The organism is Salinivibrio proteolyticus (genome assembly GCF_001996165.1).
GTDB lineage: Bacteria > Pseudomonadota > Gammaproteobacteria > Enterobacterales > Vibrionaceae > Salinivibrio > Salinivibrio proteolyticus.
Map to the genome: position 1 here is coordinate 1 of NZ_MUFP01000016.1, position 57,671 is coordinate 57,671.

The following is a 57,671-nucleotide window of genomic DNA, read 5'->3' on the forward strand; positions in this document are numbered from 1 at the left end:
ATGACTTCACATACCTAAAATTTGGTTGCGGGAGCCGGATTTTATCGCGCAATGCAATTGCGACGACCGCAGGTCTTATTGATAACCTTGCCTACGTTAATGACTTCACATACCTAAAATTTGGTTGCGGGAGCCGGATTTGAACCGACGACCTTCGGGTTATGAGCCCGACGAGCTACCAGACTGCTCCATCCCGCGTCCGTAACATCAATCATTGCTTGATGTGGGCAAAACTTGGAGCGACATACGAGGTTCGAACTCGTGACCTCAACCTTGGCAAGGTTGCGCTCTACCAGCTGAGCTAATGTCGCTTTGTAAAATTGGTTGCGGGAGCTGGATTTGAACCAACGACCTTCGGGTTATGAGCCCGACGAGCTACCAAACTGCTCCATCCCGCGTCCGATTTTTACTCCGCCTAGTGGAAACATGGAGGCGCGTCCCGGAGTCGAACCGAGGTCCACGGATTTGCAATCCGCTGCATAGCCACTCTGCCAACGCGCCTTTCTTTTTGTTTCCGCCGCTGCGGTACGGGGAGGCATTCTACGGATTAACGTGATCGAGTCAACACTTATTATTTAATAAAAGTTTCAACTGCCTGCTTTGTAAACGAAAAAGCCAAACTTCGCGCGATTTGATGTGATTTTCAGCATTTTATCTCTATTGTTATCAACTCAGTCCGCGTTTTCCTTGGTGCAACACTAAGGATGATTACGTCTACGCGCATAAAGTTATCCTCCTACCTCCTCCTACGTTAAAAACAAAATCATCACTATTAACAATTTTGTGACAACTAATCTATCCACTAATGGTTTTATCAATTTATCAACAAGTTGTGTTTTTCCTCTACAGTAAGAAGGTCGCATGGAGTTTAGCGACCCTATTCACTCAAGGAGGAACTATGCATTATAAACGCACGGCTCTGGCCGTTGTCCTTGCAACAAGCTGCACCCTCGCGCAGGCTGAAGATAAGAAAGTCTGGATCTCGATCGGCGCAGATGCACAACAAACCGCTTTGGCTTCTGGTGCACAGCCTTTATTAGCACAGTCAGTCGCACACAATGGGCAAGCATGGATTGGTGAAGTCAGTGAATCTGAGTTAGCCGCCCTCTCCCACGAGATGCACGAAAACCATCACCGCTGCGGTGGTTATATCGTGCACTCATCCGCCCAAAGTGCCATGGCTGCGAGTAACATGCCTCTTTCGCGCGCTAGCTTTGTCGCGCCTGCAATCAGTCAGCAAGCGTTAGTGACACCTTGGATTAGCCAAATTGATAGTGCACTCATCGTTAATACCATTGATCGTCTCACCGATTTTCCCAACCGTTTCTACACCACTACATCAGGGGCGCAGGCTTCCGATTGGATAAAGCAACGTTGGCAATCGCTCAGTGCAGGGTTAGCCGGTGCGTCCGTCACTCAGATTTCACACAATGGGTATAATCAAGAATCGGTGATGTTAACCATCGAGGGCTCAGAATCGCCCGACGAATGGGTCGTCGTCGGTGGCCACCTAGACTCGACGATTGGCTCGCGCACCAATGAGCAAAGTATTGCGCCTGGCGCCGATGATGATGCCTCAGGGATTGCTGCTGTCACAGAAGTGATCCGCGTCTTGGCGCAAAACAACTTCCAGCCTAAGCGGAGTATCGCATTTGTTGCCTACGCAGCAGAAGAAGTTGGATTGCGTGGTTCGCAAGACGTTGCCAACCAATTTAAGCAAGCGGGCAAAGAGGTTCGTGGGGTCTTACAACTGGACATGACAAACTATCAAGGATCTGCTGAAGACATTGTCTTTATCACCGACTATACCGACAGTCAGCTCACTCAGTATCTCACGCAGTTGCTTGACGAATACTTGCCTACCTTAAATTACGGCTTCGATACTTGTGGCTATGCCTGTTCCGATCACGCCTCGTGGCACCAAGTCGGCTATCCAGCCGCCATGCCGTTTGAAGCCAAATTTAATGATTACAACCCTAACATCCATACGCCGCAAGACACCTTGGCAAACAGCGATAGCGAAGGGGCTCACGCCGCGAAGTTCACGAAACTCGGTTTGGCCTATACGGTGGAGCTCGCGAACGCCGACAGCTCGCCCAATCCGGGTAACGAGCTGAAACTCGGAGAGCCCATCAATGGACTCTCTGGCGCTCGCGGGAATGAAAAGTACTTCAACTACCAGTTAGAACAATCCGGTGCGCTAGTGATCCGAACCTATGGCGGTTTTGGTGATGTAGACTTGTACGTCAAAGCCAACGGCGATGTCAGTAAGGAGAACTGGGATTGTCGCCCTTATCGCAGCGGCAATGATGAGGTTTGCCGGTTCGACAATGCAACGTCCGGCGACTATGCGGTCATGCTGCGAGGGTATAGTGCTTATGACAACGTTAGCCTGATTGTCGAGTAACGCCAGAACCACTGCCGATGAGCGGCAGTGGTTCTATTCTTTTCCTGACGACGACGTTATCCAGCGGAAAGTTAAATTAATGCGTGCGCCCACTGGTTTTTGTGTTTTGGGTAACGCATGTTGCCAATACGCTTGTGTCTGTCCTGCCATGACTAGTAACGCACCATGACTCAACAAAAACTCGCGTTTGTCTTTACTTTTGGTATGACGGAATAAAAACCGTCGACTCGCGCCCAGACTCACCGATGCAATCGTCGGCTGCTCTCCTAATTCGGCTTCATCATCTTTGTGCCATCCCATGTAATCGCTGCCATCCCGGTAGAGATTGAGTAACACAGTATTGAAACGGGCATGCGCGGCAGCCTCAACACGCGCTTTCAAATCCAATAGTTCAGGTGTCCAAGGGCGGGGAGATAATGTGAGTCCACTGTAGGTGTAAGCATGATCACCGTACCAAGCTAATAAACGCGGCTGCATCACGGTACGACCAAACATCGAAATGGGTAATTGTTGCCAAGGTGTGTGCTGATACAACGCTGCCATTAGGTTATCGGCATCGGCCATTGCCAACCAATCGGGCTGCCAATGCACAGTCGCTTGTGGCATAGCAACGGCTTGCTGAGCGTCGAACTCGGCATGGTTAAAAAAGCTTTGCTGTTGCGGAGAACCCGTCATACTGACCGCTTGCTGGTTATCACTCGTAGCTGTCAGTATGCGGTTTGTTAGCGAATTGGATCAACCCGATGACCACTCATGCCGTTAATGCGGTACCAACCCGCAATGCTAAACCGTTGTCGTTTCGCGGGTAGTACCTCGTGGGGAAACTCTTCCGATAAGAAGGTCACAAGGCGACCGGCTTGGGGCCATAATGTTTTCAGATGGCTCCCATCGGCATGGTAAATAACGATTTCGCCCCCGTCCTCTTCACACCAGTCATGGTTCAAATAGAGCACTGTAGTGACTTTTCGGTTAGAGCGGCCTTTAAAGGCATCCACATGTTTGGCATAAAAATCACCGGGGTTATACTTGGCGAAATGCGCTTCATATTCAAMAAGACCAAGAAAGAGATGACGATTAAACGCAAGTTGCAATTCAAACATCTTATCGAGTAACGCATCAATGGCTGGGGCATGGCCGCGCTCTAACCAATGGATCTTGTCGGTGCGGATTTGGGTATTGGTATGTTGCTTCTGCTCGCGCCCAATACTGGCTTGCGTCCACTGCTCAGGCAAACATGCGTGTAAATCAGCCACTTCTTGTGCTGTTAAAAATTGATCGCACACGCTTAGTCCGTGTGTCGCTAAATCATCAATGATGCTCAGTGTGTTCAAGCACTTACTCCCCGCTATTTGAAGGGCTACCTTACTGTCTTCTTGGCGGGGAGCAACACGAGATCTTTATCGTGACGACAAGTGTTTTTAATCGTTAACGGTTTGTACGTCGTGGTTACCCACCGAGCATATCGGCAAGCTTCGCTTTCCAAATCGCGAGAGCCAATGCAGGACTACGCAGCATTTTCGGGGTCGGGATCCAACCATGCTTTAAACGTGCAAACACATCAAAGCGACTGGCTTGTCCGTCCATCGCTTCGGCAATCACGCGTCCTGCTATATTCGTCAGCCCAACTCCATGACCTGTGTATCCATGCGCGGTATAAATATCTTGGCCGAGGTGATCAATGTGTGGCATGTAACTGCGCGTCACGGCAAACAACCCGCCCCAGTGGTAGTCCATCTTCACATCGCCTAACTGAGGAAAAACCCTTGTCATTCGTTGGTGTAGACGTTGAGCGGAGTCTTTATACTCACGATTAAACGGGTGGTTCACGCCACCAAATAAGAGGCGTCCGTCTGCGGTGGGACGGTAGTAATCAAGACAGTTGTTGAGATCAGACATGGCCATGCGATTAGTAACGGGCATGCGATCGCCTAGTGGCTCGGTCACCGCAATAAAGGAGGCAACTGGGAGGACTTTCGCTTGCGCCTTGCGGTCTAAGCCATCGAGATAAGCATTGCATGCCAGCAATATGCGGGAAGCATTCACGTCACCTTGAGGCGTACGAACGCAGTGAGTCGGCCCCTTCTTTATCGACTGCGCCGGGCTATGCTCAAAGATTTTCACGCCTAAATCCTGCGCAGCTTTCGCCAACCCGAGTGTGTAATTGAGGGTGTGAATATGCGCACTATTCGGGTCGTATAATCCCCCTAAATAGCGCTCCGTATTCGCCACTTCTGCCACCTTAGCCTGATCCCACCATTGCGCCATCGGATACTGATAGTCACCTTGCTTTAAGGCATGCCAGCTTTGTAACTCGGATTGTTGTGCCTTGTTTAACGCCAGTTCAATGTATCCCGGTTGGAAGTCACAGGCTATCTGATGGCTATGAATCCTTTCACGCACAATATCAACCGCTTCAACGGAAAGGTCCCAAAGTTGCTTACCCCATTGCGCGCCATAGGTTTCATGCACCTCTCTAAGTCCGAGGCAATATCCCACTAAACATTGGCCGCCGTTACGTCCAGAGCCCCCCCACGCAATCGTCTTGGCATCCAATACAATCACTTGATAGCCGCGTTGACGTAATTCAATCGCGGCGTTTAATCCCGTTAATCCTGCGCCAATGATACAAACATCGGCGTGGTGACTACCGGTTAAAAGCGGAAAAGATAAGGATTGATTTTGCGTAGCAGCATAGTAATTCGTGTCGGGGCGGTACGTTTTGACCATGTTCTCAATGGTTACTCATTTAGGTGATTCAATAAATAAGGCACAAGCTCAGGATACGAGTGTGAGGCTTGTACACAAAGCGCGCAGATAGTCGCATTGTCGTGCGCGACTCGCAAGCCAAAAATGACAGGATAATGCCCAATAATTTGGGGGCGCACGCAAGGGTTATGCTACCGTTAGCGGAACGTTTCACGAAACGCGATTTTGGTKAAAAAAAAGTCATTGACACAAAGGCTGGGTGCAATATGATGCGCCCCGACGTGTACTCGGCCAGCAAGCCATTGAAGGACCATGATAATGAACAAAATCAATCACGGAATTACCGCGACCGCATTCGCACTTTCAACTGCATTTGCAAGTGGGGTCAGCGCAGACGATAAAATATTGAATCTCTACAACTGGGCGGAATATATGCCCATGGAAGTGATCAATGCGTTTGAAGAAGAATACAAGGTGACGGTCAATTACTCGACCTTTGAGAGTAATGAAGCCATGTATGCCAAGTTGAAGCTACTTAATGGAAAAGGCTATGACCTAGCTTTCGCTTCAACCTATTTCATCGACCGCATGATCAAAGAAGACATGCTGGCCAAAATTGATAAATCAAAGATCAGCCACTTCGATGAGTTACGTCCCGGCCTACTGGGTCAACCGTTCGATAAAGCGAATGACTACTCCCTGCCCTATGTATTCGGCGTGACGGGTATCAGTTACAACAACCAATATGTCGACGGGGACAAAGTCACTAAGTGGGCCGACCTATGGCGTGATGACTTCAACGCACAAGTGATGCTTCTCAACGATGTGCGTGATGTCTTTGGCATGGCGTTAAAAGCGCAAGGACACAGTATTAACAGCAAAGACGAAGGCGAGATCAAGCAAGCGTACGAGTACCTTCGTCAATTGCGTGACAACGTTGTGGTCTATAACTCAGATGCGCCTCACGTTCCTTTTGTGACCGGTGAAGTGACTATTGGTCAGCAATGGAACGGCAACGCTTACATGGCGCAGCAAGAAATTGATGGCATCGAGTTTGTTTATCCGCAAGAAGGCGCGATTCTCTGGATGGATAACTACATTATCCCCAAAAATGCGGAGAACAAGACGCTGGCTCATCAATTCATCGATTTTATGTATCGTCCTGAGAACCAAGCCAAACTGGTCGAGGAATTTGGCTATCCGGCGCCCAATACACGTGCGGCGGAGTACCTGGATGACGAGCTGAAAGAAAACACGACCATTTTCCCTACTGACGAAGCCGTCAACAGTGGCGAATTTACTGATGATGTGGGTGAAGCGGTGAAAATCTACCAAAAATACTGGCAGATGCTGAAAAGCTAATCATCGACAGAGGGTCTCATCTGTTTGGTATTCTCACCAAATGTCTAGGGAGTCCCTTCCAGTAATTAATCAGGCCATGCCCACGGGTATGGCCTTTTTCGTGCGCGTATATTTGTCTATTCTTTGTGGTTAGGTCCTAAAGATAATCGCCGATCTCGACTGCCAACTAACGAGCATTGTGTGTATTATTAGGCAACACGCTCGACGACCCTCACTCAGCAAGGATGTAATACATGATTGATTTTCGCTCCGATACCGTCACCAAACCCGACCAAGCCATGCGAGATGCGATGGCTAACGCTTCCGTCGGCGATGATGTTTACGGTGATGACCCGAGTGTCAATGCATTAGAACGCTGGGCCGCAGAGCGCCATGGCTTTGATGCCGCCCTATTCACCACATCAGGTACACAAGCGAACCTATTAGCGCTGATGTCGCACTGTGAGCGCGGTGACGAATACCTGTGTGGTCAGCAAGCGCACAACTACAAATATGAAGCCGGTGGTGCAGCGGTATTAGGCTCCATTCAGCCCCAGCCTATTGAAAATGCTCCAGACGGCACGCTACCATTTGAGAAGCTGGCTGCGGCCATTAAACCTAATGACTTTCATTTTGCACGCACCAAATTGCTCAGCTTAGAAAACACCATCGGCGGCCGTGTTCTACCCCTTTCCTACCTAGCCGAAGCTCGCACGTTTTGCGACAAACACCAGCTGAACCTTCACCTCGATGGCGCGCGTGTTTATAACGCTGCCGTCGCATTGGATGTCGATATTGGCGCGATAAGCTGCCATTTCGACTCAATGACTATCTGTTTGTCGAAAGGATTAGGGGCACCGATCGGCTCCTTACTGTTGGGTTCGAAAGCCTTCATTGAAAAGGCAAGACGGCTACGCAAAATGCTGGGCGGTGGTATGCGTCAAGCCGGTATTCTCGCCGTTGCCGGACAAAAAGCGCTCGAAGAAAATGTCGAACGTCTCGCTGAAGATCATGCTAACGCTCATTATTTAGCCAATAAAATCAATGAGATTGAAGGCTTTTCTACCCACAATTATGACGTTCAGACCAATATTGTGTATGTCGATATTGCCGACAACATCGACCGAGTTCGTCTCAATATGCGCCTGATGGATAACGGCTTTCGAGTGAGTTTAAATGGCACGCCGGCCCGATTTGTCACCCATAAAGACGTAAATCGTCAAGATATCGACGCATTGATAAACGCGATTAAAAAATCGCTCTAATCAGCCCTGCTTTTATGACGCATTCAAAAGGGCCTTTAACGGCCCTTTTTTGCTCATTTATTCGCCACCCAGTGCTAAACTGTGACTCTGTCGCAACTTTCTCCACCAGCATCACTAAAACAGTCACTTACACTCGCTACACTGAAAGCATCAATCGATAAAAGACCAAATAGGATCGATTATGGCGACTACCGTGGTGAACAGCGAACGTTTGTATCGCGAATCTAGCTTTAAACACAGTGACATCACCTCAACCAAGCACCTTGCGCCGTTGGATGAAATTGTTGGCCAAGACCGAGCACGACATGCCGTTGAGTTTGCCATGTCGATCAAGGAAAAAGGCTATAACATTTACGCCATCGGTCAGAACGGATTAGGCAAGCGCACCATGGTGATGCGCTATTTAAACCACCATTGGAAAAATGATACGTCTATCCATGATTGGTGCTACGTCGCTAATTTCCAAGAAGCCCGCGCGCCTGAATTCCTAAAGCTTCCCGCAGGGCGAGGAAGTGAACTCAAAAAGCACGTTGAGCAGCTAATGGGAAAACTTGCCAATGCGCTGCCGCTCGCGTTCGACAACGAGATGTATTATCAGCGTGCTGAAACACTCAAAAATCAGCTCACCGAGCGCCAACAAACCGTGTTAAAAGCACTCAGCGATAGTGCAGAACAAAACAATGTTAGTTTGACGATCACCCCGCAAGGCGATTACCAGTTTGTTGCCCTTAACGGCGAAGAGCCTCACACTGAGGACACCTTCGATGCGCTCTCTCAAGATGAGCAAATGGCATTCGGCAAGGTGATTGATAAACTCGAAACCGAACTGCGCAGCATTGTGCGTCAACTCGGCGAATGGGAAGAAGACTACGCGGAAAAGCAACAAGCGCTGGATGAAGAAGTAGCGCGCGATGTGATTGCCGCCCAAATGAAGTCCGTCACCAAAGCGTTTGCAGATCTCCCTGAAGTGCTGGCATTTCTAGAGGCGATGCAAGCGGATATGCTAGAGCATTTGGACATCTTTCTCGAAGACAGCGAGGATCAAGCGGCGCTCGCTTATGCCGCACTCGATAAAAAACTACCGCGCCGCTACCAAGTTAATGTCTTGGTGAGCCAAGACGACAACCAAGCACCTGTCGTGGTGGAAGACAGCCCCAGTTATCACAACCTCTTTGGTTATGTTGAAAATGCTACTTTTAAAGGCACAGTGTTCACCGACTTCTCGCTGATCCGTGCGGGCAGTTTTCACCGCGCTAATGGCGGCGTGCTGCTGATGGATGCCATCAAGGTACTCGAGAAACCCTACGTCTGGGACGGCATCAAGCGCGCCCTAAGCACAAGACAGCTCAGCGTGAGCGCCCTTGAACGCGAAGTCACCCTTAGTGGCACTGTATCGCTCGATCCCGCCCCCATTCCGCTTGATGTAAAGATCATCTTATTTGGTGATTACCAAACTTATCAATTGCTGCAACGCTATGATGCCGAGTTTAGCGAGCTATTTCGGGTAACCGCCGACTTCGAAGACGATATGCCACGCAACGATAGCACAGAGCAGCAGTACGCGAAGTTTATCTCCAGCATTATCCACGACGGCGGTTTACTGCACTGTAGTCGCGGTGCGATTGCGCGCATCATTGAGCACAGTGCCCGTCAAGCCGAAGATCAAAATCGCTTGTCGCTACACTCCGCTGACATTGCTAATCTTTTGCGCGAGTCCAACTACTGGGCGACGCAGGCCAACGCCAATAGCATTCGTGCTTTACATGTCGAGAAAGCCCTAGCAAGCCGCAATATGCGGGTGAGCCGCGTGCGCGATAGCATGATGCAGAACTTTGAAAACGGCGTCACCTTGATCAATACCACCGGCTCTGCACTAGGCCAAATCAACGGCTTATCGGTATTGAGTACGTCAGATTTTAGCTTCGGACTCCCCAACCGGATTACTGCCACTACCGCTTATGGTGAAGGCGAAGTGCTCGATATTGAGCGCAGCGTTAAACTCGGTGGACGAATTCACTCTAAAGGGGTGATGATCTTGTCCGCGTACCTCGCCACCCTACTCGGCAAAACAGAACAAATCCCGCTCAAAACGCATATCACTTTTGAGCAATCTTACGGAGGCGTCGATGGAGACAGTGCGTCAATGGCAGAGTTTTGTGCGATTCTCTCGGCGATTACGGGCGTGCCCTTGCGTCAAGATCTGGCGATTACAGGCTCCATGAACCAATTTGGCGAGGCGCAGCCGATTGGCGGCGTGAACGAAAAAATCGAGGGCTTCTTTGATGTATGCACCATTAAAGGTCCCACCGAGCAGCAAGGGGTGATCATTCCCGCCGCCAATATCCAAAACCTGATGCTGCGCAAGGATGTGGTCCATGCGGTAGAGAAAGGCGAGTTTCACATCTATGCGGTCTCCCATGTGGCCGAAGCGCTTTCGCTGCTTACCGGACAAAACGCAGGGTTTGGCCCRGATGCAATCACCACAGACAACCTGCTTGCAACCGCCAAAGCCAACTTAAATGATCAGCGGCGTAAAGCACAAAAAGAGTCATCATCACATCACGCACGCTAACCTATCACTCGCTGGCAGTGGTTTAATTGCCAGCGAGTGAAATATTTTATTACACAGTTAGCGGCTAATTTTTGATTTTTCCCTTCATATATCTACCTCTTTGCCACCATTTCTTTCATCGTCTTACTTTCAAGACAAGATGCTCACTAAAAATTGCTTGATCCTAAGCAAAAAACCACGTGAAATTTAAGCGTAATATCCAATGCAAACCATTCTTATTTGGATCTCGCACTATGAAACTGTCGACTCTCGGTCGCGGCCAGGCCGCACGCATTACCAGTGTCCATCATGTGCCAGCTGTTATCCGCCATCGCCTTGCCGTTATGGGATTAATCCCGGGCACCGCCGTTGAGCTGGTTCGGCGTGCACCCCTGGGCGACCCATTGCAAATACGCCTCGACAACGAACAACTCATCGTCCGTCGTGAAATCGCTAAGCTGATCGATGTGGAGGCCATGTAATGAGTAAAACACGCATTCTTCTCGCCGGTAATCCCAACTGCGGTAAAACCACCTTGTTTAACGCATTAACCGGTTCTCGCCAAAAGGTTGGTAACTGGGCGGGCGTCACGGTAGATAAAAAAGTCGGCCAGCTTTCACTCGATAATGCTGAGGCCGAGATCACCGACTTGCCCGGCTTATACGCGCTAAACGCTGGCTTTGACGCGAGTTTAGATGAGCAAATCGCGACCTTTTCGATTGATAGCCGTGACAGTGACGTCATCATTAACGTACTGGATGCAAACAGCCTAGAGCGTGGACTGTACTTGACACTGCAGCTCCGTGAGCGTGGTGTGCCTATGGTGGTGCTGATCAACAAAATGGATCTGCTCGATAGGAACGGACAACAGCTTGATATTGCTAAACTGCAAGCGTGGTTAGGCTGTCCTGTCCTCACCGTCACCGCCTGCCAAGCAGACAGCGTCGCGACATTTCGCCACCAACTGTCCCATATTGTGAGCGACATCCCTCAGTGCGACGCCATGCAACTGAACTACGGTGAGCACATCGAAGCTTGGATACAAGCCCACCTTGGCGCCAGCTTTATTCGTACCGCGACCGGACAAGTGAACCAACGCGCGCACCTGTTAGAATGTCTCGAACGTGGTCGCCTGCCTGATGGCAGTGACGAGGCGCAACAACATATCTTTGCGCAAGCCTGCCAATCGCTCGCCGAGCATGATACTGATATTCTGATTGCCGATGCACGCTACAGCTATATCCGCGATTTGGTGCATGACACCCGTCGTGAGCATCGCCACTTAAGTCGCAATAATACTGAAAAGCTTGATAAGGTTATTCTTAACCCCTTCTTATCGCTGCCTATTTTGCTCGCCGTGCTATACGCCATGTTTGTGTTTGCGATTAATATCGGCGGCGCATTTATCGACTTTTTTGATATTGCCGCTGGCGCGATTCTTGTCGATGGCACCCACCAGCTACTGGATGGGGTGCTTCCGACCGCCATCGTCACCGTTATCGCAGATGGTCTCGGCGGCGGGATCCAAACTGTCGCGACCTTTATTCCCGTCATTGCGGGCTTATACCTGTTCCTCACTGTTCTCGAAAGCACAGGATATATGGCACGCGCCGCATTCTTACTCGATGGTTTAATGCAAAAGATCGGCTTGCCGGGCAAGGCCTTCGTCCCTTTAATTTTGGGCTTTGGCTGCACGGTGCCGGCAGTGATGGCAACCCGTACCCTAGAACAAATCAACGAGCGCAAAACCGCGGCTACCATGGCTACCTTTATGTCCTGTGGTGCACGACTACCGGTGTACGCCTTATTTGCTGCCGCTTTCTTCCCACAACAAGGGCAAAACCTCGTTTTTGGCCTTTATTTACTGGGCATTGTGGTGGCGATCATCACCGGTCTGATTTTGCGTCACACGCTTTACCCCGGGCACAGTGAAAGCCTGCTCATGACGCTGCCAGACTATGAATTGCCACGATTACGCCATGTAATGAGCAATACTTGGCAGAAGCTACGCCGTTTTGTTTTGGGTGCCGGTAAAACCATTGTACTGGTGGTAACCATTTTAACCTTCTTCAACTCGCTCGGCACAGATGRTACATTCGGACACGAAGACAGCGACACGTCCGTGCTATCTAAAGCCGCTCAAGTTGTGACGCCTGCCCTCGCCCCGATTGGTATCGAAGAAGATAACTGGCCGGCCACCGTAGGCCTTGTCACCGGTTTGTTTGCCAAAGAAGCCGTCGTTGGGACGCTTAATAACCTCTATGCATCCTCAGATGTTGAGGAAGCCTCCACCACGATTGGTGATGCCTTGCTAGAGGCAGTACAAAGCATTCCAGCCAACTTGTTTGATATTGATTTCAGTGATCCACTGGCGGTGAGCGTGGGTGATATCGATGATCCCGAATTGGCGGCAGAAGAGCAAGAAGTCAGTCTCGCCACATTCGACAACCTGCATCACCACTTTAGCTCCACCGCTAGCGTGTTGGCCTACTTGATGTTTATTTTGCTCTATACCCCCTGTGTAGCAGCGATGGGCGCTTATACTCGCGAGTTCGGTCGCCGTTTCGCTATGTTTATTGCCAGTTGGTCAATGTTACTGGCCGTCAGCGGTGCGACACTGTGTTTCCAAATCACTCAGATCAGTGTTTCACCGGTTTCTGCTTCACTCTACATTGGCGGTATTTCGGCGCTACTCATCGCGGTAGTTGCCGCAATGCGCTACATCGGTAAGCATCCTCATTGGTTTAAGGAGACCTATTATGATCCTGCAAAAGCTCAAAGCCAGTGTCACTCAGGCGGGTGTCATTAGTGCTGAGGCGCTTGCCAAAGAGTATGGCCTAACCCCAGACGGCGTGGACGCCATGATGGAAATGTGGATAAAACGGGGGGCCATCGTTCGTCAGTGCCCCTGTCAGGATCCTGCCGATATTCATTATCGCTTGGCACATCACAATGAGATCCATTGCCTCAGCATGGTCTAACCCCTTCCCTTTTCAAGCAGCGTTTCGACGCTGCTTTTTTTACTTCTGCATCCAGCGTAACACCCATTATCTATCCACTATACTCAAAGCCTATGGCATAACAGCCAGCGCCATCGCAACAGGCAACATAACTGATCATGGCGAATGTCGTATCCTTAAGACCATGGTGACAGACAAGCAAGGAAGACAGGTATGACACGTTATGAGACGCAAGCCTCAGAGGCGCAATATCAACCTGGCTCGAATGAGCAAGTCTTGCGTAACTTACTCGGTATCACGCAATTGCACGACATAGAAGATATTGAGGCAGTGCTTTTGTCTAAACTCTACGAAAGGATTTTTACCGGTGGACACTTTCCTCGCGCACTGCGCTTTAACACTATGGCCAGTTGGCACCGCCAGTGGCTCGGGAATGTCTATTTGTGGGCTGGGCAGGTGCGAAATGTCGAACTGAGCAAGGCGGGATTTCGCTTCACCTCACCGAAACAAATTGGTCCTTGTCTCACTCAGTTTGAACGAGATTACTTAACGGATTATCCCAATTTACCAACGATGACACGCACAGAGCTCATTCACTTTTTAGCGCAAAGCCATGTTGAATTCATTCTTATCCATCCATTCCGAGAGGGAAATGGACGCATTTCTCGCTTATTGATTGATGTGATGTGTCAAAAGGCAGGGATAGGGTTGCTAGATTATCGGCTATGGGAGGAAAACAAAGATTTTTATATTGCCGCTATTCAGGCGGGCGTCGGCCATGATTATCAGCATATGGAACGCTTAGTAAAAGATGTATTGCCACCCAGTTCCCCACAGGGTTAACAAGGTCTTCGTCTATTGCCGATAATCATTGGCTTCTCGCCGTCCTTACTGCAGTGACTTACTGCAGTGAATGGCTAATCGGCCAATGCGAGCGCTTGGTACTTTTGTCGGTTTTCTTTTAATTTAGCTTCTACTTCTTCCGTGGTTGCTTGCGTTTCGATTGCCGTCGAGCTTGCCACCGCGCGATCAATCATTTTTTGTGTGACTTGTTTTGCTTTTTTTTGCATCTCTGGCCTGTGCATACTGCCCTCTTTCATTATGGTTAAATTTTAGGCAAAAAAGCATCTAAATTCAATGGTGATATGATTATCACTTAGACAATATTGTGACTGGGATAAGGCTTTTAACACAGCGTGCAAACTCGCCGGCCGTAAAACGCAAAAACGGCGACCAATCTGGTCGCCGTCTTCTTTTTTAATGGTGCCCCGGGCCGGACTTGAACCGGCACAGCGCGAACGCCGAGGGATTTTAAATCCCTTGTGTCTACCAATTCCACCACCGGGGCACACAATTCTTTCAGCCGCTTACGCCACTGTTGTGATTTGGAGCGACATACGAGGTTCGAACTCGTGACCTCAACCTTGGCAAGGTTGCGCTCTACCAGCTGAGCTAATGTCGCTTTTTAACAAGCGTTTTATAACGCTTTAGAAAACTGGTTGCTGTATCCGGATTTATCGCACAATGCAATTGCGACGACCGTAGGTCGTGTTGAATGAGCTTCAACCAAATAAACTTTTTCTGCAACATAAAGTTGGTTGCGGGAGCCGGATTTGAACCGACGACCTTCGGGTTATGAGCCCGACGAGCTACCAAACTGCTCCATCCCGCGTCCGTATTGTTTCAGCCAAGTGCATGGAGGCGCGTCCCGGAGTCGAACCGAGGTCCACGGATTTGCAATCCGCTGCATAGCCACTCTGCCAACGCGCCTTTACGTTTCACCTCTCGGCTAAGTGGTTTGAATTCTACATAACTTTTTTCGCCTGTCACGTATAAATTGCACTTTAGTGGTTTAACCGTCGATTATTTATCCAAGCGTCACATTTTTCGCACAATCTGAGTCTATTCGCGCCACCCGCCTTGCTTTGCTAGACCCTAAACATAAAAAAGCCGACCTATTCGGTCGGCTGTCTGCGCGAAAAATGGGTATTAAACAGCGGCAAGTAAACGATCGCGCTCTTCTTTTTCAATCAGCTTCCAGTGACAACCTTGTTGCGCACCGGCAAATTTCCACAACAGGGTGACATCCACATCTTTGCCATGAGTCATCTGCACACGGCGAAACAGCTCCTCGGGAGTAAGCTGATTAAATGTACGCACATCTTCAACGCCAGATTTCTTCAGCATACGCTCAATGGTCAATCGCAGATTAGGCAGATCGCGCAGTCGTCGGCTCTCTAAGCTCTCTTTGCGTTTTTTATCTGCCACCGCAATATCGATCGATGTTTTGACAAGCAGACCTAATTCGGGATCGTCTTGAATGTATAAGCTGGTTATTTCGTAATAATTAACAACCGCGGTTGAGCTCTTTTTGACATGAACAAATTTACGACAGGTTTTGTCGAGTAGCTTTTCTGATAACGCGCCACCGCCTCTCAAATACAGCCGCTTATCGGTCAGTAACATAAACATCGCGCCGTCGTAGAAAAAACCCGTTCCGCCAAACATTGAGCGTTGTTCCATTTCACCGAAGTTGCTCAAGTACTTAACAATATGGGCTTTAAATACCACACTCATCGGTAACTCCTATTTCTCTCCTGAGCTAAAAAGTTGTGACCAAAAAAGCGGTCACAAAGCCTAATAATTCGACACGCAAAATAGTGCATGATGTTGATATGAAATTCTATGCATTAGATCACTGTACAGAAATTTAACCTCTAAAAAGGCATGGGATTATTAAGGGTATTTTAACAAGCATTCGTATTTCGTTTTAAACAGACAGGAATAGTGATGAAGACTTAACCAAGTTGGCTAAGTGCGCTAAATTTAAGGAAAGGATATTTTCTACTCGAGGATACGATGTCAACGAAGCCCGTTTTAATGAAAACCAGTCACTTACTCCCCGGAGGCTTGCACACCTATATTGTGCCAGAAGCCTTTTACTTAAGTGCGCTATCGCAGGCAGGCAACCCGCCTGCGCTTCTGATTGCGATGCAAGAAGAAGGGAGCGAGCTCGAGACACCCAGTGCGATTTCTCCCATCGTAACCCTCTGCCACGTCGCGGATTTTAATCGCCACGATACCCATCATATGGCGCTAACACTGCAAGGCATCGAATGTGTAAAAGTCGAATCGATTACACTGGGTGACAATGACGTAAAGTTAGGCACATATTCGCCATTACCCCAATGGCGACAACAAAACACACCGCAAGAATATGAATATTTAAGCAACAAACTTGCGCAATACTATCGCTCCAACCCTGCGCTACATCACCATTTTAACCTCGCGCAATATGACGAACTTGGGTGGGTGTGTTTGCGTTGGCTGGAGCTGCTGCCTATTGAAGTCAAACAAAAACAGCTATTGCTGTCACAACCTAGCCCAAATCAGGTCGCGGAGTTTATCGATAAATTGCTACGTTACCCGCTCGAAAACGACGAGTGACGCTAGCACCTACTCCAAGTTGTTCAAAGTATCAACAAAGGAGCGGAAAAAACGAGTAATCCACGTGTTCGCGGTTCTCTTTCCTGTGCGTCCGCATTACCATACAAGACGGTAGAAAATAGAATCAGGACTTATGGACCATCTGTCATTCTTTTGGGTCTCCCCCGATCGCGATAAGTACTTACGCGGCATAGAAACTGAGTTTTACAAACGCGCCGTTGAAACCATCCGTGTCAATCGCCTTGCTCTTCCCCCTTTACCGGATGTCGTTCTGTCAATTCAGCGCGCCAGTAAGCAGCCTCACACTACGATGCGCGATATCGCTAACTTGTTGATCGATGATCCTAGCCTTTGTGGTGCAGTACTCAAAGCAGCAAACTCCGCCTTATTTGCGCCACGGGCCACCGGCAAATGCAAAGACATCCAAACAGCAGTCTCCCGATTAGGGGTCGATCGTGTGTTAGGGATAGTGACCGCCGCAGCGATTTATCAATTAAAAAGCCAAGCCAAATTTGGCCCACAGTGCAATCACATTTTGAAGCGAAGCGCGCAAAAATCTCGTGAGTTTGCAGCAGCTATGGCGTTGGTGACCCAGAAAATTCATAACTATTGCGATGAGCCCTTGTCGGTTGAGCCAGAAAAAGCCTTAATCATTGGTCTACTCGCAGATATTGGTTTGTACAGCATCATCGGCGAATTTCAGCGCTTTCTCGATGAAGGCCACTACCTTAAGTTTGATATCGCCGAACAAGTCTTCTTTAACTTATCGGGCGATTGCAGTCGACTCATCCTTCAAAACTGGCACTTTGAGCGTGATTACATTGAAGTGGCGATTAATACCAAGCTATACACACACGCTCGCCCAGACATTACCTATTTAGATATTGCACGCATGGCGAATCACTTGCTCATGTTCCGTAACCATGATGACGCCATTGATGACCATGACGTTGAGCTCACCGCCCCCGGGGCTGAAGCCCTCTATGAACTGTCTAACTTGAACGAGGTAGACTTTACCCGTGAGCTTGACGCTGTCATCGAAGCGAGCAGTATCTAACGCCAATGCGCCTGTCACGCTGTGGTGTGATTCCATATCACAGCTGTCTGATTTTATTGACCAGACTATTAACCGATTGATAACCTCGATGAACTCTTTCTTTATTGTGAGCAAAATCGATGTTCTCAGGGATGTTACTGATCTTTTTACCCCTTATCGTGGGCTACCTCATACCCCTTAAGCGGCCTCAGCATGTTCATTGGGTTAATACGCTAACCGTCCGACTGGTGATCGTGATTTTATTGCTGATGGGCCTGAGCTTAGCCGCTCTCGACAACCTAGGGAGTAACATTTCCACTATTGGTGTCTACGCGACAACCTTCTTTATCTGTATTGGGGGTGCCAACCTCCTCGCGTTACCCATTTTAGATAAAATCTGGCCGACGGACACGCAGGGCCATCAACACAAACTGAAGCTAAGCACCATGATGTCTGAATCGGGCAAACTGATAGCCGCCGTCTTTGTGGGGCTCGCCTCTGGCCTGATCGTAGAAATGGACTTATCTTGGGTCGATACCGCCAGCGAAATCATTCTGCTACTTCTGCTGTTCTTGATTGGTATTCAGTTACGCAATAGTGGCATGACACTTAAACAAATTGTACTGAATAAAAAAGGGGTAGTGATCGCCGCGCTCATCGTCATCACCTCACTGCCGGGTGGTTTATTGGCCGCATGGTTACTCGATCTGCCTTATCATCATGGCCTTGCGATGGCATCCGGGTTCGGCTGGTATTCCTTGGCAGGGATCTTAATGGGAGATGGGCTCGGCCCCGTCTATGGTGGCGCCTCGTTTATTGTCGAACTTGCCCGCGAGCTGGTGGCCATTATGTTGATTCCCATGATTATTAGCCGTTATCCACTCACAGCGATTGGCTATGGTGGCGCAACCGCAATGGACTTTACCTTACCCATTATTCAAAGCACCGGCGGGATTCGCTGTGTGCCGATCGCGATCGTCAGCGGCTTTATTTTAAGTCTGCTGGTTCCGGTACTAATGCTATTCTTTCTCTCGCTCGGCGCATAACGCTCCCTCACCTTTTCTCATCGTGGCAAATACACATAAAAAAAGGAGAGCCAATGGCTCTCCTTGATCATCTTGGACGATGTCACTGGTTAGTGACTGCGCATCCAATCATCCATTTCCGTACGCAGGTTGTCTGATTTCGTACCGAAGATAGCTTGTACGCCACCAGATACAACTACAACACCCGCTGCACCAAGTTGCTTAAGCTTGTCTTGGTTAACAATTTCAGTGTCTGCCACAGAAACACGTAGGCGTGTAATACATGCGTCAAGACCTGTGATGTTGTCTTTACCACCGAAGGCTGCAACCAAGTCACCCGCTAGCTCAGAGCCAGTCGCTGTTGAGGTTTCAGTGGTTTCGTCTTCGCGACCTGGGGTTTTCAGGTCAAGAGCACGGATCACCACGCGGAATACGATGTAGTAAAGAACACCATAACCCAGGCCAAGCAGTACCAGTGTGGTCACGTTCTCAGCACGTGGCATTTGTACGATAAAGTCGATGAAACCGTTAGAGAAAGTATGGCCGTGTACCACGCCCAGTGCGTTGGTCAACACATAAGCCAAGCCCGCCATCACCGCGTGAATACCGTACAGTACAGGTGCGATGAACAAGAACGAGAATTCGATAGGTTCAGTAATACCAGTAAGGAATGAAGTCAGTGCTGCTGACGCCATGATACCCATGATTTTGGCGCGGTTTTCTGGTTTTGCAGAATGTGCAATCGCAAACGCAGCGGCTGGTAGACCGAACATTTTGAACAAGTAACCACCGGCTAACTGACCGAAGCCGTTGCCTGCTTCACGAGTCGCGTCGTTAGCGGTCAAGAAGCAAGTCATGATGCCATTCACTTGCTCGCCTGCATTGTTCACACAGCTACCTGCTTCGTAGAAGAAAGGTACGTTCCAGATGTGATGCAGACCGAATGGGATCAATGCACGCTCTACAATACCGTAGATACCAAATGCGGTCACAGGGTTTTGCTCTGCAGCCCAGTGAGAGAAGGTAGCGATCGCACCACCGATTGGTGGCCAGATAACAGAAAGGATGACACCCAGTGCGATAGAGAGGAAACCGGTGATAATTGGCACCGAACGTTTGCCCGCAAAGAAACCAAGGTAGTCAGGCAGCTGAATGGTGTAGAAGCGATTAAACGTCCACGCAGCCACAGCACCGGCGAGAATACCGCCGAGTACACCCGTCTTGATTTCTTCAGCGCCCATCACAGGAGCCATCACGTTAAGTGTTGCCACCATGATGCCGTAACCGACGATCGCAGACAGACCGGAAACACCGTCGTTGTTAGTAAAGCCCAGCGCGACACCCACGGCGAACAGCAGTGCCATTTGGCCGAACACAGACCCACCAGCTTGTTCCATCAGATGAGAAACAATATCTGGCATCCAGCTAAAGTTGGCCGCACCAACACCCAGCAATATACCTGCTACCGGTAGCACGGATACTGGTAGCATCAGCGCCTTACCGACTTTTTGCAGGTTAGCAAAGAGGTTTTTTGACATAGTCTTGCTCCTGACAAGGAAGTTAACAATGCATGCTCTCGTGGCTAACCATTCGGCTCCCCCGCGACAGGTGGCCCGAAAACGTCGGACGCCTGAGAGTCATTGCGATTTGTGATTATTGAACTCACCCAAACTATAAGGTGCGAATCATCACCCTGCCTACGTACGATGATTTTACTGATTAAAAAGTAAATATAGATCACAATTAAACCTGCTGACAAAATCAGCAAAAATACTCGTAAGTAAATGATTTAAAAGTGACTTTTATTTTAAAAAGCAAGAATTGAAAAAGTGCAACAAGTGCAATGAGAACAAAGTGGAAGGTTATTTTACGTAACGAATTAATACATTGCGTAATAGAGATACGAAAAAACCTATTACTTATAGAATTTCAATAACTTATAGCATTTTTGATTCAAATCAAAAATCGATAACGACATTGTCAGCATGGTCACTTTGACGTCAATATGACGCAATTTTGACCAAAAAATAACAGCCGTATCTGCATGTCATCAGGCGAGCCACATACATCATAAGGCGTGAAATGATTTTATTTTACCCGCCCGATATACAATGAAATGGCAAAAGAAGAAAAAGCCCGGCATTGTCGCCGGGCTTTTTGAATTAATTAGCTTTCGCACCGCTAAAAAGCGCAAAAAAGTTGCGGCTTGTGACATCACAAACCGTCTCAACCGTTTCCCCTTTAAGCAACGCGATATACTCGGCAACTTCCCGCACGTAGGCAGGCTGGTTTTGCTTACCGCGATAAGGCACCGGCGCTAAATAGGGCGAGTCAGTTTCTACCAACAAGCGTTCTAGCGGTAAACGGCGTACCACCTCTTTAAGCTCGGTCGCCTTATTAAAGGTCACGATACCTGAGATAGAAATATAAAAGCCTAGCTCAATAGCCGCCTCGGCCATCTCGTAACTCTCTGTAAAACAGTGTAGCACGCCACCAACACGTTCAGCCCCTTCCTCACGTAAAATCGTCAGTGTATCTTCACGTGCCGCGCGGGTATGAATAATCAGTGGCTTATTAAGCTCTACCGCTAAACGCACGTGCTGGCGGAAAATCTCTTGTTGCTGTTCGGCCAACTCGGGCTGGTAATGGTAATCCAACCCTGTCTCGCCAATAGCCACCACACGATCATCAGCGGCAAGGGCCTTTAAACGGTCATAATCGAACCCGTTTTCAATATCGAGTGGGTGAACACCACATGAGGCAAAGACTTCGGGGTAAGGACGAATCATCTCCAACATCGCGGGGAAGCTATCCAGCGTCACCCCCACCGAGAGAAAGTAATCGACACCTCTTGCCTTCGCTTTATCTAATACATCGGCGACATTCTGGTGTAGTGCGTCATAATCCAGTTTGTCGAGATGGCAATGAGAGTCTATTAACACGTTATTCTCCAATCGTTAATAACCACTGGCTAATCACAAGCTCAGTGTTTAGTCCTGAATGCTTGGTCAGTTGCCGTTGCATATGATGCAGCGCACGCAGCTGACTGTGTAATTGATGGGTTTGTAGCGCCTCAGCCACTTTTACTACCACGGGTTGGTGATGGTGATGAATGAGCGCGTTGGTCGCCCCTTGACGCCACTTCATCACATCAAGCAAAAAGTAGCTGGCCCAGTCCAATGAAGCGGGATAGTGTGAAACCAACTGGTCGAGCGTGTCAAATAGGCCCGAGCGCGTGACCAAGTAGTCCGCTAACTGAGTCACAACCGCATGGTGATGATCCAATCCCCCTGAGGCTACAAATTCTTTTGCCGCCAATGGTGCGCCACGATATAGCGCAACCGCATGATAAGGCACATCTCGCTGCAATGCTTGCTCGACCCATTGCTTGGCAACCTGCATCTCCGGCTGGGGCGCTTTCCATACGCTGCAACGGCTGATGATGGTCGCCAGTAAGGTGTCTAGCGAATCACTGAGCAAGACAAAATGACAAGCTGAGGGTGGCTCCTCAAGGGCTTTGAGCAATGCATTGGCGGCAGCTTCACCGAGCATTTCTGCCGATTCGATAATAATGAATCGTGCGCCACCCAGTTGAGACGTTTCAGTGGCTTTACGTTGGCTTTGGCGCACCGCGTCAATACTGATTTGTTTGCCGGGTTTTTCTGGCTTCAGCCAATGTACATCCGGGTGATTACCAGCTGCATACAGCTGACAACTATGGCAGTGCCCACAAGGCTGCTCTGTCTGTGTTTGGCATAAGCGTGTTTTTGCCAACAAGCTCACCAACTCGCCACGGCCACTGCCGGTTGGCGCCGCGAGTAAAAGAGCATGCGGCAAGCGTTGTTGCGTCAGTAAGTGTTGCCAGTGAGACCACATCGGTGCAAACCAGGGCAACACCTCAGGTGCTGGGATAGATAGCGTTACTGTGTCACTCATGGCGTGTTTTGTGTCGTTAGCCATTGGGTTAAAGCCTGTTCAATGCTGCGAGAAACCTTGTCGAGCGACTGTCCCGCATCGATAGTCACCACGCTCGGATCCGCCTTAGCAAGTGCTAAATAACGGGCTCGTGTCCGTTCAAAAAAGTCGAGCTGCATGGTTTCAATTCGATCCAATTCGCCACGACCGCGAGCACGCGCTAGCCCCTGACTAGGCTCAATATCCATATACAAGGTCAGCGAGGGCGAAAAGTCGCCCAATACCGTGGCTTTAAGGCTTTGCATCAGTGCTGCATCCATACCGCGGCCACCACCTTGATAGGCTTGCGAGGACATATCATGACGATCGCCGATCACCCATTGGCCATTCGCCAAAGCCGGTTTTATGACGTTCTCTACCAGCTGTACGCGCGCCGCATACAAAAGTAATAACTCGGCTTTGTCGGTAAGAGGCTCATCCGGATGACCTTGCTTAACCAAGGTACGCATTTGCTCTGCCAGCGGAGTGCCACCTGGCTCACGGGTGGTGATCACGTCATCGATGCCGTGCTGGTGTAGCACCTGCTTCACCTTTGCAATAGCCGTGCTTTTACCCGCTCCTTCGAGGCCTTCTACAACAATAAAATGGTTTTTCATTGGCTCTTTAACACTTTTAGGTAATCACGCACCGCTCGATTATGCTCGGCCAGCGTGGTAGAAAATTGATGGCCGCCTTTCCCTGTCGCGACAAAATAATAGTATTGAGTGGTGGCAGGCTGTGCCGCCGCCATCAGTGATGCCACACCCGGCATGGCGATCGGCGTTGGCGGTAGCCCTTTTATCACATAGGTATTGTAAGGCGTCGGGGTGCGCAAATCTCGCTTACGAATATTGCCATCATAGTTGTCACCCATGCCATAAATCACCGTCGGGTCGGTTTGTAAACGCATCCCCCGGCGCAGCCGATTGACAAAAACCGAAGCCACTTTGGTGCGCTCGGCATCGATCGCGGTTTCTTTCTCGATAATGGAGGCCAAGATTAACAGCTCATACGGCGAGTCGATCGGCAGGTCATCAGCCCGATTTTGCCATGCCTTATTGAGCGACGCTTGCATCGCTCGGTATGCGCGGCGCAACAAAGACAAATCCGTATCCCCCACATCGTAGACATAGGTTTCGGGGAGTAACAAGCCCTCAAGCTTGGTGTACTCAGCGCCTAACTGTTTGGCGATGTCAGCTTCATCGAGTCCCATCAATGTTTGTTCGAGATGTGGTGCCGATACCATTTGTGACTGCCACTGCGCGAAGGTGCTTCCCTCGATAAAGGTGATGGCATCTTGATATTGCTGTCCCTCACGCAAGGTGGCGAATGCCTCACTTAAGCTTTGTCCCGGACGAATTTGAAAGGTACCCGCTTGAATCCTTGTCAACTCAGGATACACCCGAGGCGCCACCTTGGCCCACACTGTCGCAGTCAGCCAGCCTTTTTCTTCAAACTGATTGATAACTTTATGATAATGCGCCCCTTTCTCAATTGTCACCAGTTGTGGTGACTCAAGGTTTAACGGTGACGCCACATAGGCTTTTGTCTGCCAAAGCGTCCAGCCTGCCAGCGCGACAAGCAGACACATGAGTAGGCTGATCAGCCCGAATATTCGCTTTTTTAGCACGCGTTTAACCTCTGCTGTAATGCGCTTGCCAGCGTATGATCAGAATACGATATGTGGTCAATATGATTCACAGGGACCACTTTCATTAGGGTATTGGTGATAAAGACTTCCTCAGCTTGATAAAGCGCATCCGGTCCTTGTTGCACCACGTGACAGTGATAGTCAGGGATGTCCTCAAGCATCGCAATAACGCGCTGACGCATCAGCCCATCCACGCCGGCATAGTGCAGAGCGGGCGTATACACATCGGCGCCTTGACGCCAAAAAAGATTCGATGCCGTGGTCTCGACAAGGTTGCCAAACAGATCGCACACCACCAGATCGTCGACGGTGGCTGAAGACAGCTTATTGCGTTGGTCAAGTTCGTGCTTGAGTAACACTTGCTCCAACCGATTCAGATGTTTCAGGCCTGCCAACGGGGAGGCACCCAACTGTCTTTCTGTGGCCGCCAACGAAATCCCGTGCTGCTGCCATTGATAGTAATGCAGAGGAAAAGCATGAAGGGTCACAATATCGGTTGGTTGCTGGCACCCTGCAGGGCTGTAGCCGCGCCCACCTTGCCCTCGCGTGATCACGATTTTGACCACCTGCTCTTGGTTTGACTGCGCACAAGCGTAAGCGACCGTTTGCTGTAGCCGTAACCAATCGACACCATCAATCGCGAGCTGTTGGCAGGTCGCCATCAATCGTTCGAAGTGCGCATCAGCCTGCTGCAGCACACCTTGAACACTCTGGCCCGTGGTAAAACAACCATCACCAAATTGCAGCCCCCGATCGGTGATCGGTACTGTTGCGCTCGGTTGTCCATTGACCCACTGCATGATGCCTCATCACTCCACAAATAAAAACGGCCCGATAAATCGGACCGTTACTATATCAAAATCTTTAATCACTTTGCGCTCAACACGCGTGCAATTAGATTTTCTTGAAGATCAAAGACCCATTGGTGCCACCAAAGCCGAATGAGTTACACAGTGCGTAATCCATTTTCACGTCACGGGCTTCATGCGGAACATAGTCCAGATCGCAACCTTCGTCGACATTTTCAAGGTTAATCGTTGGCGGTACCGCTTGGTCAATCAATGACATCGCAGTGATGATCGACTCAACGGAGCCTGCTGCGCCAAGAAGGTGTCCTGTCATCGACTTGGTCGAAGACACCAGAACACGGTCTGCTGCGTCACCCATCGCACGACGAACGGCTTTACTTTCAGCCACGTCACCCGCAGGCGTCGATGTACCATGGGCATTCACATAACCGATTTGGTCTGGCGTAATACCCGCATCGCGAATCGCCGCTTCCATCGCTAATGCAGCGCCTGAGCCGTCTTCGCTCGGTGAGGTCATGTGATAAGCATCGCCACTCATGCCGAAGCCAACCAGTTCACAGTAAATTTTCGCGCCACGCGCTTTGGCGTGTTCATACTCTTCCAGCACCATAATACCTGCACCGTCACCGAGCACGAACCCATCACGATCTTTATCCCAAGGGCGCGACGCCGCTTGAGGATCGTCATTGCGAGTTGACAGTGCTTTCGCCGCCGCAAAGCCGCCAATACCGAGCTCTGTGGAGGCTTTTTCTGCGCCACCAGCAACCATTGCGTCGGCATCACCGTACGCAATCATACGAGCAGCATGACCAATATTGTGAAGACCTGTGGTACAGGCTGTTGAAATCGAGATATTCGGGCCACGCATGCCATAGTTGATAGAAACATGACCGGCGATCATGTTCACAATGGTAGAAGGAACAAAGAAAGGACTGATTTTACGTGGGCCCTTTTCCACCAATGCACGATGGTTTTGTTCAATCAGACCAAGACCACCGATGCCAGAACCAATTGCCACACCAATACGGTGTGCATTGTTGTCATCTACAGCTAGTCCGGAGTCTTGAATGGCTTGAACACTGGCAGCAATGCCGTATTGGATGAACAAGTCCATTTTGCGTGCATCTTTCTTCGACATGTAATCTTCACAGTTGAAGTCTTTTACCATGCCGGCAAACTTAGTGGCAAAGTTGGTGGTATCGAAGTGCTCGATAGCCGAAATACCGCTTTGGCCAGCCAGCAGGGCCTTCCATGACGACTCAACTGAGTTACCCACGGGTGATAGCATACCCATGCCAGTCACAACAACACGACGCTTAGACACGATGATGTTCTCCGGAGAATATAAGTTTGGAAATTAGAATAGCTTAAAAAGAACACAGGCGGTCAAGGAGACCGCCTGGTGGGAATCAGGGATTACTCAGAAGCGCTAACTACGTAGTCGATAGCCGCTTGAACAGTGGTAATCTTTTCGGCTTCTTCATCTGGAATCTCTGTATCGAATTCCTCTTCTAGAGCCATTACTAGCTCTACGGTATCCAGAGAGTCCGCGCCTAGGTCGTCTACGAAAGAAGCTTCGTTTTTCACTTCTGCTTCGTCTACACCCAGTTGCTCAACGATGATTTTCTTTACGCGTTCTTCGATGTTGCTCATATTAATACTAGTCCTTACAAGATTCGCAGATGCGATATGTGCTGTAGTTTATTCATTAATGTGGAAGTTGCAAGACCCCCACCGCTGGTCAAACCACGATTTGGGGACAAATCAATCGGAGTTTGACGTGTGTCATTCGAGATTGCAACGTTAGAGATCAAATCATGTACATACCGCCGTTGACGTGCAATGTTTCGCCTGTGATATAGGCAGCATCGTCAGAGGCTAAGAATGCAACAGTTGCAGCAATTTCTCGAGGGTCGCCTAAACGACCAGCTGGCACTTGTGCCAGTGTTGCTGAACGCTGATCATCGTTCAGTGCTTTGGTCATATCGGTTTCGATAAAACCAGGCGCAACTGTGTTAACGGTGATCCCACGTGCAGCCACTTCTCGTGCCATGGATTTGGTAAAGCCTATCACACCCGCTTTCGCTGCAGCATAGTTTGCTTGACCCGCATTACCCATTACACCAACCACTGAGCCAATATTAATAATACGGCCACAGCGTTTTTTCATCATCGCACGTAATACCGCTTTAGATAAACGGAAAATCGACGTCAAGTTGGTGTCCATAATGTCCTGCCACTCGTCGTCTTTCATACGCATCAATAGGTTATCACGCGTGATGCCTGCATTGTTAACCAGAATGTCAACATCGCCGAATTCTTTTTTAATTGTGTCGAGCACCTCAGCGACCGACTCCGGTGAGGTGACATTCAACGCCAACCCTTTACCCTTTTCACCGAGATAGTCGCTAATCGCTGCTGCACCATTTTCGCTGGTTGCCGTACCAATCACAGTGGCACCACGCTCAGCAAGCAACTCTGCCGTTGCACGGCCGATGCCTCGGCTCGCGCCAGTCACTAGCGCTACTTTTCCGTCTAGTTTCATTCGGTTACCCTTTTAGTTGATTCTGCCGACCTCGGTCGGCAGTCACAGAATGTTATTGCCAGCTCAACGCTTACGCGTTGGCAGACGCTAAGCTCGCGCTATCGTTAACCGCCGCACTGCTTAGCGATTTATTGATGCGTTTTGTTAACCCAGTCAGCACTTTGCCCGGGCCAAACTCTAGTAACTGCTCAACGCCTTCTGCAGCCATACGCTCCACAGTTTCTGTCCAGCGAACAGGGCCATACAACTGACGTACTAAAGCGTCTTTGATCGCCGTCGGATCAGTCGGTGTTTCTACATCCGCATTATTGATCACTGGGATGTCAGGGGTATTAAAGCTCACTTGCTCAAGCGCTTGCGCTAATTTCTCCGCTGCCGGCTTCATCAACGCACAATGCGATGGAACAGACACCGGTAATGGCAGTGCACGCTTGGCGCCTGCTTCTTTACACAGTACATTGGCACGCTCAACCGCTTCTTTATTACCTGCAATCACAACTTGACCAGGCGAGTTGAAGTTAACGGGTGAAACAACTTGGTCCTGCGCGGCTTGCTCACAGGCTGCCGCAATCGCATCGTTATCCAAGCCAATAATCGCTGACATCGCCCCTACGCCTGCAGGGACGGCTTCTTGCATCAACTGACCGCGCAGCTCGACAAGCTTAACGGCTTCTTTAAAGTCCAATACACCTGCACAAACCAAGGCTGAGTACTCGCCCAAGCTATGGCCTGCAAGCAATGACGGTGTTGCACCGCCTTGTGATTGCCATACACGCCAGATAGCGACAGATGCGGTCAGCAACGCAGGCTGTGTGCGATGCGTTTCATTTAAATCCGCTTCTGGCCCTTGTTGCACAAGCGCCCACAAATCGTACCCTAAGACTTCTGACGCCTCGGCAAACGTTTGTTGCACAACGCCATATTGGTCGGCCAATTCACTCAGCATACCCACGGCTTGTGAACCTTGACCGGGAAAAATAATCGCAGTAGCAGACATAGCTGTTTTCCTATTAATTTTAAAACCTGACCAGCGCGGAACCCCACGCAAAACCACCGCCAAAGGCTTCGAGTAACACGGTTTGTCCGCGTTGAATACGCCCATCCCGTACGGCTTCATCGAGTGCGGTCGGTACGGATGCTGCCGACGTATTACCGTGGCGGTCTAACGTCAACACCACTTGATCCATCGACATCGACAGCTTCTTCGCCGTCGCTTTAATAATCCGGTAATTGGCCTGATGCGGCACCAACCAATCAATGTCTGATTTTTCGAGTTGGTTGGCGGCAAGTGTTTCGGTCACGATATTCGCCAACTGGGTCACCGCGACTTTAAATACCTCATTACCGGCCATGTACAGCCAAGCCTCATCGGCTGGTAAGGACTGACCACGCTCAGGGTATTTAAGTTTCAATAACTCACCAAATTTGCCGTCGGCTTTGAGGTGAGTGGACAAGATGCCATCATTTTCATCGGCAGAAAGCACCACGGCACCAGCACCATCACCAAATAAGATGATGGTTGAACGATCATCAGGATCACAGGTGTGTGAAAGGCGATCAGACCCCACCACTAAGGCATTTTTAGCTAGCCCATTTTTGACATATTGGTCAGCGACACTCAGCGCATACACAAAGCCAGAGCAGGCTGCGGCAATATCAAACGCCGGGCAGCCTTGAATTCCGAGCATGGCTTGCACATCACAGGCCGCCGCTGGGAAAGCGCGTTCACCACTGGTGGTCGCTACAATAATCAGATCGATGTCATGTTTATCGATGGCAGCCATGTCAATTGCTTGCACAGCAGCTTGATAAGCCATTGAGGCAACAGTATCTGTTGGCGCAGCAATACGACGTTCTTTAATACCGGTGCGAGTGACAATCCACTCATCACTAGTTTCTACCATCTGTTCAAGGTCAGCATTGGTGCGAACCTGTTCAGGCAAGTAGCTGCCTGTGCCCAAAATCTTACTATACATGAAGACTACTAATGCCTCTCGAGAAGAACTGCCTCTAAACGGTCACTTATCTTGGTTGGTATCTGCCGTTCGACCTCGTGCACCGCTTCACAAATAGCATTTTCGTAAGCGGCGATATCAGCGCGTCCGTGGCTTTTGACAACGATGCCGCGCAATCCTAGCAAACTTGCGCCGTTGTACTGGTCGGGTTTCAGCTGTTTTAGTTGATTAAAAAGATCAGAAAATAGCCATTTCGCGATCCAGCGCTTGATGGGATGCTGATTGAGATGTGTTTTTACTTGGTTAATCACCAAGCTGGCGACGCCTTCACTGGTTTTAAGCGCGACATTACCGACAAAGCCATCACAAACAATGACATCAGTTTGGCCCGTGTATATTTGATCCCCTTCTATATAGCCGGTGTAGTTCACTGCTTGGCAAGATTGCAACATATCGGCACATCGCTTTACCAAGTCGTTTCCCTTGATCTCTTCTTCACCGATATTTAATAAGCCAATACGTGGCATACGCCCGAGCTCTGCCTGGGCCAACACCGCGCCCATGACCGCAAACTGAAACAGTGTATCTGCATCGCAAGACACATTCGCGCCGAGATCTAACAACCATTTACGTTGTTGGTTTGCGCCGGGTAACGCGGTCACAAGCGCGGGGCGGTCGACGCCGGGAAGCAATTTTAGAAGGTGTTTGGAAAGTGCCATCAGTGCGCCGGTGTTTCCGGCACTGACGCAAGCGTCTGCCTCGCCATGCGCCACTTTATCTAGCGCGATACGCATGGATGTGCCAGTGCTACGGCGTAACGCCGTTGACGGGCGCATGTCGTTAGGGATCACGTCTGGGGCATGAACGATGGAAAGTCGGGAGTGATTTTGTGCGTCGCATCGAGTGAGCTGCGCGACAATTTGTGCTTGGTCGCCCACTAAAATCACATTTAGGTCCGCAAAACGAGACAATGCCTGCACGGAGGCAGGCACTGTCACTTGGGGACCGAAATCCCCGCCCATCGCATCAAGTGCAATGGTTAGCCCAGTCAAGGTTCAACCTTACTTGTTGATAACCTTGCGGCCACGGTAGAAACCATCAGCAGTCACGTTGTGACGCAGGTGAGTTTCACCACTAGATTTGTCTACTGATACTGCTTGAGTACCCAGTGCATCGTGTGAACGACGCATACCACGCTTAGAACGGGTTTTACGGTTCTTTTGTACGGCCATTGACCCTACTCCTCGTTACTTTGCTTTAAGTTTTTTAGTACGGCAAACGGATTTGGACGCTCATCAGCAAGTGGGATTTCCCCATACACCATGTTGTCAGCACTCACTTTGCAGTCAGTGTCTTCGTGCATGGCGACCTGTGGCAAGGCCACAATCAACTCGTCTTCGACGAGCTGAATCAGATCAATCTCACCGTTTTCGTCGACTAATGCCGGCTCATAAGCATCCGGTAAGTTGCCAACCTGGTCTTCATTGAAAACCGGGCTATAAACGAATTCAGTTTCATAGCGATAGGAGAACGATTCCCAACAACGCTGACACTCAAGACTTACTGTGACGGCCGCATGGCCAGACACGGTTTTTAACCCTTGGGCATCAATGTCGAAAGAAAGCGTGACCTCAGCATCACTATCAATGCTTTGGGCTGCCTCACCGAGGCGCGCCAAACGCGATTTATCTACGATGCCATCGTAGTCAAGCCGCTTTTGTGCACTGCGGAATGGATCAACCGTCAGCGGTAGCTTTACCTTCTGCATAGGGCGCGAATATTAGCCTCCAAATGCGCTGGAGTCAAAGAAAATGTTGCCTGTGCTCAGGCCCTTTGTTGTCTTCTTGGCAAAAGACACAACGAATCACGATAGTAAGAAGGCTTTCCTCTCACCGTCTTCCCATCAACGCCTTGGTTCTGGCCGAGATCTGACCATACTGCATCATGCACATCGCACGTTGACGACTTTCAGGTTAGACTGAAACATGAAGATAAACCAAGCTTTTTGTGCGCATTAAGACTCACACACATTAAAGGACATGTCATGCAACCTAAAATCGTGTTGGCATCCAGTTCCCCTTATCGACAAGCGGTATTTAAGAAACTCGCCCTACCCTTTACCGCATTTTCACCCGCTATTGATGAGAGCCGGCAAGAAAATGAGCGCCCGACTGACTTGGTCGAACGTCTCGCATTAGAGAAAGCCATGGCGGGTATGCCTTTGTATGGTGACGCGTTGATCATTGGCTCTGATCAAGTCTGTGTGATTGATGAAGAGGTGCTCGGTAAACCCGGCACACGTGAAAAGGCCATTGAGCAATTGCTGCGAGCCAGTGGCAAGCAAGTCACTTTTTATACCGGCATTGCAGTCATTAACAGTAAAACCGGCCACCATCAATCCGATGTCGAGCCCTTTCATGTCGACTTTCGCGATCTCAGTGAAGCCGAGATCACACGTTATATCGATAAAGAATTGCCGTTAGATTGCGCCGGTAGTTTCAAATGCGAAGGGTTGGGCATCGCGTTGTTTAATGCCATGCACGGCCGCGACCCCAATACCTTAATTGGACTGCCACTGATCCGCCTGCGCGAAATGCTCGAAAAAGAAGGCGTCTCGGTTATTTAACCCTGCAGAAAAGTGGCGCCTTGCCCAAATAAGTGTCTAAGGCGCCATCGCATGCCCCACAAAGCCTCTCGCATGGTCCGGAGCCCTTCATAGGCTGTGTGCTGGAGTACGGTGCCTGAAAGATCGCCGTTTTACCGGTGACTCACAGGATAAGGCTACTCAGTGAGTCAACCACAGCAATCGGCGCGTAAGCCTGCAAGGTGTTTCGGTCGTGCACTCCCCATGTCACACCAAGACGGTCGACCATCGCGTTCTCTGCCAGTTGCATATCATGATGTGTATCACCCACCATTAACGCCTGCGCTGCGCCGACACCTGTTTGTGTCAATATTTCTTCGATCATCTGCGGATCAGGCTTAGAGGCTGTTTCATCGGCACAGCGTGTCACTTCAAACAGGTCAACCGTTCCTGTTTCGGCTAACGCTCGGTCAAGCCCAGCACGTGATTTTCCAGTGGCCACGGCGAGTTTGAATCCGTTTGCCTTTAATGCTCTGAGTGTGGCCTTCACCCCAGAATAAAGCTGGCACGGGGTTGGGTTATCATGCACAAACTGTTGACGGTAATGTGCAGTCCAGTGCGGATACCATTTAGGATCCGCGTCTGGATACAACAACGAATAGCCCTTCTCTAAACTCAACCCAATCATTTGTTTGAGTTGTTCCGGCGCAAGCGTGGGTAGATGACCGGTGAGCGCAGCCGCGGCCTCTAAGCTCGAGACAATCCGTCCGATAGAGTCCATGACGGTGCCATCCCAATCAAAGATAAGCAGCGAATAGGGTCTAAGTAACGGATGCACCGAGAGTGATTGCTCACCCTCACTCATCGCCGTCATCTCTTGTACTATCACTTGTCCGCTTTCACTCATGCATGCCTCACTATTCCACTACTTATTATCGGAAATTGTCTGATAGGGACCGTCCGGTTGCGCTTATTTACCGGTTTTCTTCCGCAACCCCTCAAGCGCACGTTGTAACTTTGCTTCCATCGGCGCGTCGAGATCCATGGTCTCTTCACGGCCCGGATGCACAAAGCGAATTTTCGCCGCATGCAGGAAGAGTCGATTAAGGCCGACTTGTTTGGTATAAGCATCAAAGCGCGGATCACCATAGCGATCATCCCACGCGAGTGGATGACCCACGTACTGCGCGTGCACGCGAATCTGGTGCGTTCGTCCCGTCACTGGGCTAGCCTGCACCAGTGTTGCCTCCGCAAAACGCTCGATCACCTTAAAGCGGGTTTCCGATGGCTTACCATTGGGGTTCACACGCACAATGCTATTTACTTCATTTTTTAATAGAGGTGCCGTGACTTTACGCTGTTTCGCAGGCCACTCCCCCATCACGAGCGCGTAGTAATCTTTCCGCACTGTCTTTTCACGAAATTGTGCTTGGAGGTGCCGTAATGCCGAGCGTTTTTTCGCAATCAGCAAGATCCCAGAGGTATCACGGTCAATACGATGCACCAACTCTAAAAAACGCGCTTTAGGGCGTAACGCACGCATGGCTTCGATAGCGCCAAACTGTAGCCCACTTCCGCCGTGCACCGCAGTGCCCGATGGCTTATTCAACACCAATAGATGTTCGTCTTCATAAAGAATGCAGTTTTCTAACTCTGCCACTTTGTCTAGCTTTGTACTTGGCGCCACTTGCTCATCGCGCTCAGGAAGCCGAATAGGCGGCACGCGGATCAGATCGCCCGCTTGGAGCTTATATTCTGGTTTTATTCGTTTTTTGTTAACTCGCACCTCTCCTTTACGAAGAACGCGATAAATCATACTTTTTGGGACATTTTTCAGCTGATTTCGCAGAAAATTGTCGATACGTTGGCCGGCGATGTCATCGTCAATTTCGATAAATCGCACTTTTGATTTTTGTTCTGTCATAGCGAGTGATTGTACCTCTAAGCGACGGGACATGCACCTATCTAAACCCCGCCTTCAACGCCGCTGAATACATGGCAGCAAAGATAATCGTGCAAAAAACGCGCACATTCGTCCGCTTTTTCTACCAACCCGACACAAGCAGCGAAAGCCGATTGCTGGACTCTGGTCTGGCTGCTATAGTTGCGGCGTTAGTCAGAAAAGGGAATCACTTTTCGGCGACATAACGGGCTTGCCTGTTAAAATATCCATAATTTCGAATGCTTTTCGTGCTTTACGCAGCACTCGGCGTAAGACGTAAGCCAAAAGCACCCGTTAGTGTGTTGACACGATGGCTGTTTGCCAGTGTCAGAGATATCCGCCATGAGTTTAAACACGGCGGACGCCAACTGCATAATCCGGTGAGCCACAATAACCGTCGCAGCTGGCCGATAAAAATTTGCCCGAGCGCACCCCTGATTTTCTCCAGCCGAGAGGCTGCACCATATCAGACTTGGGGTCAGGCAACATTGGCGACTGCTCTCGTCATCAACCGCTAATAACAACGATAAATAAATGAGAACAATCTGATGAAAAGAATGTTGATTAACGCAACTCAAAAGGAAGAGTTGCGCGTCGCATTGGTTGACGGTCAACGGCTGTACGATCTTGATATCGAAAGCCCTGGCCATGAATCGAAAAAAGCTAACATCTACAAAGGACGTATCACCCGTATTGAACCTAGCCTGGAAGCGGCATTTGTTGATTACGGCGCAGAACGACACGGTTTCCTCCCGCTAAAAGAAATCGCCCGCGAATACTTCCCTTCCGGTTATACCTATCAAGGCCGTCCTAACATCAAAGATGTGGTGAAAGAAGGTCAGGAAGTGATTGTCCAAGTGGACAAAGAAGAACGCGGTAACAAAGGCGCAGCACTGACGACCTTTGTCTCTCTAGCAGGTAGCTATTTGGTCTTGATGCCAAATAACCCGCGCGCCGGTGGCATTTCGCGTCGTATCGAAGGCGAAGAACGTAACCAGCTTAAAGAGGCCATGTCAGGTCTTGAATTACCGCAAGGTATGGGCCTGATTGTGCGTACCGCTGGTGTCGGTAAATCGGCCGAAGAGTTAGAGTGGGACTTGAAAGTGCTACTCAACCACTGGCAAGCGGTTAAAGAAGCGGCATCATCCAACCCTGCCCCTTTCCTGATCCATCAAGAAAGTAACGTGATTGCACGTGCGATTCGTGACTACTTACGTCGCGATATTGGTGAGATCTTGATCGACAGCGAAAAAGTCTTCAAACGTGCGCAAGAACACATCCAGTTAATACGTCCAGACTTTGTCAGCCGTATCAAACTCTATGAAGGCGAAGTGCCGCTGTTCAGCCACTACCAAATTGAAAGCCAGATTGAGTCGGCCTTCCAACGCGAGGTTCGTCTCCCGTCAGGCGGCTCTATTGTCATTGACYCGACCGAAGCCTTGACGTCTATCGACATCAACTCGGCACGAGCCACCAAAGGCAGTGACATTGAAGAAACAGCGCTACAAACCAACCTAGAAGCCGCGGAAGAAATTGCTCGCCAGCTTCGCTTACGTGATTTGGGCGGTTTGGTGGTTATCGATTTCATCGATATGACGCCAGTGCGCCACCAACGTGAAGTGGAGAACAAACTACGTGATTCGGTTCGCATGGACCGTGCACGGGTACAAATTGGCCGTATCTCACGCTTTGGTCTATTGGAAATGTCACGCCAACGCTTGAGCCCGTCTCTCGCCGAAGCCAGCCACCATATTTGTCCACGCTGTAAAGGGACGGGTGTTATCCGTGACAACGAATCGCTTTCTTTGTCGATTCTGCGTCTCATGGAAGAAGAAGCCATGAAGGAAAACACAGCGCAAGTTCTGGGTATTGTCCCTGTGCCTGTCGCCTCTTACCTGCTTAACGAAAAGCGTCGGTCGGTACAACATATTGAGAAGTACCACAATGTCAAAGTGGTTGTGGTGCCAAACGCGGATCTGCAAACCCCACACTTCGATGTGGTGCGCATCCGTGGCGGCGAAGAAATGGCAAGCTTGTCGTACCATCTGCCAAGCCAGCTTGAGTCGCTAAAAGAAGCGGAAACGCGCGAAGAACCACAACAAGCGCGTCCGACGAAAAAGCGTGAAGAACCTGTTTTACAAGGATTTGCCGCGCCAAGCTCACCAGCGCCAACCGCAAAGCCCGCCACCGAGGCAGCACCTAAACAGCCAAGCCTGTTGGCCAAGCTGGGTAAGTTCTTGTCTGGCCTGTTTGCAAGTGACAACACTTCTGAGGCAACGCCAAGCCAAGCGAGCACGCCATCGAGCAACCGTCATTCGGGCTCATCGACGCGTCAACAACGTGGCAAACGCGATCAAGGTGGACGTAACAAGCCTCGTCAAAATCAGGCCGCGCCGCAAAAAGACGAGCAAGATGATAACGCGCAAGATCGCAACCATAACAACAAGCCGCGCCGTAATAGCAAGTCGCAAGATGAGCGTCGCGACAATAACCGTAAAGGCAAGAAAAACCGTAACGAGAAACCAAAGTCAGCCCAAGCTGACAAGGTAGAAACGGCGAAGAAACAGCCTGAGAAAGCGGACAATAACGCGGATAACAAAGCAGAAAAAACGGAGAAGGTGAAACAACGTCGCCAACGCCGTAAGCTAAACCGCAGCGTGCGTGTCAACAAAGACCAGCCCGATGCTGTAACCGCATCTGCACAACCACAAGAACCGGCGAAAGGAAAAGATCTCCAACAAGTCGGTGCCGATGTGGCGCAGCAAGCCAAACAGCAACAAACAGACAACGGCCAAAGTCAGCAAGACAAACCTGCACGTGAAGAGAAGCGCCGCAATCGTCGTTCTCCTCGTCACCTGCGTGCCAGCGGCCAACGTCGTCGTCGCCGTCCAATGGTGAAAAGCCCGATGCCACTCACCACCGGCATGGCCTCGCCAGAAATGGCAATGGGTAAAGTCTGGTCGGCCGAGCAACCTATCAAAGTAAAACAGGACCGTCGTCGCCAAGACAAACGCCAAGCCGCATCTGTGATTGCAAGCGGTGTTGCACGCCCTGAAATGGCGATGGGTAAAGTGATTGTGATGCGCACACCGAGTGTCGCCGCAACGCCAACGCCAGAGAAGAAGCCAGTCGTTGAGCCAGTGCCAACTACCCCTGTGGTTGAGGCTACGCCATCGGTAGCCGCATCACCGGCACCAGCGACCACGCCAGAACATGATCCAAATGTGGCCTTGGTGACGGAGAAAGTGATTGAGCGTGAAGCGGTTATCACAGCGCCTCAATCAACCATTCGTTATCGTCGCGCAACATCACCAATGATGAAAGCGCCTGCGCCAAACCAAGTGGTTGATCATGCGCCAGTGCGCATCGCCGCCTTTAAAGTGCCCAATGCCAACGCGAAAGCGGCTGGCAGCGCAGAAGCGCGAGCCGCGGCTCAAGCACCAGCAACCAAGCCTCAGTATTAAATCGATACTAACGCTTAAACGTGATGAGAAAGCCCCAGCAGCGCTGGGGCTTTTTTTTCAATAAAACCATTAACTATCGGGGAAAAGTGATAAAAATGCGCCGATCCACACGCTTCTYGACCAACTTGCTTGTCAAAGCAAAAAAAGGAAGTAACGTCACTGTGTAGCATTCCTTCTGCCTGTTTAGCGTTGCAGACAGAATCATTAAATAGCTGCTTTAAGGACAAGGCTGTTGATCATGAGAAAGCTGTTTATCGCTCCCCCGTTTAAGCGCCTTCATCACACCTTGATGTTGGCTTTTCTCCTACTGAGCTTATTGCCTCTGATTCTCGTGGCACTTTTTTTCCTTAATGCTCACAGCAAGGATTTGCAAGAGCAAAGCACCGCACACCTACTTTCTGTACGCGACAGCAAGCAACAACAAGTGCGTGATTACTTTGATGCTAAAGAATCTGAAGTGTTAGGGTTCGTCGCATCAGAGCTCGCCTATGCCAGTGGTGGTCACTTTTATGGCTTGGTGAACGCCTTCCGTAGCCTAGGTCCTGACATGGATTCCGCCCGGCAGTATGCACAAACTCGCTACCATCCCGGTTCAGGTCACGCGATAAAAACGCCCGTCAGCAAAGGTTCGCCGAACTACCCCGGTGTAGAACGCTACCGCTTACTGCACAAACGTTATCATCGCGCCTATTTGGCACTATTGGCACGTGCAGACTTTGACGATCTGCTACTCGTCGATAAACAAGGTAATGTCACCTATTCAGTCAAAAAGCATTCGAACTATGGGACCAACTTATTAACGGGCCCTTACCAAGATACCGAGCTGGGTCACACCTTTGCCGCGCTAAAGCGCCAAGATAGGCAGGTGAAAGGTAAGCGCGATCCTCACCCTAATGTCGTAATGTCAGACTTTGCCCAAGATCCGGATGGCAACGCCTATGCATGGCTCGGCGCCCCCATTATTCAGCAAGGCTACCTGCACAGTTATGCCTTGTTTCGGCTTCCCAATCACGCGCTGACCGCGTTAATGACCCCTTCCTCTTCATCCGACATTCAAACCTTGTTAGTCGGAGACGATCTGCAAGTACGTGGCTATTCATCTAACCCAGAGACGATTGCCAACAGTCTGGCAGTGATTGAAAAGGCTCTGGATAATCACACAGGGGTTGAACGCTATGACAATGCGTCCGGCGACACTATGCTGGCGGCCTTTGCACCTATCTCAACCCATGGCTTGCATTGGGCGCTTGTCGCCGAAGTGCCAATCGACATTGCGTTTGCGAGAGTTCGCCAACTCGAACAACTGTTCGTCGTAGCGATGCTATTGGCCGGCTTTGCCGTGTTGGTCGCATCGAACAGTATGTCGAATTTTATTACTCGTCCTTTGTTGCAGCTGACATGGGCCGCAGAGAAAGTGAGTGCGGGGGATCTGGATACCAAAATTCACCATACGCGTCGGCATGATGAAATTGGGCGGTTGGCGGTCAGCTTTTCTCGTATGCGGCGCGCTATCCGTGAAAAGCTTCAGCTTATCCACCAGCAAAATCAGACACTTGAGCAAAGTTTGGCCACGATTCAAGAGCAAAACCAAGAGTTGCAGCTGGCTAACAAGCTCAAAGACGAATTTCTGGCTACCACCTCGCATGAATTACGCACGCCTTTGCATGGCATGATTGGGATTGCCGACGCCTTGATCGCTGGTGCGAATGGTCCAATTAGTCGTGATCACCAATACCAGCTTTCGATCATTGTTAACAGCGGCCAACGATTGGCGAAATTAGTCGATGATCTGCTCGATTATCATAAAATGCGCTATGGTCAGCTCTCGCTTGAAAACGAAGCGGTCGATATCACCAGCCTAGCGCGTCTTGTACTTTCTTTGGCTGAACATCTTAAAAAAGATAAGCCCATCCGTATCATCAATCAGCTCCCCACGTCCTCTTTGTGGGTCTGTGCCGATACCCAGCGCCTTGAGCAAGTGATGTATAACCTGATTGGTAATGCAGTTAAGTTTACTGATACCGGTAAGATAGTGTTGAGTGCCGAAAAAATTGATGACAGGGTTCGTATTCAGTTAGTCGATACCGGGCAAGGGATCCCGCCCGAGCAACTGAACGTGATCTTTGAGCCGCTCACTCAAGCGGTCAGTGACCACTACCACTATCAGCATGGTGCCGGGTTGGGCTTGTCGATCACACGTCAGCTAATTGAGCTTATGGGCGGTCAGCTTTATGTAAGCAGTCAGCCACAAATCGGCACCACATTTAGTTTTACCTTACCCGCGACCCAAGCGCCTGACGAACCAGTTGTTCATTTACCCCATGACGAACAGCCTTCTCCCCTCTGGCAACCCCTTACCCCACAGGACGTCGAGAATAAGGAGCACGCTGCCACTGTCACTTGCGATGATGGCTTACTGATCTTGGTGGTTGATGACGAACCCACCAATCAGCAAGTATTAACCAGCTTTTTACAAATGGAAGGTTATCGGGTTATTACCGCTAGCGATGGCGAAAGCTCGCTACAACAGGTCGAAAAAGAACGTCCCGCGCTGGTACTGCTCGATATACTCATGCCTGGGATGAGTGGCTTTGAAGTTTGTGAACGATTACGCCAGCAGTATCATCATGGGGCGCTTCCCATCATTATGCTCACGGCACTTAATCAACCCGATGATCGCATTCATGGCTTTAACGTGGGTGCCAATGACTATTTGAGTAAACCGTTTAATAAGCAAGAACTTGCCGCACGTATTGCCACGCATCTTGCCGCCTGTGATGCCGAGCGACGTCAGAAAGAAAATCAGCGATTGGAAGCCGCATTAGCGCAAAGTGCTGAGCGACAGGCGAGCCTACTTGAAACCCAGTCATGGCTAATTTCACAATTATCCCTCGCCCCTGAAGCGATTATCGGGGCAGGCAGCGATGGTCAAATCCGCTTTGCCAATGCGTCTGCCGCTGCGCTATTTCAACAGCAAGATGCCAATCTCAAACGTATGCATAGCCATGCCCTGATCCACGAACCGGATGAGAGCCAACAGCTCGAGCGCTATCAAGGTAAGTTGACTGTCTATATCGGCGACCAGCATCGTGACCTAGAAGGGATGATTTTGCGTTTCCCGACGGCTTCTGAAATCACCACCTTATATGTGATGAACAGTGATACACCCGTCTCGCTGGCACGGATCCAAAGTTTAGAAAGTGCGATTGAGGCTTTGTCTGGCTATGCGTTCCGTGGTGATGCGCGCCAACTGGATAAATTAAAAGCCATGGGCGGTGAGTTTGAAGCCTTAGTGAGCCAAGCTCAGAGCCAGCAAGAGGATAAAGCGCAAGCGCGCCGACAACTCATTGTCGATGTGATGGTGGCTGGGCTTGAGTACTGGGAAAAAACGACAGGCAAGAGTAAGTTCGACTTCGCCGAGCAAAGCGGACTGTGGCGGGTATACCTCGACCGCAGTAGCCTGCAAACGCGTACATTGGATAAATACTTATTGTTGGAAACCTTACCCAAAACACCGAGATGGCGTACTGTACTGAGCTCTATTCGCTACATCCTTGACCACTGTGACAAACACAATACCGATCGTACTCAGTTAGAGGCCTACTACCGACAGCTGCGTCAGCTGTTGCTAGAAGACTGACGCAACCCGTGCCACCTTCCCTCTAGTCTCCCCTATGGGGACAGACACTAACAAACCTCCCTCCTCGCTCAGTAGATAATAATCCACGCAAATAAATGGGTTCTTTAATGCCGATATCAGTCCAAGTGTGAACTATATTTGGGGCTAAAAATCAGGATTGTGGGGAGTATCACAACAAAACGGCAAGATTAAATTCTTGATTAAAAATAAGCCCTAAGAAGAATGTGATATCTGTCACCCCTGAGAAGATAACAAATAAGCCATTGATATTTAATGGTATAACCTGGTTACGTTTCTGGTTTTTATCTCAGAAGAGAAAGCGAGTCAGGATACATCTTCAATTTATCCCGATCGATTTTAACGGTTTTAACGTCATGAAAGTGGTTTTTTACGATTTTAACGATTAATGGCGTTGCGAGGCGTTCTATCGGCATGCTTATTTGAAGAAGTTCACCGGCCGCTGTGTTATCGATTGCTGATGTATACGATGACCAGACAACAGACAACTAGATGCCGGTGCATCGGCAAGCTTGAGCTCGCGAAGGTTGTAAGCAACGAGCTCACTATCCATCACGTGAACTGAAAGCAACAGTAAGGAATGGCTATGTTTTCGAGTAACATTAGAGTTGCCAGCAAGACCCTACTTGCCTCTGCAATTATTGGTGCGCTGAGCGCAAGTGCTGGCGTCAGTGCCGCCGAGCGCAGTGAGCTCACTATCCACCCGAAAGAATTCAATACCTTTGTCCGTAACTTCAACCCTTTCCTTGGCGCCACCTATTTGCACACCACCACTGACTTCGTCTATGAGCCCTTAGTGGTGTTTAACGAAATGAAAGGCAACCAACCTGTCTTTCGTATCGCGAGTGGCTATGAAATGGCGGATGATCTGAAAAGTGTCACCTTTACCCTACGCAAAGGGGTGAAATGGTCAGACGGCGAAGCCTACACTGCCGACGATGTGGTGTATTCATTTGATTTAGTAAAAAACCATCCGGAGCTCGACCAATCTGGGATTAATAAATGGATTGAGGATGTGAAAAAGGTCGACGACTATACGGTCCGCTTTGAACTCACCGAGGCCAATTCCAACGTACCGTACGAGATCGTCAAAGTGCCAGTGGTGCCAGAGCACGTTTGGAAAAACATCGAAGACCCAGCATCTTACACCAATGAAAACCCGGTAGGCTCTGGCCCCTTCACCACTATCGATACCTTCACCTCTCAGCTCTATATTCAATGTCGTAACCCCTATTATTGGGATAACGACAACCTTGATGTCGACTGTCTGCGCGTGCCGCAAATTGCCAATAACGACCAGTTCTTAAGCAAAGTGATCAGTGGCGAAATGGACTGGACCTCCTCGTTTATTCCTGACATTGACCGCACTTATGCCGCGGCCAATCCTAATCATCACTATTGGTACCCTGCCGCTGGCACCCAAGCCTTTATGGTCAATTTTAATGACCCTGATCCGGCCAAGCGTGAAGCGCTAACCAATGTCGACTTCCGTCGCGCATTTTCGATGGCGCTGGACCGTCAAACCATCATTGATATCGCATTTTATGGCGGTGGTACGGTAAACGACTTCGCGTCTGGCTTAGGTTATGCCTTTGAGTCTTGGTCCGACGAAGCAGTGCATGAAAAATATCGTCAATACAATACGTACGATCTAGACGGCGCCAAAGCACTGCTCGCTAAAGCCGGCTTTAAAGATCAAGACGGCGATGGCTTTGTGGAAACGCCGTCAGGTAAGTCGTTTGAGCTCGAGATCCAATCCCCCAATGGCTGGACCGACTTCAACAACACCGTTCAGCTTGCGGTTGAGCAACTTGCCGAGGCCGGTATCAAAGCCAAAGCGCGTACACCTGATTTCTCGGTGTATAACCAAGCGATGCTCGAAGCCGACTACGACGTCGCCTACACCAATTACTTCCACGGTGCTGACCCTTATACCTATTGGAATAGCGCATATAACTCCAATTTACAGAAAGGGGACGGCATGCCGCGGTTCGCGATGCATTATTACCAAAATGCTGAGCTCGACAAGCTGTTAGACAGCTTCTACAAAACCGCGGATAAAGCTGAGCAACTGGAAATTGCCCACCAAATCCAAGCGATTATCGCCAAGGWTCAGGTCACTATTCCGGTGCTTTCTGGCGCTCAAATGTATCAATACAACACAACCCGCTTCACCGGTTGGTGGAACGAAGACAACCCGAAAGGTCGCCCCTCTATCTGGGCCGGCATTCCTGAGCGTCTTCTTCATGTGCTGGACCTTAAGCCCGTTCAGTAACCACTATCGGGCGCCTTGCGCGCCCGCTTTTCCACGGTGTTCACGCCACGAACATCACCACTTCGCTGTGTAAGGTGCGGGTTATGGGTTATTTTTTCCGACGGCTAACTTTTTACATGATTGCCCTTTTAGTGGCAGCAACACTCAATTTTATTATTCCTCGTGCCATGCCCGGTGATCCTGTCACCATGATGTTTGCCAACGCCTCGGTGCAAGTCACTCCAGAGCGAATTGAGGCAATGAAACAACTGCTGGGCTTTGTCGATGGCCCCCTCTATATGCAGTATTTCACCTACATGAAAAACGTCTTGAGCTGGGATTTAGGCACCTCCATCCAGTTTTATCCGTTGTCAGTAAACGAGCTCCTCGGCAAAGCCTTTGGCTGGTCGCTATTTCTTGCCGGCAGTGCAGTGCTGCTGTCCTTCTCGCTGGGCTCGATTTTGGGGATTTTTGCCGCTTGGAAGCGCGGCGGAAAATACGATGCTGTGATCACCCCAGGAATGCTAATCATCCAAGCGGTACCTCAAGTGGTTATCGCGATGTTAGCGCTGTTTATTTTCGCCATTGGCCTGAAATGGTTTCCAACTGGATACGCCTACACGCCAGGCGTGACCCCTGACTGGACCAGCTGGACCTTTATTAAAGATGTGGCCTATCACGCCGTACTCCCGCTTTTTTGTGCCTCCATCATTCAAGTCGGCGGCTTTTTGGTCAACATGCGTAACAACATGATTAACCTGCTTGCGGAAGACTACATCACCATGGCCCGCGGTAAAGGGTTAAGTGAAAACCGCGTGGTGTTTAACTACGCCGCCCGGAACGCGCTCTTGCCCAGTGTCACCGCGCTATCGATGTCGCTGGGTATTGCCATCGGGGGCCAACTGATTGTGGAGATCATTTTTAACTACCCCGGTCTTGGCTCGGTGCTCTTGAATGCGATCAACGCGCGTGACTACCAAGTCCTGCAAGGCCAGCTACTGATTATGACCTTGTTTATGCTCTCGTTTAACTTAATTGCTGACATGCTGTACGTGGTCCTTGACCCACGCCTGCGCAAAGGAGGCAAATAACATGAAAGATCTCCTCACCCTTATTGTGCGCAATAAAATTGCCCGCGCAGGCTCCATCATTGTTGGCCTATTTATATTAATGGCGGTCTTCGCGCCTTTATTAACCCAGCATGCACCTGATAAACGCACCGGTAACCCGCATGAATACCCAAGCTTTATCGTCAAAGCGGCGCAAGCAAATCCAGACGGCTGGGTCGCCACACACTTAGCGGATGATCGTCGCACCCTACTGATGTCGAAAAAGGCCGACCATGTCCTTGGTACCACCCGTATGGGTCGTGATGTCTGGTCGCAGTTAGTACATGGCGCCCGTGTTTCGTTAGCGGTGGGTTTTGGGGCAGGCATCACCGTGTGTGTGCTCGCCACCTTAATTGGTATTACCGCCGGCTATTTAGGCGGTTGGGTTGACGATGTACTCACCGCCGCGATGAACATTATGTTGGTGATCCCGCAATACCCACTCTTGTTCGTGCTCGCCGCATTTATCGGCGAAGCCGGACCGGTGACGATCGCTATTATTATTGGCTGCACCTCGTGGGCGTGGGGCGCACGGGTGGTTCGCTCACAAACCCTTGCCCTGCGCGAAAAAGAGTTCGTGAAAGCTGCCGAAGTGCTGGGTGAGTCGCGCTTTCGTATCACCTTTGTCGAGATCTTGCCTAATCTTGTGCCCATTGTCGGCGCCAGCTTTATTGGCTCGGTAATGTATGCCATTGCCATGGAGTCCATTATCTCCTTTCTAGGCCTTGGCGATCCCAACACCATCAGCTGGGGGATCATGCTTTACAACGTGCAAACCTCTTCATCCATGTTAATTGGCGCGTGGTGGGAGCTGCTCGCGCCTTGTATTGCGCTGACTTTACTGGTTACGGGGCTTGCGTTACTCAACTTCGCAGTGGATGAAATTGCCAACCCGCAATTACGTGCGCAAAAAGGGATGAAGCGCTGGAAAAAACTCAGCCAACAAGAAAAGAAAGCCCGCGACGAGAATCCCGTTGCCGAACACATGCTGATCAGTGGAGATAAATCATGAGTCGCACCCCACTTATCTCAATCCGTGACCTGTGCGTGGACTACATTACCGATGCCGGCGATGTCCGAGCCTGCGATCACGTCAGTTTTGACATTGCCCCCGGTGAAGTATTCGGTCTGGCTGGCGAATCGGGATGCGGTAAATCCACCGTTGCCTTTTCGCTGATGCGTCTGCATAAGCCACCCGCCTTTATCACCGGCGGCGAAGTCATCTTTAACGGCGAAAATATCCTCGATTACAGCGACGCTCGGATGCGCGACTTTCGCTGGCGGGAGATGTCGATGGTGTTTCAAAGCGCCATGAATGCCCTTAATCCAGTGCTGACGCTCGAAGAACAGTTTTGCGATGTGTTGATGCGCCACACCAACCTGACCCGCAAACAAGCCGTCAAACGGGCTCAAGGCTTGCTGGAAATTGTCGATATTCACCCTAGCCGCCTGACCGATTATCCGCACCAGTTTTCTGGCGGGATGCGTCAGCGCTTGGTAATTGCTATTGCGCTGGCCTTAAATCCGAAAATGATCATCATGGATGAGCCCACTACGGCATTAGATGTGGTAGTGCAGCGCGAGATCTTGCAAAAAATCTACGCGTTAAAAGAAGAGTTTGGCTTTTCGATTCTGTTTATCACCCATGACTTATCGCTCATGGTGGAGTTCTCCGACCGGATTGGGATCATGTACTCCGGTGAGCTGATTGAAGTCGCACCGTCCAAACAGGTGCTCAATAACCCCTACCACCCCTACACCGAAGGGCTGGGCAGCTCATTCCCCTCACTCACCGGGCCTAAGCGCCAGCTAACGGGGATCCCGGGCAACCCGCTCAATTTGCTCGAAATCCCGACCGGCTGCCGCTTTCAAGCACGCTGTGATCAGGTATATGAGCGATGTCGCACCACCCAAACGGCGCTGCGCCAAATCGAACCGGGCCGGTATTCCAACTGCCATCTATACGGCGAGCCCATCGCCCAACAAAAACTCTAATAACGCGCCAATGTGAGGAAGTCAGTGATGAGTACAGGTTTTGGAGAACTGCTGGTTGAAGGGAAAAACGTGGTGAAAGATTTCCCGATTAACAGCCATGCCCTTAAACAACCCATGATGCGAGCGATCAATGATGTCTCGTTCAAAATGTACAAAGGCCGAGGGCTTGCCGTGGTGGGGGAATCGGGCTCGGGCAAATCAACCACCGCGAAAATGATTGCCAAAATGTATTCCCCGACCGATGGCTGCATTGAATATCGCGGCCGCGATATCACCACCATTAAAAAACGTGATGAGCTGATGCGCTATCGCGAAGGCCTGCAAATGGTCTGGCAAGACCCTTTTGGCTCGCTCAACCCCACCCATAATGTGTTTCACCATATTGCGCGCCCATTATTGATCCACAAAAAAGTCGCCAAGCGCGACAAAGCACAACTGAAAGAACGTGTGTTTGAACTGCTCGAGCAAGTGGGCCTGACCCCTGCCAAAGAAACGGCGGAGAAATTTCCCCACCAACTGTCGGGCGGCCAGCGTCAGAGGATTAACTTGGCACGGAACATCGCCGTCGGCGCGGAAGTGGTACTCGCCGATGAGCCAACCTCGATGCTGGATGTATCGATTCGTGCCGGTGTACTTAATCTGATGGAAGAAATGAAAGTGGAGAAGCAAATGTCGCTGCTCTACATCACCCATGATATCGCCACCGCGCGTTACATTGCTGAAGACTTGGCAGTGATGTACGTCGGCCATATGGTCGAATGGGGAGACACCGAAGAGATTATTCACCATCCCYAACACCCTTATACCCAGTTGTTGGTCTCGGCCGTGCCCGACCCCAGCAAATCCATTCATGAAGAATTAAAGGGCAACAAGGGTGAGATCCCCCTATGGACACCGGATTCAGTCGGCTGCCCTTTTTCTGGCCGCTGCCCGCATGCGACAGCCAAATGCACTGAGCAGTTGCCCGGCGTCACCAAGCTCGCCGACAACCACTATGTGCGCTGCTATTTGTACGAGCAATAGCGACCAATAAGGATACCATCATGCAAGTGCTGACCAATCACATTGGCTACTCGTTACACGGTGACAAATACGCGGTGATCGTCAGTGACAGCGACCACCTCACCGGCACACCTGTGGCACTGATTTCCCTGCCTCCTCTTAAGGGGACAGGCACTGTTATTCTCGGGACAGACACAGCACCACTCGATAACGTGGTGGCGCAGTTTGAGTTACACCAAGGCACACAGTTAAGCAACTGGCAGATGGGCACGGCTTATACCCTCGATTTCTCTGCCTTTGCACATCGCGGACGCTATCAACTAGTGCTGTTAACAGACACTCCGGTATATTCGCATCCGTTTGAGATCCTCGACGATTGTCTGTTTCACACCACGTTTTCCGATCTGCTGCATTATTTTAAATCGCAGCGGTGTAGTGGCATCTATGAACACGCGGATCAGCACGCCAAGGTATTCGGCTCTGATGAACGCGTGGATGTATCCGGCGGTTGGTACGATGCCTCTGGCGATGTGAGCAAATACCTGAGCCACCTTTCCTACGCCAATTACTTTAATCCGCAACAAATCCCGCTATTGGCTTGGGGACTGGCCGATCTTACCAGCCAATTTAGCTCGGACACGCTGCCCGCGTTTATGCGCACGCGCTTAGCCGATGAAGCGAAACACGGCGCTGATTTTCTTCTCCGTATGCAACACCCCAGTGGCTTTTTTTATATGACGGTGTTTGATCAATGGTCGAAAGATCCGGAGCGCCGCACCCTTTGCGCTTACGCGACGCAAGATGGAGTGATGAGTGAGGCTTACCAAGCCGGTTTTCGTCAAGGCGGCGGCATGGCGATTGCTGCCCTTGCCGCCGCAAGCCGATCCCCGCTTTGCGCGGATCCAGACCAACAAGCACGCTATTTAGACGCCGCCATTCGCGGCTACTGGCATTTGGTTGAACATAACCATCATTACCTTGATGACGGTGAGCCCAACATTATTGACGAAACCTGCGCCCTTCTCGCCGCATGTGAGTTACATCACGCCACTCGGCAGTCTACCGAAGAGCAATCTACCGGGGACAGTCACGCTTATTTAACGGGACAGGCACCTTTAGGTTCTGGGGACAGACACATTAGTGCGAACAGTGACTGTCCCTTCTTGAGCGAGGCTCGAGGCTGGATGAAAAAGCTGGTCGCACGGCAGTGCAGTGATGAAACTTGCCAGTATTATTGGTCAGCAAATACTGATGGGAGCCGTCCCTTTTGCCATGCCGCCGATGCCGGTCTACCCGGCTTGGCATTAGTTCGCTACCTCGATGTGGAAACCGACCCCAGCCATCAAGCTATCGCGCAAACAGCACTGGAACGCGCCTGCCAGTTTGAGCTGAGCCTAACACAAGCAGCCGATAATCCATTCGCGTATCCGCGTCAGTACGTCAAACCCGTCGAAGGCGTCAAACAGGTACGTCACTTTATTCCTCACCACAATGAAACCGGCTATTGGTGGCAAGGCGAGAATGCACGCTTGGGGTCACTGGCAACCTTTGCGTGTCAAGCGACGCGCCATATTCAAGACAATGCGCTAAATGCGGCCCTCCACACCTTTAGCCAACGGGCGCTTAATTGGATCCTCGGTTTAAACCCATTTGATATCTGTATGCTCGATGGGCATGGTCACAACAACCCAGATTACCTACCGCACTTGGGCTTTTTTAATGCCAAAGGGGGGATCTGCAATGGCATTACCGCAGGGATGGAGGATGAAACACAGATTGCCTTCAACCCCGCGCCATATTGCGATGATATGGCGCAAAACTGGCGATGGGGCGAGCAGTGGTTGCCACATGCAAGCTGGTTTATGCTCGCCATCAGTGCGCAAACACTGGTTGGAAACGGCCACTCGAACAAGGAGAACGCGTGATGACTTACCGGCTCGATCTTAGTGTGATCAACGAGTATCCCAATGACACCCCACCGCGCAGCCGAATGGGGTTAACCCTGCATAATCTCACCGACCGTTCGTTGGAAGCGCTGTCCATTGCGGTATTGTTTGATCGCTTCATCAATCCCAATACCCTGTCACAAGGCAGTATTGAGCAAATCGGTAGTTATTGCGTCATTACACCGGCGCATCAAACACTCGATGCCAATCAAAGCTTATACATCGAGTTTGATGCCCACACGCCGCCATTGCGGTTCCTTTGTGCCGGCTTTAAAGATGCGCTGCTCTATGCCAATGGCGAGCAATATTCAGTGATGCTCACTCCCATTAACTTGGCACACACTCATACCACACGATCAACGATTCCAGATGTTCATCCCGCCGAGCACGCCATTATTCCGGTGCCCAAATCAGTGCGCCACCAGCCAGGGTACTTTACGCTTTCACCCACAACACCATTAATCGCAGTGGATCCACAGGCCCTACCCGCCGCGCAGTGGCTAAGCAACGAATGGGTTCGGATGTACCCGCAAGCTGATATTGCACTCGACCCACGCTACCAAGATGCGGTAACTGGCGATCATGCCATTATCTTACGGCCGTTACCCGACTCCGCACTTCGAGATATCGCCCACCGTGATGAGGCCTATCAGCTCACCGTCACCGACCAAGGCGTGGTTATCCAAGCCTGTGCTGAGCGAGGGTTTATTCACGGCTGCGCATCGCTGTTACAACTTTGCCAAGAGCATGAAACACAGCTTCGAATACCGGCAATCAAAATCAGCGATGCACCACGCTTTGCTTACCGAGGGATGATGCTCGATTGCGCGCGCCATTTTCATTCGGTGGACACGGTAAAGCGACTGATTAACCAGTTAGCCTATTTTAAGTTCAATACCTTTCACTGGCATTTAACCGACGATGAAGGCTGGCGACTGGAGATTAAAGCTCTGCCTGAATTGACGCGCTATGGGAGTCAACGCGGCCCCAATACCCGCCTTGCTCCGCAATTCAGTCATATTGCAGAGCGTCACGAAGGTTATTATCGCCAAGAAGAGGTGCGTGACGTGATTGAATACGCCGCGGCCCGAGGTATTACCGTCATTCCAGAAATTGATATTCCCGGCCACTGTCGCGCAGCCATCAAAGCGCTGCCTGATTGGCTACACGATGCCGACGACCGCTCTACTTACCGCAGCGTACAACACTACACCGATAACGTATTATCGCCAGCCCTTGATGGCACGTATCGATTTTTAGATACGGTATTAAGTGAAGTCGCCGAGCTTTTTCCTGCCTCATGGGTCCATATTGGCGCCGATGAAGTCCCTGACGGGGTATGGACGGATAGCCCAATTTATCGGGACAGACGCATGAACGGAGAAACGACCGCTTCGCTACAGGGACAGATACTGACCTATGCTGAGCAAAAGCTTCGCGCCTTGGGCAAACGTATGGTTGGCTGGGAAGAAGTGCAGCACGGCGATAAAGTCAGCAAAAACACCGTGATCTATTCATGGCAAAGCGAAGAGGCCGCATTGCACTGTGCGCAGCATGGTTTTGATGTGATTTTAACCCCCGGTCAAGCGACCTATCTCGATATGGTGCAAGATTATGCTGCTACCGAACCTGGGCTCGACTGGGCGGGCGTCACGCCATTAGAAAAAGCCTACCAATATGAGCCGCTGGCAAGCCTCGCCAGTGACGACCCCGCCCGTGAGCACATACTAGGCGTGCAATGTGCACTCTGGAGTGAACTGATCACCAATCAGGACAGGCTCGATTACATGGTATTTCCAAGGCTTACCGCCATTGCGGAAGCGGCTTGGAGCCACAGTGAGCGCCGTGACTGGCTCGATTATCTAGCCAGACTCAAAGCGCAATTACCGCGTTTAGACAAGTTCGGTATTCAATACCGTTCCCCTTGGGCATCGAACAAGTAGGCCGAATTCGCCCACCTGGCAGTGCGCCCTGCGCTGCCAGCTCTTTGCGCTTGCATACCATCTGTTTATAATGCTCAGCCATTGTTGTCAGTCTGAGAGTGTTTCCGGCATGCTACGCCAAGAAATTAATACCCTACTCACCCCTATTCATGGTTTTCTGCACTGTCAAACCCCCGACAGTTGGATTGACGCGGCCATCCAGCCTGACAACCAATCGATTCTTTTGCGCGATCACGCAAACTGCGAATTAAAAGCCAGCCAAACCGCGATGTGGCTGATCCGTAAATATGCGGTTGACGCGGCGAGTGGCGAGCAACTGCTGGCATGGGCCAAACCCTATGAGGACTTTGTCTATCGCGGCGTTCGCGATGGGATCTTCCACGCGCGAAAAAACGGTCTCAGCGCGCCTTTAACCCCCAAAGCGGGGTTTGCCCACGGCCAAGCCTTGATTGATAAAATGGTCCGCTTAATCAAAGAAGAGTTTCATCACTTTGAGCAAGTGATTGAGATCATGGACGCACGCGGCATTCCTTATCAACCGTTAGAAGCAGGCCGCTACGCCAAAGGATTAATGCGCGCGGCACGCACTCATGAGCCGGCAACCTTGGTCGATAAACTGATTATTGGCGCCTACATTGAAGCACGCTCCTGCGAGCGCTTTGCCAAAGTCGCCCCACACCTTGATGATGAACTGCAAAAGTTCTATATCTCGCTACTGCGGTCGGAAGCACGCCATTATCAAGATTACCTCACGCTTGCAGAAACCATCGCCGGCGAAGACATTCGCGACCGCATTCAAACCATCGGCGAACGCGAAGCCGAACTCATCCAAGCACCCGACAGCCAATTCCGCTTTCACAGCGGCGCCCCTGCTTAGCTTCACCTTCAAGAAGAATCACTCGATGACTCGGCATCTTCTACCCAAAAGAGATGGCATGATGAACTTGAGACATATTATCGCATGATAGAAAAGCGTGTGCCGTTACAGCCAATCGGCACACGCAATGGCGGTTAAAACAACTGCATGATTTGCAGACTTATCGGGATAGAAACAATAGAGAAAAACGTGCTCATCATCACCGTAGTTGCCGCTATTTGCGGATGCACCCCTAGCTGATTARCCACCACCACCACATTACCAGCCATCGGTGTCGCTAWCATAAGTGCAATGACAACCAAGCTACTTTGCTCTACGCCAAGCCAAGTGAAAAGAAACACACCAATCACAGGCACACAAATGTGCTTCCAACCAATTGACGCAAACGAAAAGGTCCAATCAAGCTCGAGCTTCCGATAAGACGACAGCGTCATTCCAATGACCATCATCCCCAATACACTGTAGGCCCCTTTAAAGTTATCCATAAAACTCAACACTTCATCATGAACAGTGATACCCAAGTATTTAAACGTAAGTGCCAATATGGTGGCGTAAATGATAGGCAGTGAGAGTACCTTTTTTACACACTCTTGCGTACTGAACATCCCTCTTGCTGTAATAAAGTAACCGAGCGTAAATTCATAAATATTGATGCCAATAATGATGAAAATCGCTACCGCCCACTGAGAGGGTTCAAACAAAGACAACACAATAGGAAGAGCAAAATAGCCGGTATTCCCCGTACCACCAGCAAATGAAAACAGGTTTCGCTTACTACATCCCCAAAATACATTGGCTAACACATATGCGCCGGCGGCTAGAAATCCAGCGGTTAAAAATGCTCCTATAGAGAAAGTGAAGTAGCTCAAGTTAGAAGGAGACTCCAGAATAGATGTGAAAATCACAAACGGAGAAATGACATAGACAAGCAATGTAGAAATATCTTTCGGCGATACCTTCCACTTTCGACCGATCACCCATCCAATCACGGATACAGAGATCAACATGCTGATTTTAAGAAAAAGTAAGAACTCCATGAAATGCTCCTATAAACCGATAACTTGAGCATTATCGTGGAAGGAAGAACCATAACACCGTTGCAACCAACGATTTCCTTTTACTTCCCCTCTACCATGTACTGTCCTTAGGTTGTTAAACACAACCAGATCGCCGGACTTCCAACTGCTCACCGTCTTATGTTTATACATCGCTGATATAAGCTTTTTTAGCGCGTTATCTGCTTGCGGCGTAATTCCTTGGGTGCTATGCGTCGCAACTTTGATTTCGTAAAAACCGTTGATTTTATCCAAAACCGAGCTTTGACAAATACCGCTTTGAACATTGAACGTTTCAGGAGCACGATGCATGAACAATCTTTCGGTTAAGATATTAATGTCCTGTTCGGTGAGATCATTAAGACAAGCTTGCAAGCTAGAAATATCAGTCGCGACATTTCCTTCATTCACAAGGCACATTAAAGACAAGGTATGTGGTCGACTCTCTCTATCGAGATAAGCCCCGTCGGTGTGGAACATAAATTCATCACGACCATTGCTCGATTTACTGCTTTCTAAGCTAGGAATAGGAGCTATCTCATGCACTAAAGCGCCGTCTTTCTCATTTTGATAGGAAAACACACACATACCCAGAGCGGATGTAATCCCACAAAGTAAATGTTCTGAATAGTATGATTTATCTTTGGGGCGTTTACCGTCGACTGGGGGAGGAGGTAAATCGGAATCGATAGGAAGGGACTCAAATTTTACCATGCCAGAACCAAATGATAGTTCCTCTTTCATCACGGACAAATCAGGCAGTGATGACACAATATGCTGCCTTGCTTCTTCTATCGAGTCTTTACTCACCGGTTTATGCGACATTTTTAAAAATTTAGAGGACAGCACCTCAGATTCTTGGGGGGTTATTGTATATTTAATCATTTTGCCAACCTACTGACTGTATTGTTATTTAGGCAACCAATGTTGCGCGCAAATACTAATCAATAAGTTGCATCATAAATGAGAGTAAATTCACACTTACAACAAAAAAGAAACACTTAATTTACAAAAAAATCAAGAAAGTCATGCCATAAAAAACAACACCTTACAAGAAAGCCCTGTGATGGCGACCATACTCTCTATTGTGTATTAACTCTCTTATCTCGATATCCCTTCTTCTTTTTTCGACGCATATTTTTAACCATATCCAATAAAAATTAAGGTTTTCCTTTTTATTTTTGTCTTACCCCGCAATAGACGCCAGTATAATAATCAGTACAAGCAATATCCCCACGACTTTTAAAAGCGGTGCGAGCCCTTTAGTCCCGCCTTTCGGTGCTTGATTACAACAACCCATGACACTGCCTATTTGCTAAAAAATACCAACATAAAGCTTCCCGTTGCTGGAAAGTAAAGGGCAAATGTTGATGCCTGCCCTCGTTCGCTTTATGCTGTCTGCCAACCTAGACCCAAGAAGGATCCGAAGGATGTGGTATCTCATATATTCGCAAGACGTAGAGAACAGCCTACCGCTACGCAAGCAAGTGCGTGACGCACACCTTGAGCGCTTACACCAACTGGAAAAAGAAAACCGCTTGATGATTGCAGGACCAAACCCTGCCGTTGATAGCGACGAGCCGGGCGAAGCTGGGTTTACGGGGTCAACCGTTATTGCTTGGTTTGAGTCATTATCAGCCGCCCAAGCCTGGGCCGACAAAGACCCTTATGTAGCCGCTGGCGTCTATGCAGACGTAACCGTTAAACCTTTCAAAAAAGTGCTTCCTCAGGATCCTGCCTAATGCGATTAGTAAAAGTATTAATGATGGCTGCCATTGGGCTAATACTGAGTGCCTGTAGTAGCACCCAGCATGACCAAGCCGCAGAAGCCGCAATCCAACGTGCCGACATGATTGCACAGTTACTGCCGATGGATATTGAAGGCTACTCACTGGTTCGCGCTCGTGCACAAGATGCCATCATCGAGCTGACGCTTCTGGAGAAGAATGCCAAAAAAGCACCGGGGCAGCTCTTTTCCGGCTTAAAACGTCGATATTGCGAGGATAACGATATCCGCAGTATGTTAGATAGTGGTATCAGCTATACCATTTTGGTTCGCGACACCCGTGGTCGACAAATCCTCAAAAACGCTATCGATGCCCCCGGGTGTGCTAGCTAATTAATTGCCAAGGCTGCTCCCACTCCACCGGTAAGGTTGGCCACAATTCGCCTTGGCTCGGGGGCAGCACATAGCTATAGCGTGTTTCAGGCTGATCATCGGCAAAACGACACGTAAATTGCAGCCCATAAGCGTGTAAGTAGCCACGATCGGCAGGCTCGCCGCCATAGTAATCATCACCGATGAGCGGAGAGCCAATGCTTTTCATCGCCACGCGAATTTGATGGGTTTTGCCTGTGTAGGGCCGACAGAGAAAAAATCGCCGCCCCTCACCACCAGCAATAGAGATAAAGCGCGTTCTCGCAGGATTATCTTTGCTGGTCAGTAATTTCCAGCTACCTCGCCGCCCCTTAGTCATATCTCCAACGATCAATCCCTGCTTCTTACGCGGCTTTTTCGCACTTAATGCCAAATAGAACTTTTCTATCTCGCGAGAAGCAAACAGCCCAGAGAGGACAGAGGCCGCATGAGAAGAAGTTGCCAGCAGCAGCAAGCCCGATGTCATCTTGTCTAACCGATGCACAAGGTAGACTTTCTCAACCCCAATGTGCGCCGCCACGGCCGGTAGAAGTGCCGCGTGATCGGCTTCTTTTTGCACGCTAACGCCGTGGTGCTTATTGATCACCACAAAGTGTTGGTTTTGGTCGACAATTGAAAACATAACGAGGAAATTTACTGGTTGGCCATTGAGGACAGGCATCATAACGGCTTCACCCTTACGCCGCTAGGGTAATTATAAAGGTGTCTGTCCCGTTAGCTCTCTTTAACTTAAAGTGTCTGTCCCCGATAGATCACCTAATAGCTCTATATCCGCTTCACACTCTCGCGTACTACCAGCGTTGGCTCGAGCTGAACGGTTTGGCTGTCACTTTGAGGGTCATCCAGTTTGTGGAGTAGCGTTTCGACGGCCGCTTGACCGAGACGATACTTGGGCTGATGAACGGTAGTCAGGGAGGGCGAGACAAATTTAGCGAGGTGGATATCATCGTACCCCATGATAGAAAGATCCTCGRGTACCCGAATGCCGAGTGCATTAGCAGCATTGATCGCGCCCATCGCCATCATGTCATTGCCGGCAAAAATCGCGCTCGGCAGGGAGCCGCTCGCGGCGATCGCTTGCATGCCTTGATAGCCGCCCTCACACTCAAAGTCCGCTTCTACCATCCAGTCGGCGTTCTCAGTAAGTCCAGCATCGCGCAGCGCATCTTTAAAGCCTTGAAAACGGCGCTGTGCTTGTTGTTTAAGCAAAGGACCACTGATACAACCAATCTGGCGGTGGCCGCAGTCAATCAAGTGCTGGGTCGCTAAATAGCCGCCTTGATAGGAATTATCTTGAATTTTATCGCAAGCAAAATCAATCGGCCCCCAATCCATCACCACCACGGGAATATCCGGATAACGATCAAAGCCTTCAATCCGCTCACCTTCCAAGGTCGAACACATCAAAATCAAACCATCGACCCGCTTTTGCAACAGCGTATCAATTGAAGCACGCATACGCTCAGCATCGCCTTCCGTGTTGCATAAAATCAAACTGTAGCCATTGTGATAACAGCTGCGCTCGACGCCTTTTACTACTTCGCCAAAAAACGGATTGGTGGAAGTGGTCACCAGCATGCCAAATGTTTTGGTTCGATTCACTTTTAGGCTGCGAGCCAGTGCCGACGGGGCGTAATAGTTAAGCTCTTTCGCGGCTTGGTTTACCTTCTCAGCAATCGCCTCACTCACATAACGGGTGTTGTTAATGACATGACTGACCGTCGATGTCGACACGCCCGCCCGTTTGGCAATATCTTTCATGGTCGCCATTTATCGCGCTCCGCTGACTAAGGTGAAATAACGATTAAGCATCTTGATGGGCCAAAAACGCCTCAACCTCTGAACGAGAAGGAATCGAAGTTTGTGCGCCACGCTTTGTCACGGATAATGCCGCCGCGGCATGCGCAAAGCGAATTGCCTGATAAAGTGTCTGTCCCTCTATCAGTCCTGTCACCAATGCCCCATTAAAGGTATCACCCGCGGCAGTGGTATCGACAGCATCGACACGGAACCCAGGAATAAGCTGGCCCGA

Annotated in this window: 50 protein-coding genes and 8 tRNA genes (1 of these 58 running past the window's edge); 24 read left to right on the forward strand and 34 right to left on the reverse strand. The window is 50.0% G+C overall.

What is annotated here, in order from left to right; all coding sequences use genetic code 11:
• Nucleotides 1-121: 121 nt before the first annotated feature.
• From BZJ19_RS12255 to BZJ19_RS12270, 4 genes are all read right to left on the reverse strand, one after another.
• Nucleotides 122-198 (reverse strand) — tRNA-Met (locus BZJ19_RS12255).
• 37 nt (nt 199-235) lie between these two features.
• Nucleotides 236-311: transfer RNA gene (locus tag BZJ19_RS12260), tRNA-Gly, on the reverse strand.
• A 10-nt stretch (nt 312-321) separates the two neighbouring features.
• Nucleotides 322-398, reverse strand: a tRNA-Met gene (locus BZJ19_RS12265).
• A gap of 29 nt (nt 399-427) precedes the next feature.
• Nucleotides 428-501 (reverse strand) — tRNA-Cys (locus tag BZJ19_RS12270).
• A gap of 397 nt (nt 502-898) precedes the next feature.
• Between BZJ19_RS12270 and BZJ19_RS12275 the strand changes: the two genes are divergently transcribed.
• The gene (locus BZJ19_RS12275; RefSeq protein ID WP_077479215.1) at nt 899-2,407 is read left to right on the forward strand and encodes a M28 family metallopeptidase; all 1,509 of its coding nucleotides are present in this window, start codon (nt 899-901) and stop codon (nt 2,405-2,407) included.
• Between the two features lie 33 nt (nt 2,408-2,440).
• Here the strand turns inward: BZJ19_RS12275 and BZJ19_RS12280 are convergent, their stop codons facing one another.
• The 3 genes from BZJ19_RS12280 to BZJ19_RS12290 all read right to left on the reverse strand — a co-directional run bounded on the left by BZJ19_RS12280 (nt 2,441) and on the right by BZJ19_RS12290 (nt 5,134).
• Nucleotides 2,441-3,013: an alpha-ketoglutarate-dependent dioxygenase AlkB family protein gene (locus BZJ19_RS12280; RefSeq protein ID WP_201249195.1), complete on the reverse strand. Its 573-nt coding sequence runs from the start codon at nt 3,011-3,013 to the stop codon at nt 2,441-2,443.
• Nucleotides 3,014-3,129: 116 nt separating this feature from the next.
• Nucleotides 3,130-3,738 carry a 2OG-Fe(II) oxygenase gene (locus BZJ19_RS12285; protein WP_077675849.1) on the reverse strand — a complete coding sequence of 203 codons (609 nt, stop codon included), beginning with the start codon at nt 3,736-3,738 and terminating at the stop codon, nt 3,130-3,132.
• 115 nt (nt 3,739-3,853) lie between these two features.
• Nucleotides 3,854-5,134 carry an NAD(P)/FAD-dependent oxidoreductase gene (locus tag BZJ19_RS12290; protein WP_077675850.1) on the reverse strand — a complete coding sequence of 427 codons (1,281 nt, stop codon included), beginning with the start codon at nt 5,132-5,134 and terminating at the stop codon, nt 3,854-3,856.
• Between the two features lie 297 nt (nt 5,135-5,431).
• Between BZJ19_RS12290 and BZJ19_RS12295 the strand changes: the two genes are divergently transcribed.
• From BZJ19_RS12295 to BZJ19_RS12325, 7 genes are all read left to right on the forward strand, one after another.
• Entirely contained in the window at nt 5,432-6,475 is a 1,044-nt protein-coding gene (locus BZJ19_RS12295) for an ABC transporter substrate-binding protein (RefSeq protein ID WP_077675851.1), read from the forward strand.
• Nucleotides 6,476-6,708: 233 nt separating this feature from the next.
• Nucleotides 6,709-7,719, forward strand: coding sequence for a low-specificity L-threonine aldolase (gene ltaE / locus BZJ19_RS12300; protein WP_077675852.1), 1,011 nt, complete (start codon nt 6,709-6,711; stop codon nt 7,717-7,719).
• A gap of 181 nt (nt 7,720-7,900) precedes the next feature.
• Nucleotides 7,901-10,291, forward strand: coding sequence for a Lon protease family protein (locus BZJ19_RS12305; RefSeq protein ID WP_077675853.1), 2,391 nt, complete (start codon nt 7,901-7,903; stop codon nt 10,289-10,291).
• A 233-nt stretch (nt 10,292-10,524) separates the two neighbouring features.
• Nucleotides 10,525-10,752: a FeoA family protein gene (locus BZJ19_RS12310; RefSeq protein ID WP_069589119.1), complete on the forward strand. Its 228-nt coding sequence runs from the start codon at nt 10,525-10,527 to the stop codon at nt 10,750-10,752.
• On the forward strand, nt 10,752-13,079 hold the full coding sequence (gene feoB / locus BZJ19_RS12315; protein WP_077675854.1) for a ferrous iron transport protein B: 2,328 nt from the start codon (nt 10,752-10,754) through the stop codon (nt 13,077-13,079). Before BZJ19_RS12310 ends, feoB begins: the two co-directional genes overlap by 1 nt.
• On the forward strand, nt 13,030-13,251 hold the full coding sequence (locus BZJ19_RS12320; protein ID WP_077675855.1) for a FeoC-like transcriptional regulator: 222 nt from the start codon (nt 13,030-13,032) through the stop codon (nt 13,249-13,251). Before feoB ends, BZJ19_RS12320 begins: the two co-directional genes overlap by 50 nt.
• Nucleotides 13,252-13,443: 192 nt before the next feature.
• The gene (locus BZJ19_RS12325; protein WP_077675856.1) at nt 13,444-14,073 is read left to right on the forward strand and encodes a Fic/DOC family protein; all 630 of its coding nucleotides are present in this window, start codon (nt 13,444-13,446) and stop codon (nt 14,071-14,073) included.
• Between the two features lie 74 nt (nt 14,074-14,147).
• Here the strand turns inward: BZJ19_RS12325 and BZJ19_RS17120 are convergent, their stop codons facing one another.
• The 6 genes from BZJ19_RS17120 to BZJ19_RS12350 form a co-directional block, all read right to left on the reverse strand.
• Nucleotides 14,148-14,315, reverse strand: coding sequence for a hypothetical protein (locus tag BZJ19_RS17120; RefSeq protein WP_157891193.1), 168 nt, complete (start codon nt 14,313-14,315; stop codon nt 14,148-14,150).
• A gap of 176 nt (nt 14,316-14,491) precedes the next feature.
• Nucleotides 14,492-14,578: transfer RNA gene (locus tag BZJ19_RS12330), tRNA-Leu, on the reverse strand.
• A 38-nt stretch (nt 14,579-14,616) separates the two neighbouring features.
• Nucleotides 14,617-14,692, reverse strand: a tRNA-Gly gene (locus tag BZJ19_RS12335).
• A 133-nt stretch (nt 14,693-14,825) separates the two neighbouring features.
• Nucleotides 14,826-14,902: transfer RNA gene (locus BZJ19_RS12340), tRNA-Met, on the reverse strand.
• A 24-nt stretch (nt 14,903-14,926) separates the two neighbouring features.
• A tRNA-Cys gene (locus tag BZJ19_RS12345) sits at nt 14,927-15,000 on the reverse strand.
• 219 nt (nt 15,001-15,219) lie between these two features.
• Nucleotides 15,220-15,807 carry a TfoX/Sxy family DNA transformation protein gene (locus tag BZJ19_RS12350; protein ID WP_077675857.1) on the reverse strand — a complete coding sequence of 196 codons (588 nt, stop codon included), beginning with the start codon at nt 15,805-15,807 and terminating at the stop codon, nt 15,220-15,222.
• Between the two features lie 303 nt (nt 15,808-16,110).
• Between BZJ19_RS12350 and BZJ19_RS12355 the strand changes: the two genes are divergently transcribed.
• The 3 genes from BZJ19_RS12355 to BZJ19_RS12365 all read left to right on the forward strand — a co-directional run bounded on the left by BZJ19_RS12355 (nt 16,111) and on the right by BZJ19_RS12365 (nt 18,759).
• Nucleotides 16,111-16,677 (forward strand): LON peptidase substrate-binding domain-containing protein, encoded by a 567-nt coding sequence (locus BZJ19_RS12355; protein ID WP_077675858.1) that lies wholly within the window; start codon nt 16,111-16,113, stop codon nt 16,675-16,677.
• A 133-nt stretch (nt 16,678-16,810) separates the two neighbouring features.
• A complete protein-coding gene (locus tag BZJ19_RS12360; RefSeq protein WP_077675859.1) occupies nt 16,811-17,734 on the forward strand; it encodes an HDOD domain-containing protein in 924 nt (307 codons plus the stop codon).
• A 119-nt stretch (nt 17,735-17,853) separates the two neighbouring features.
• Complete coding sequence (locus tag BZJ19_RS12365; RefSeq protein WP_077675860.1) at nt 17,854-18,759, forward strand: LysO family transporter; 906 nt, start codon at nt 17,854-17,856, stop codon at nt 18,757-18,759.
• Between the two features lie 89 nt (nt 18,760-18,848).
• Here BZJ19_RS12365 and ptsG read toward each other — a convergent pair whose 3' ends face one another.
• The 14 genes from ptsG to yceD form a co-directional block, all read right to left on the reverse strand.
• A complete protein-coding gene (gene ptsG, locus BZJ19_RS12370; protein ID WP_069589109.1) occupies nt 18,849-20,276 on the reverse strand; it encodes a PTS glucose transporter subunit IIBC in 1,428 nt (475 codons plus the stop codon).
• A 624-nt stretch (nt 20,277-20,900) separates the two neighbouring features.
• Nucleotides 20,901-21,680 carry a TatD family hydrolase gene (locus BZJ19_RS12375; protein ID WP_077639917.1) on the reverse strand — a complete coding sequence of 260 codons (780 nt, stop codon included), beginning with the start codon at nt 21,678-21,680 and terminating at the stop codon, nt 20,901-20,903.
• 1 nt (nt 21,681) lies between these two features.
• On the reverse strand, nt 21,682-22,698 hold the full coding sequence (gene holB / locus BZJ19_RS12380; RefSeq protein ID WP_235608231.1) for a DNA polymerase III subunit delta': 1,017 nt from the start codon (nt 22,696-22,698) through the stop codon (nt 21,682-21,684).
• Entirely contained in the window at nt 22,671-23,309 is a 639-nt protein-coding gene (gene tmk, locus BZJ19_RS12385) for a dTMP kinase (protein ID WP_077675861.1), read from the reverse strand. The genes holB and tmk overlap by 28 nt, the downstream gene beginning before the upstream one ends.
• Nucleotides 23,306-24,322, reverse strand: coding sequence for an endolytic transglycosylase MltG (mltG, locus tag BZJ19_RS12390; RefSeq protein ID WP_077675862.1), 1,017 nt, complete (start codon nt 24,320-24,322; stop codon nt 23,306-23,308). Before mltG ends, tmk begins: the two co-directional genes overlap by 4 nt.
• Nucleotides 24,316-25,143, reverse strand: coding sequence for an aminodeoxychorismate lyase (gene pabC, locus BZJ19_RS12395; protein ID WP_077675863.1), 828 nt, complete (start codon nt 25,141-25,143; stop codon nt 24,316-24,318). Before pabC ends, mltG begins: the two co-directional genes overlap by 7 nt.
• Nucleotides 25,144-25,237: 94 nt before the next feature.
• Nucleotides 25,238-26,476, reverse strand: a complete 1,239-nt coding sequence (fabF, locus tag BZJ19_RS12400; RefSeq protein WP_069589102.1) for a beta-ketoacyl-ACP synthase II — start codon at nt 26,474-26,476, stop codon at nt 25,238-25,240.
• Nucleotides 26,477-26,568: 92 nt separating this feature from the next.
• Nucleotides 26,569-26,805: an acyl carrier protein gene (gene acpP, locus BZJ19_RS12405; protein ID WP_002541727.1), complete on the reverse strand. Its 237-nt coding sequence runs from the start codon at nt 26,803-26,805 to the stop codon at nt 26,569-26,571.
• A gap of 157 nt (nt 26,806-26,962) precedes the next feature.
• The gene (gene fabG, locus BZJ19_RS12410) at nt 26,963-27,697 is read right to left on the reverse strand and encodes a 3-oxoacyl-ACP reductase FabG (protein WP_077455999.1); all 735 of its coding nucleotides are present in this window, start codon (nt 27,695-27,697) and stop codon (nt 26,963-26,965) included.
• 70 nt (nt 27,698-27,767) lie between these two features.
• Complete coding sequence (fabD, locus tag BZJ19_RS12415) at nt 27,768-28,694, reverse strand: ACP S-malonyltransferase (protein ID WP_077675864.1); 927 nt, start codon at nt 28,692-28,694, stop codon at nt 27,768-27,770.
• 19 nt (nt 28,695-28,713) lie between these two features.
• A complete protein-coding gene (locus BZJ19_RS12420; protein ID WP_069589098.1) occupies nt 28,714-29,673 on the reverse strand; it encodes a beta-ketoacyl-ACP synthase III in 960 nt (319 codons plus the stop codon).
• Nucleotides 29,674-29,681: 8 nt separating this feature from the next.
• Nucleotides 29,682-30,704, reverse strand: coding sequence for a phosphate acyltransferase PlsX (gene plsX, locus BZJ19_RS12425; protein WP_077456000.1), 1,023 nt, complete (start codon nt 30,702-30,704; stop codon nt 29,682-29,684).
• A gap of 9 nt (nt 30,705-30,713) precedes the next feature.
• Nucleotides 30,714-30,884, reverse strand: coding sequence for a 50S ribosomal protein L32 (gene rpmF, locus BZJ19_RS12430; protein WP_069589095.1), 171 nt, complete (start codon nt 30,882-30,884; stop codon nt 30,714-30,716).
• Between the two features lie 5 nt (nt 30,885-30,889).
• Nucleotides 30,890-31,420, reverse strand: coding sequence for a 23S rRNA accumulation protein YceD (gene yceD / locus BZJ19_RS12435; protein ID WP_069589094.1), 531 nt, complete (start codon nt 31,418-31,420; stop codon nt 30,890-30,892).
• 276 nt (nt 31,421-31,696) lie between these two features.
• Here yceD and BZJ19_RS12440 point away from each other — a divergent pair, with 276 nt between their 5' ends.
• The gene (locus BZJ19_RS12440; protein ID WP_077456001.1) at nt 31,697-32,278 is read left to right on the forward strand and encodes a Maf family protein; all 582 of its coding nucleotides are present in this window, start codon (nt 31,697-31,699) and stop codon (nt 32,276-32,278) included.
• A gap of 142 nt (nt 32,279-32,420) precedes the next feature.
• Here BZJ19_RS12440 and BZJ19_RS12445 read toward each other — a convergent pair whose 3' ends face one another.
• On the reverse strand, nt 32,421-33,143 hold the full coding sequence (locus BZJ19_RS12445; protein ID WP_235608232.1) for an HAD-IA family hydrolase: 723 nt from the start codon (nt 33,141-33,143) through the stop codon (nt 32,421-32,423).
• Between the two features lie 63 nt (nt 33,144-33,206).
• Nucleotides 33,207-34,160 (reverse strand): 23S rRNA pseudouridine(955/2504/2580) synthase RluC, encoded by a 954-nt coding sequence (gene rluC / locus BZJ19_RS12450; protein WP_077675897.1) that lies wholly within the window; start codon nt 34,158-34,160, stop codon nt 33,207-33,209.
• 575 nt (nt 34,161-34,735) lie between these two features.
• Here rluC and rne point away from each other — a divergent pair.
• From rne to miaE, 10 genes are all read left to right on the forward strand, one after another.
• Nucleotides 34,736-37,642, forward strand: a complete 2,907-nt coding sequence (rne, locus tag BZJ19_RS12455) for a ribonuclease E (RefSeq protein ID WP_077675865.1) — start codon at nt 34,736-34,738, stop codon at nt 37,640-37,642.
• 238 nt (nt 37,643-37,880) lie between these two features.
• Complete coding sequence (locus BZJ19_RS12460; protein WP_077675866.1) at nt 37,881-41,282, forward strand: response regulator; 3,402 nt, start codon at nt 37,881-37,883, stop codon at nt 41,280-41,282.
• A gap of 604 nt (nt 41,283-41,886) precedes the next feature.
• Nucleotides 41,887-43,575, forward strand: coding sequence for an ABC transporter substrate-binding protein (locus tag BZJ19_RS12465; protein ID WP_077675867.1), 1,689 nt, complete (start codon nt 41,887-41,889; stop codon nt 43,573-43,575).
• Between the two features lie 83 nt (nt 43,576-43,658).
• Complete coding sequence (locus BZJ19_RS12470; RefSeq protein ID WP_046075428.1) at nt 43,659-44,645, forward strand: ABC transporter permease; 987 nt, start codon at nt 43,659-43,661, stop codon at nt 44,643-44,645.
• A gap of 1 nt (nt 44,646) precedes the next feature.
• The gene (locus BZJ19_RS12475; protein ID WP_077675868.1) at nt 44,647-45,675 is read left to right on the forward strand and encodes an ABC transporter permease; all 1,029 of its coding nucleotides are present in this window, start codon (nt 44,647-44,649) and stop codon (nt 45,673-45,675) included.
• A complete protein-coding gene (locus BZJ19_RS12480) occupies nt 45,672-46,658 on the forward strand; it encodes an ABC transporter ATP-binding protein (RefSeq protein WP_077675869.1) in 987 nt (328 codons plus the stop codon). Before BZJ19_RS12475 ends, BZJ19_RS12480 begins: the two co-directional genes overlap by 4 nt.
• A 27-nt stretch (nt 46,659-46,685) precedes the next feature.
• Nucleotides 46,686-47,681 carry an ABC transporter ATP-binding protein gene (locus tag BZJ19_RS12485; RefSeq protein WP_077675870.1) on the forward strand — a complete coding sequence of 332 codons (996 nt, stop codon included), beginning with the start codon at nt 46,686-46,688 and terminating at the stop codon, nt 47,679-47,681.
• Nucleotides 47,682-47,701: 20 nt separating this feature from the next.
• Complete coding sequence (locus BZJ19_RS12490; protein WP_077675871.1) at nt 47,702-49,585, forward strand: glycoside hydrolase family 9 protein; 1,884 nt, start codon at nt 47,702-47,704, stop codon at nt 49,583-49,585.
• Nucleotides 49,585-51,549: a beta-N-acetylhexosaminidase gene (locus BZJ19_RS12495; protein WP_077675872.1), complete on the forward strand. Its 1,965-nt coding sequence runs from the start codon at nt 49,585-49,587 to the stop codon at nt 51,547-51,549. The genes BZJ19_RS12490 and BZJ19_RS12495 overlap by 1 nt, the downstream gene beginning before the upstream one ends.
• 109 nt (nt 51,550-51,658) lie before the next feature.
• Nucleotides 51,659-52,426 (forward strand): tRNA isopentenyl-2-thiomethyl-A-37 hydroxylase MiaE, encoded by a 768-nt coding sequence (gene miaE, locus BZJ19_RS12500; RefSeq protein ID WP_077456008.1) that lies wholly within the window; start codon nt 51,659-51,661, stop codon nt 52,424-52,426.
• Between the two features lie 134 nt (nt 52,427-52,560).
• Here the strand turns inward: miaE and BZJ19_RS12505 are convergent, their stop codons facing one another.
• Both BZJ19_RS12505 and BZJ19_RS12510 read right to left on the reverse strand, forming a co-directional pair.
• The gene (locus BZJ19_RS12505; RefSeq protein ID WP_077675874.1) at nt 52,561-53,463 is read right to left on the reverse strand and encodes an AEC family transporter; all 903 of its coding nucleotides are present in this window, start codon (nt 53,461-53,463) and stop codon (nt 52,561-52,563) included.
• 9 nt (nt 53,464-53,472) lie between these two features.
• Entirely contained in the window at nt 53,473-54,366 is an 894-nt protein-coding gene (locus BZJ19_RS12510) for a TauD/TfdA family dioxygenase (protein ID WP_077675875.1), read from the reverse strand.
• 545 nt (nt 54,367-54,911) lie between these two features.
• Here BZJ19_RS12510 and BZJ19_RS12515 point away from each other — a divergent pair.
• Together BZJ19_RS12515 and gspS2 are read left to right on the forward strand one after the other, a co-directional pair.
• On the forward strand, nt 54,912-55,223 hold the full coding sequence (locus BZJ19_RS12515) for a YciI family protein (RefSeq protein ID WP_074212385.1): 312 nt from the start codon (nt 54,912-54,914) through the stop codon (nt 55,221-55,223).
• On the forward strand, nt 55,223-55,600 hold the full coding sequence (gene gspS2, locus BZJ19_RS12520; RefSeq protein WP_077480258.1) for a type II secretion system pilot lipoprotein GspS-beta: 378 nt from the start codon (nt 55,223-55,225) through the stop codon (nt 55,598-55,600). Before BZJ19_RS12515 ends, gspS2 begins: the two co-directional genes overlap by 1 nt.
• Here gspS2 and BZJ19_RS12525 read toward each other — a convergent pair.
• From BZJ19_RS12525 to rbsK, 3 genes are all read right to left on the reverse strand, one after another.
• A complete protein-coding gene (locus BZJ19_RS12525; RefSeq protein ID WP_077675898.1) occupies nt 55,593-56,261 on the reverse strand; it encodes a TIGR01621 family pseudouridine synthase in 669 nt (222 codons plus the stop codon). The genes gspS2 and BZJ19_RS12525 overlap by 8 nt on opposite strands.
• A 143-nt stretch (nt 56,262-56,404) precedes the next feature.
• Nucleotides 56,405-57,409 carry a substrate-binding domain-containing protein gene (locus tag BZJ19_RS12530; RefSeq protein ID WP_077675876.1) on the reverse strand — a complete coding sequence of 335 codons (1,005 nt, stop codon included), beginning with the start codon at nt 57,407-57,409 and terminating at the stop codon, nt 56,405-56,407.
• 34 nt (nt 57,410-57,443) lie between these two features.
• Nucleotides 57,444-57,671: the final stretch of a ribokinase gene (gene rbsK / locus BZJ19_RS12535; protein WP_077675877.1), read on the reverse strand. It continues 702 nt past the right edge of the window; 228 of the gene's 930 nt are visible here — the last part of the coding sequence; its start codon lies off the right edge, out of view — the gene reads right to left on this strand; its stop codon occupies nt 57,444-57,446.

What these genes read in the sequence shown, in the direction of transcription:
- BZJ19_RS12275 (WP_077479215.1), top strand. Translation starts at nt 899, where the DNA reads ATGCATTATAAACGCACGGCTCTGGCCGTTGTCCTTGCAACAAGCTGC.
- BZJ19_RS12280 (WP_201249195.1), bottom strand. Translation starts at nt 3,013, where the DNA reads ATGCCACAAGCGACTGTGCATTGGCAGCCCGATTGGTTGGCAATGGCC.
- BZJ19_RS12290 (WP_077675850.1), bottom strand. Translation starts at nt 5,134, where the DNA reads ATGGTCAAAACGTACCGCCCCGACACGAATTACTATGCTGCTACGCAA.
- BZJ19_RS12295 (WP_077675851.1), top strand. Translation starts at nt 5,432, where the DNA reads ATGAACAAAATCAATCACGGAATTACCGCGACCGCATTCGCACTTTCA.
- ltaE (WP_077675852.1), top strand. Translation starts at nt 6,709, where the DNA reads ATGATTGATTTTCGCTCCGATACCGTCACCAAACCCGACCAAGCCATG.
- BZJ19_RS12310 (WP_069589119.1), top strand. Translation starts at nt 10,525, where the DNA reads ATGAAACTGTCGACTCTCGGTCGCGGCCAGGCCGCACGCATTACCAGT.
- BZJ19_RS12320 (WP_077675855.1), top strand. Translation starts at nt 13,030, where the DNA reads ATGATCCTGCAAAAGCTCAAAGCCAGTGTCACTCAGGCGGGTGTCATT.
- BZJ19_RS12325 (WP_077675856.1), top strand. Translation starts at nt 13,444, where the DNA reads ATGACACGTTATGAGACGCAAGCCTCAGAGGCGCAATATCAACCTGGC.
- BZJ19_RS17120 (WP_157891193.1), bottom strand. Translation starts at nt 14,315, where the DNA reads ATGCACAGGCCAGAGATGCAAAAAAAAGCAAAACAAGTCACACAAAAA.
- BZJ19_RS12350 (WP_077675857.1), bottom strand. Translation starts at nt 15,807, where the DNA reads ATGAGTGTGGTATTTAAAGCCCATATTGTTAAGTACTTGAGCAACTTC.
- BZJ19_RS12355 (WP_077675858.1), top strand. Translation starts at nt 16,111, where the DNA reads ATGAAAACCAGTCACTTACTCCCCGGAGGCTTGCACACCTATATTGTG.
- BZJ19_RS12360 (WP_077675859.1), top strand. Translation starts at nt 16,811, where the DNA reads ATGGACCATCTGTCATTCTTTTGGGTCTCCCCCGATCGCGATAAGTAC.
- BZJ19_RS12365 (WP_077675860.1), top strand. Translation starts at nt 17,854, where the DNA reads ATGTTCTCAGGGATGTTACTGATCTTTTTACCCCTTATCGTGGGCTAC.
- ptsG (WP_069589109.1), bottom strand. Translation starts at nt 20,276, where the DNA reads ATGTCAAAAAACCTCTTTGCTAACCTGCAAAAAGTCGGTAAGGCGCTG.
- holB (WP_235608231.1), bottom strand. Translation starts at nt 22,698, where the DNA reads ATGGCTAACGACACAAAACACGCCATGAGTGACACAGTAACGCTATCT.
- tmk (WP_077675861.1), bottom strand. Translation starts at nt 23,309, where the DNA reads ATGAAAAACCATTTTATTGTTGTAGAAGGCCTCGAAGGAGCGGGTAAA.
- pabC (WP_077675863.1), bottom strand. Translation starts at nt 25,143, where the DNA reads ATGCAGTGGGTCAATGGACAACCGAGCGCAACAGTACCGATCACCGAT.
- acpP (WP_002541727.1), bottom strand. Translation starts at nt 26,805, where the DNA reads ATGAGCAACATCGAAGAACGCGTAAAGAAAATCATCGTTGAGCAACTG.
- fabG (WP_077455999.1), bottom strand. Translation starts at nt 27,697, where the DNA reads ATGAAACTAGACGGAAAAGTAGCGCTAGTGACTGGCGCGAGCCGAGGC.
- fabD (WP_077675864.1), bottom strand. Translation starts at nt 28,694, where the DNA reads ATGTCTGCTACTGCGATTATTTTTCCCGGTCAAGGTTCACAAGCCGTG.
- BZJ19_RS12420 (WP_069589098.1), bottom strand. Translation starts at nt 29,673, where the DNA reads ATGTATAGTAAGATTTTGGGCACAGGCAGCTACTTGCCTGAACAGGTT.
- rpmF (WP_069589095.1), bottom strand. Translation starts at nt 30,884, where the DNA reads ATGGCCGTACAAAAGAACCGTAAAACCCGTTCTAAGCGTGGTATGCGT.
- yceD (WP_069589094.1), bottom strand. Translation starts at nt 31,420, where the DNA reads ATGCAGAAGGTAAAGCTACCGCTGACGGTTGATCCATTCCGCAGTGCA.
- BZJ19_RS12440 (WP_077456001.1), top strand. Translation starts at nt 31,697, where the DNA reads ATGCAACCTAAAATCGTGTTGGCATCCAGTTCCCCTTATCGACAAGCG.
- BZJ19_RS12445 (WP_235608232.1), bottom strand. Translation starts at nt 33,143, where the DNA reads ATGAGTGAAAGCGGACAAGTGATAGTACAAGAGATGACGGCGATGAGT.
- rluC (WP_077675897.1), bottom strand. Translation starts at nt 34,160, where the DNA reads ATGACAGAACAAAAATCAAAAGTGCGATTTATCGAAATTGACGATGAC.
- BZJ19_RS12460 (WP_077675866.1), top strand. Translation starts at nt 37,881, where the DNA reads ATGAGAAAGCTGTTTATCGCTCCCCCGTTTAAGCGCCTTCATCACACC.
- BZJ19_RS12470 (WP_046075428.1), top strand. Translation starts at nt 43,659, where the DNA reads ATGGGTTATTTTTTCCGACGGCTAACTTTTTACATGATTGCCCTTTTA.
- BZJ19_RS12475 (WP_077675868.1), top strand. Translation starts at nt 44,647, where the DNA reads ATGAAAGATCTCCTCACCCTTATTGTGCGCAATAAAATTGCCCGCGCA.
- BZJ19_RS12480 (WP_077675869.1), top strand. Translation starts at nt 45,672, where the DNA reads ATGAGTCGCACCCCACTTATCTCAATCCGTGACCTGTGCGTGGACTAC.
- BZJ19_RS12490 (WP_077675871.1), top strand. Translation starts at nt 47,702, where the DNA reads ATGCAAGTGCTGACCAATCACATTGGCTACTCGTTACACGGTGACAAA.
- BZJ19_RS12495 (WP_077675872.1), top strand. Translation starts at nt 49,585, where the DNA reads ATGACTTACCGGCTCGATCTTAGTGTGATCAACGAGTATCCCAATGAC.
- miaE (WP_077456008.1), top strand. Translation starts at nt 51,659, where the DNA reads ATGCTACGCCAAGAAATTAATACCCTACTCACCCCTATTCATGGTTTT.
- BZJ19_RS12510 (WP_077675875.1), bottom strand. Translation starts at nt 54,366, where the DNA reads ATGATTAAATATACAATAACCCCCCAAGAATCTGAGGTGCTGTCCTCT.
- BZJ19_RS12515 (WP_074212385.1), top strand. Translation starts at nt 54,912, where the DNA reads ATGTGGTATCTCATATATTCGCAAGACGTAGAGAACAGCCTACCGCTA.
- gspS2 (WP_077480258.1), top strand. Translation starts at nt 55,223, where the DNA reads ATGCGATTAGTAAAAGTATTAATGATGGCTGCCATTGGGCTAATACTG.
- BZJ19_RS12525 (WP_077675898.1), bottom strand. Translation starts at nt 56,261, where the DNA reads ATGTTTTCAATTGTCGACCAAAACCAACACTTTGTGGTGATCAATAAG.